Annotated in this window: 50 protein-coding genes and 2 pseudogenes (1 of these 52 running past the window's edge); 18 read left to right on the forward strand and 34 right to left on the reverse strand. The window is 69.5% G+C overall.

What is annotated here, in order from left to right; translation table 11 throughout:
- Positions 1-297: 297 nt before the first annotated feature.
- The 8 genes from AB0N06_RS15880 to AB0N06_RS15915 are packed head-to-tail and all read right to left on the reverse strand — an operon-like array spanning position 298 to position 6,849.
- Positions 298-645, reverse strand: coding sequence for a metal-sulfur cluster assembly factor (locus AB0N06_RS15880; RefSeq protein ID WP_037691711.1), 348 nt, complete (start codon positions 643-645; stop codon positions 298-300).
- Positions 642-1,097 carry a Fe-S cluster assembly sulfur transfer protein SufU gene (gene sufU / locus AB0N06_RS15885; protein WP_366135269.1) on the reverse strand — a complete coding sequence of 152 codons (456 nt, stop codon included), beginning with the start codon at positions 1,095-1,097 and terminating at the stop codon, positions 642-644. Before sufU ends, AB0N06_RS15880 begins: the two co-directional genes overlap by 4 nt.
- Positions 1,098-1,107: 10 nt before the next feature.
- Positions 1,108-2,364 carry a cysteine desulfurase gene (locus AB0N06_RS15890; protein WP_366135270.1) on the reverse strand — a complete coding sequence of 419 codons (1,257 nt, stop codon included), beginning with the start codon at positions 2,362-2,364 and terminating at the stop codon, positions 1,108-1,110.
- On the reverse strand, positions 2,361-3,125 hold the full coding sequence (sufC, locus tag AB0N06_RS15895) for a Fe-S cluster assembly ATPase SufC (RefSeq protein ID WP_037691717.1): 765 nt from the start codon (positions 3,123-3,125) through the stop codon (positions 2,361-2,363). The genes AB0N06_RS15890 and sufC overlap by 4 nt, the downstream gene beginning before the upstream one ends.
- A gap of 7 nt (positions 3,126-3,132) precedes the next feature.
- Entirely contained in the window at positions 3,133-3,450 is a 318-nt protein-coding gene (locus tag AB0N06_RS15900) for a bifunctional 3-phenylpropionate/cinnamic acid dioxygenase ferredoxin subunit (RefSeq protein ID WP_358860180.1), read from the reverse strand.
- Positions 3,450-4,631 (reverse strand): Fe-S cluster assembly protein SufD, encoded by a 1,182-nt coding sequence (sufD, locus tag AB0N06_RS15905; protein ID WP_366135271.1) that lies wholly within the window; start codon positions 4,629-4,631, stop codon positions 3,450-3,452. Before sufD ends, AB0N06_RS15900 begins: the two co-directional genes overlap by 1 nt.
- A 59-nt stretch (positions 4,632-4,690) precedes the next feature.
- Entirely contained in the window at positions 4,691-6,112 is a 1,422-nt protein-coding gene (gene sufB / locus AB0N06_RS15910) for a Fe-S cluster assembly protein SufB (RefSeq protein ID WP_345514753.1), read from the reverse strand.
- Positions 6,109-6,849 (reverse strand): metalloregulator ArsR/SmtB family transcription factor, encoded by a 741-nt coding sequence (locus AB0N06_RS15915; protein WP_366135272.1) that lies wholly within the window; start codon positions 6,847-6,849, stop codon positions 6,109-6,111. The genes sufB and AB0N06_RS15915 overlap by 4 nt, the downstream gene beginning before the upstream one ends.
- Before the next feature lie 136 nt (positions 6,850-6,985).
- Between AB0N06_RS15915 and AB0N06_RS15920 the strand changes: the two genes are divergently transcribed.
- The 3 genes from AB0N06_RS15920 to AB0N06_RS15930 all read left to right on the forward strand — a co-directional run bounded on the left by AB0N06_RS15920 (position 6,986) and on the right by AB0N06_RS15930 (position 9,981).
- Positions 6,986-7,912: an ABC transporter ATP-binding protein gene (locus tag AB0N06_RS15920; protein WP_366135273.1), complete on the forward strand. Its 927-nt coding sequence runs from the start codon at positions 6,986-6,988 to the stop codon at positions 7,910-7,912.
- Positions 7,909-8,676, forward strand: a complete 768-nt coding sequence (locus tag AB0N06_RS15925; RefSeq protein ID WP_366135274.1) for an ABC transporter permease — start codon at positions 7,909-7,911, stop codon at positions 8,674-8,676. The genes AB0N06_RS15920 and AB0N06_RS15925 overlap by 4 nt, the downstream gene beginning before the upstream one ends.
- 291 nt (positions 8,677-8,967) lie before the next feature.
- On the forward strand, positions 8,968-9,981 hold the full coding sequence (locus AB0N06_RS15930) for a COX15/CtaA family protein (RefSeq protein ID WP_366135275.1): 1,014 nt from the start codon (positions 8,968-8,970) through the stop codon (positions 9,979-9,981).
- A 67-nt stretch (positions 9,982-10,048) separates the two neighbouring features.
- Here the strand turns inward: AB0N06_RS15930 and AB0N06_RS15935 are convergent.
- From AB0N06_RS15935 to AB0N06_RS15945, 3 genes and pseudogenes are all read right to left on the reverse strand, one after another.
- Positions 10,049-10,346: pseudogene (locus tag AB0N06_RS15935) on the reverse strand (amidohydrolase); the annotation flags it as partial.
- A 50-nt stretch (positions 10,347-10,396) separates the two neighbouring features.
- Entirely contained in the window at positions 10,397-10,756 is a 360-nt protein-coding gene (locus AB0N06_RS15940; protein WP_366135276.1) for a hypothetical protein, read from the reverse strand.
- Positions 10,757-10,850: 94 nt separating this feature from the next.
- Positions 10,851-11,804, reverse strand: coding sequence for a heme o synthase (locus AB0N06_RS15945; protein WP_366135277.1), 954 nt, complete (start codon positions 11,802-11,804; stop codon positions 10,851-10,853).
- Between the two features lie 525 nt (positions 11,805-12,329).
- Here AB0N06_RS15945 and tkt point away from each other — a divergent pair.
- From tkt to pgl, 5 genes are read left to right on the forward strand one after another with little or no spacing between them, the layout of a single operon-like run.
- Entirely contained in the window at positions 12,330-14,432 is a 2,103-nt protein-coding gene (tkt, locus tag AB0N06_RS15950) for a transketolase (protein ID WP_366135278.1), read from the forward strand.
- A 34-nt stretch (positions 14,433-14,466) separates the two neighbouring features.
- The gene (tal, locus tag AB0N06_RS15955) at positions 14,467-15,585 is read left to right on the forward strand and encodes a transaldolase (RefSeq protein WP_366135279.1); all 1,119 of its coding nucleotides are present in this window, start codon (positions 14,467-14,469) and stop codon (positions 15,583-15,585) included.
- A gap of 6 nt (positions 15,586-15,591) precedes the next feature.
- Positions 15,592-17,124 carry a glucose-6-phosphate dehydrogenase gene (gene zwf, locus AB0N06_RS15960; RefSeq protein WP_366135280.1) on the forward strand — a complete coding sequence of 511 codons (1,533 nt, stop codon included), beginning with the start codon at positions 15,592-15,594 and terminating at the stop codon, positions 17,122-17,124.
- Positions 17,121-18,155, forward strand: coding sequence for a glucose-6-phosphate dehydrogenase assembly protein OpcA (gene opcA / locus AB0N06_RS15965; protein WP_366135281.1), 1,035 nt, complete (start codon positions 17,121-17,123; stop codon positions 18,153-18,155). Before zwf ends, opcA begins: the two co-directional genes overlap by 4 nt.
- A complete protein-coding gene (gene pgl, locus AB0N06_RS15970; protein ID WP_366135282.1) occupies positions 18,152-18,934 on the forward strand; it encodes a 6-phosphogluconolactonase in 783 nt (260 codons plus the stop codon). The genes opcA and pgl overlap by 4 nt, the downstream gene beginning before the upstream one ends.
- A 319-nt stretch (positions 18,935-19,253) precedes the next feature.
- Here pgl and pgi read toward each other — a convergent pair whose 3' ends face one another.
- From pgi to uvrA, 13 genes are all read right to left on the reverse strand, one after another.
- Positions 19,254-20,906, reverse strand: coding sequence for a glucose-6-phosphate isomerase (pgi, locus tag AB0N06_RS15975; protein ID WP_366135283.1), 1,653 nt, complete (start codon positions 20,904-20,906; stop codon positions 19,254-19,256).
- 155 nt (positions 20,907-21,061) lie between these two features.
- Positions 21,062-21,397: an RNA polymerase-binding protein RbpA gene (locus AB0N06_RS15980; protein ID WP_078839979.1), complete on the reverse strand. Its 336-nt coding sequence runs from the start codon at positions 21,395-21,397 to the stop codon at positions 21,062-21,064.
- A 109-nt stretch (positions 21,398-21,506) separates the two neighbouring features.
- Positions 21,507-21,743 carry a preprotein translocase subunit SecG gene (gene secG, locus AB0N06_RS15985; protein WP_078839980.1) on the reverse strand — a complete coding sequence of 79 codons (237 nt, stop codon included), beginning with the start codon at positions 21,741-21,743 and terminating at the stop codon, positions 21,507-21,509.
- Positions 21,744-21,856: 113 nt separating this feature from the next.
- Complete coding sequence (gene tpiA, locus AB0N06_RS15990; RefSeq protein ID WP_366135284.1) at positions 21,857-22,633, reverse strand: triose-phosphate isomerase; 777 nt, start codon at positions 22,631-22,633, stop codon at positions 21,857-21,859.
- Positions 22,634-22,639: 6 nt separating this feature from the next.
- A complete protein-coding gene (locus AB0N06_RS15995; protein ID WP_366135285.1) occupies positions 22,640-23,851 on the reverse strand; it encodes a phosphoglycerate kinase in 1,212 nt (403 codons plus the stop codon).
- A 110-nt stretch (positions 23,852-23,961) separates the two neighbouring features.
- The gene (gap, locus tag AB0N06_RS16000; RefSeq protein ID WP_366135286.1) at positions 23,962-24,966 is read right to left on the reverse strand and encodes a type I glyceraldehyde-3-phosphate dehydrogenase; all 1,005 of its coding nucleotides are present in this window, start codon (positions 24,964-24,966) and stop codon (positions 23,962-23,964) included.
- Between the two features lie 185 nt (positions 24,967-25,151).
- Positions 25,152-28,103: a M14 family zinc carboxypeptidase gene (locus tag AB0N06_RS16005; RefSeq protein ID WP_366135287.1), complete on the reverse strand. Its 2,952-nt coding sequence runs from the start codon at positions 28,101-28,103 to the stop codon at positions 25,152-25,154.
- Between the two features lie 155 nt (positions 28,104-28,258).
- The gene (gene whiA, locus AB0N06_RS16010; RefSeq protein WP_030919772.1) at positions 28,259-29,248 is read right to left on the reverse strand and encodes a DNA-binding protein WhiA; all 990 of its coding nucleotides are present in this window, start codon (positions 29,246-29,248) and stop codon (positions 28,259-28,261) included.
- Complete coding sequence (gene yvcK / locus AB0N06_RS16015; protein WP_358860201.1) at positions 29,239-30,276, reverse strand: uridine diphosphate-N-acetylglucosamine-binding protein YvcK; 1,038 nt, start codon at positions 30,274-30,276, stop codon at positions 29,239-29,241. Before yvcK ends, whiA begins: the two co-directional genes overlap by 10 nt.
- The gene (gene rapZ, locus AB0N06_RS16020; protein ID WP_366135288.1) at positions 30,273-31,274 is read right to left on the reverse strand and encodes an RNase adapter RapZ; all 1,002 of its coding nucleotides are present in this window, start codon (positions 31,272-31,274) and stop codon (positions 30,273-30,275) included. Before rapZ ends, yvcK begins: the two co-directional genes overlap by 4 nt.
- Positions 31,271-33,301, reverse strand: a complete 2,031-nt coding sequence (uvrC, locus tag AB0N06_RS16025; RefSeq protein WP_366135289.1) for an excinuclease ABC subunit UvrC — start codon at positions 33,299-33,301, stop codon at positions 31,271-31,273. The genes rapZ and uvrC overlap by 4 nt, the downstream gene beginning before the upstream one ends.
- Before the next feature lie 345 nt (positions 33,302-33,646).
- On the reverse strand, positions 33,647-34,075 hold the full coding sequence (locus AB0N06_RS16030) for a Rieske (2Fe-2S) protein (protein WP_366135290.1): 429 nt from the start codon (positions 34,073-34,075) through the stop codon (positions 33,647-33,649).
- Positions 34,076-34,516: 441 nt separating this feature from the next.
- Positions 34,517-37,552 (reverse strand): excinuclease ABC subunit UvrA, encoded by a 3,036-nt coding sequence (gene uvrA / locus AB0N06_RS16035; protein ID WP_366135291.1) that lies wholly within the window; start codon positions 37,550-37,552, stop codon positions 34,517-34,519.
- A gap of 177 nt (positions 37,553-37,729) precedes the next feature.
- On the opposite strand from uvrA, the gene AB0N06_RS16040 reads away from it, so the two are divergent.
- Entirely contained in the window at positions 37,730-38,419 is a 690-nt protein-coding gene (locus tag AB0N06_RS16040; protein ID WP_366135293.1) for a maleylpyruvate isomerase family mycothiol-dependent enzyme, read from the forward strand.
- Positions 38,420-38,429: 10 nt separating this feature from the next.
- Positions 38,430-39,086 (forward strand): MBL fold metallo-hydrolase, encoded by a 657-nt coding sequence (locus AB0N06_RS16045; protein ID WP_366135294.1) that lies wholly within the window; start codon positions 38,430-38,432, stop codon positions 39,084-39,086.
- Between the two features lie 47 nt (positions 39,087-39,133).
- Here AB0N06_RS16045 and AB0N06_RS16050 read toward each other — a convergent pair whose 3' ends face one another.
- From AB0N06_RS16050 to AB0N06_RS16070, 5 genes are all read right to left on the reverse strand, one after another.
- The gene (locus tag AB0N06_RS16050) at positions 39,134-40,126 is read right to left on the reverse strand and encodes a TerC family protein (RefSeq protein WP_366135295.1); all 993 of its coding nucleotides are present in this window, start codon (positions 40,124-40,126) and stop codon (positions 39,134-39,136) included.
- Between the two features lie 245 nt (positions 40,127-40,371).
- Positions 40,372-42,363, reverse strand: coding sequence for a TerD family protein (locus tag AB0N06_RS16055; RefSeq protein WP_366135296.1), 1,992 nt, complete (start codon positions 42,361-42,363; stop codon positions 40,372-40,374).
- A gap of 409 nt (positions 42,364-42,772) precedes the next feature.
- Positions 42,773-43,351, reverse strand: coding sequence for a TerD family protein (locus tag AB0N06_RS16060; RefSeq protein ID WP_030919738.1), 579 nt, complete (start codon positions 43,349-43,351; stop codon positions 42,773-42,775).
- Between the two features lie 127 nt (positions 43,352-43,478).
- The gene (uvrB, locus tag AB0N06_RS16065; protein WP_366135297.1) at positions 43,479-45,608 is read right to left on the reverse strand and encodes an excinuclease ABC subunit UvrB; all 2,130 of its coding nucleotides are present in this window, start codon (positions 45,606-45,608) and stop codon (positions 43,479-43,481) included.
- 39 nt (positions 45,609-45,647) lie between these two features.
- Positions 45,648-46,535 carry an MHYT domain-containing protein gene (locus AB0N06_RS16070; protein WP_366135298.1) on the reverse strand — a complete coding sequence of 296 codons (888 nt, stop codon included), beginning with the start codon at positions 46,533-46,535 and terminating at the stop codon, positions 45,648-45,650.
- 375 nt (positions 46,536-46,910) lie between these two features.
- Between AB0N06_RS16070 and AB0N06_RS16075 the strand changes: the two genes are divergently transcribed.
- The 3 genes from AB0N06_RS16075 (at position 46,911) to AB0N06_RS16085 (ending at position 49,880) form a co-directional block, all read left to right on the forward strand.
- Complete coding sequence (locus AB0N06_RS16075) at positions 46,911-47,852, forward strand: glycerophosphodiester phosphodiesterase family protein (RefSeq protein ID WP_366135299.1); 942 nt, start codon at positions 46,911-46,913, stop codon at positions 47,850-47,852.
- A gap of 57 nt (positions 47,853-47,909) precedes the next feature.
- The gene (locus AB0N06_RS16080; protein ID WP_366135300.1) at positions 47,910-48,479 is read left to right on the forward strand and encodes a methylated-DNA--[protein]-cysteine S-methyltransferase; all 570 of its coding nucleotides are present in this window, start codon (positions 47,910-47,912) and stop codon (positions 48,477-48,479) included.
- A 174-nt stretch (positions 48,480-48,653) separates the two neighbouring features.
- Entirely contained in the window at positions 48,654-49,880 is a 1,227-nt protein-coding gene (locus AB0N06_RS16085) for an MFS transporter (RefSeq protein ID WP_366135336.1), read from the forward strand.
- Between the two features lie 88 nt (positions 49,881-49,968).
- Here the strand turns inward: AB0N06_RS16085 and AB0N06_RS16090 are convergent, their stop codons facing one another.
- On the reverse strand, positions 49,969-50,331 hold the full coding sequence (locus AB0N06_RS16090; protein WP_358860822.1) for a cupin domain-containing protein: 363 nt from the start codon (positions 50,329-50,331) through the stop codon (positions 49,969-49,971).
- Positions 50,332-50,773: 442 nt separating this feature from the next.
- Between AB0N06_RS16090 and AB0N06_RS16095 the strand changes: the two genes are divergently transcribed.
- Together AB0N06_RS16095 and AB0N06_RS16100 are read left to right on the forward strand one after the other, a co-directional pair.
- Complete coding sequence (locus AB0N06_RS16095) at positions 50,774-51,754, forward strand: pseudouridine-5'-phosphate glycosidase (RefSeq protein WP_366135301.1); 981 nt, start codon at positions 50,774-50,776, stop codon at positions 51,752-51,754.
- Complete coding sequence (locus AB0N06_RS16100; protein WP_366135302.1) at positions 51,751-52,647, forward strand: PfkB family carbohydrate kinase; 897 nt, start codon at positions 51,751-51,753, stop codon at positions 52,645-52,647. The genes AB0N06_RS16095 and AB0N06_RS16100 overlap by 4 nt, the downstream gene beginning before the upstream one ends.
- Position 52,648: 1 nt before the next feature.
- On the opposite strand, the gene AB0N06_RS16105 is transcribed toward AB0N06_RS16100, so the two are convergent.
- The 3 genes from AB0N06_RS16105 to AB0N06_RS16115 form a co-directional block, all read right to left on the reverse strand.
- Positions 52,649-53,296 (reverse strand): uridine kinase, encoded by a 648-nt coding sequence (locus AB0N06_RS16105; RefSeq protein WP_366135303.1) that lies wholly within the window; start codon positions 53,294-53,296, stop codon positions 52,649-52,651.
- A gap of 305 nt (positions 53,297-53,601) precedes the next feature.
- The gene (locus AB0N06_RS16110) at positions 53,602-54,090 is read right to left on the reverse strand and encodes a cupin domain-containing protein (RefSeq protein ID WP_366135337.1); all 489 of its coding nucleotides are present in this window, start codon (positions 54,088-54,090) and stop codon (positions 53,602-53,604) included.
- Between the two features lie 152 nt (positions 54,091-54,242).
- A complete protein-coding gene (locus tag AB0N06_RS16115) occupies positions 54,243-55,007 on the reverse strand; it encodes a winged helix-turn-helix transcriptional regulator (protein ID WP_366135304.1) in 765 nt (254 codons plus the stop codon).
- An 85-nt stretch (positions 55,008-55,092) separates the two neighbouring features.
- On the opposite strand from AB0N06_RS16115, the gene AB0N06_RS16120 reads away from it, so the two are divergent.
- Positions 55,093-56,304, forward strand: a complete 1,212-nt coding sequence (locus AB0N06_RS16120) for a pyridoxal phosphate-dependent aminotransferase (protein ID WP_366135305.1) — start codon at positions 55,093-55,095, stop codon at positions 56,302-56,304.
- Positions 56,301-56,954, forward strand: a complete 654-nt coding sequence (locus AB0N06_RS16125) for a C39 family peptidase (RefSeq protein WP_366135306.1) — start codon at positions 56,301-56,303, stop codon at positions 56,952-56,954. Before AB0N06_RS16120 ends, AB0N06_RS16125 begins: the two co-directional genes overlap by 4 nt.
- A 64-nt stretch (positions 56,955-57,018) precedes the next feature.
- On the opposite strand, the pseudogene AB0N06_RS16130 reads toward AB0N06_RS16125, so the two are convergent.
- A pseudogene (locus AB0N06_RS16130) lies at positions 57,019-57,425 on the reverse strand (RidA family protein).
- A 214-nt stretch (positions 57,426-57,639) separates the two neighbouring features.
- Here AB0N06_RS16130 and AB0N06_RS16135 point away from each other — a divergent pair.
- Positions 57,640-57,671, forward strand: partial view of a DUF3574 domain-containing protein gene (locus tag AB0N06_RS16135; RefSeq protein ID WP_366135307.1) — the 5' end (the start) only. 484 nt of this gene lie beyond the right edge of the window; 32 of the gene's 516 nt are visible here — the first part of the coding sequence; the start codon lies at positions 57,640-57,642; its stop codon lies off the right edge, out of view.

A 57,671-nucleotide genomic window follows, 5' to 3' on the forward strand; every position in this document is an offset into this window, starting at 1 on the left:
GGGGGCCCCTCCCATGCCTTTCGGGCTATGGGGGAGTCGTCGACCGACGACAACGCCGCCAGGCGCCGCCCATCGGCACGCGACGCCGCCCCACCCATGTGCGCGGCCTCTAAAAGGAAACGGCCATGACCGCCAGTCTGCCCGGCGGTCATGGCCGTTCGCCACAACGAACCGCGAAGCCGCGCTCGTCCGCCGGCTGTTGACGGTGTACCAGACGGAGCGGGAGTCGCAACCGGCGGACGAACAACGCCTGACGGCCTCCGGCTCGAGCCGGAGGCCGTCAGGAAGCGTGGGGGATCAGACGTTGAAGCCGAGCGCGCGCAGCTGCTCGCGTCCGTCGTCCGTGATCTTGTCCGGGCCCCAGGGCGGCATCCAGACCCAGTTGATCCGGAGCTCGTTGACGAGGCCGTCGGTCGCGGACTTCGCCTGGTCCTCGATGACATCGGTCAGCGGGCAGGCCGCGGACGTCAGGGTCATGTCGAGGGTGGCGATGTTCGCGTCGTCGATGTGAATGCCGTAGATCAGGCCCAGGTTGACGACATCGATGCCCAACTCGGGGTCGACGACGTCGTACAGCGCCTCGCGGACCTCCTCCTCGGAGGCCGGCTTGGTGGTCAGTACTTCTGGCGTACCGTGATCGCTCATGCCTTGTTCCCTTCGGACAGCGCCTTCGCCGTCGCGTCCTTCCACGCCATCCAGCTCAGCAGCGCGCACTTGACCCGGGCCGGGTACTTCGAGACACCGGCGAACGCGACCGCGTCCTCCAGCACCTCCTCCATCGCGTCGTCCGGCTCGAGCTGGCCCTTCGACTGCATCAGCTCCAGGAAGGTCTCCTGGATCTTCTGCGCCTCGCCCAGCTCCTTGCCGACCAGCAGCTCGTTCATCACGGAGGCGCTGGCCTGACTGATGGAACAGCCCTGGCCCTCGTACGACACATCGGCGATGGTCTCGCCGTGGTACTTCACCCGGAGCGTGATCTCGTCTCCGCACGTCGGGTTGACGTGGTGCACCTCGGCGTCGCCGTCCCGCAGACCGCGCCCGTGGGGGTGCTTGTAGTGGTCCAGGATCACTTCCTGGTACATCGAATCAAGCTTCACCAGTCAACCCTCAGCCGAAGAAGTTCCGGACGTGCTCCAGACCGTCCACCAGGGCGTCGACCTCGGCGGGCGTGGAGTACAGATAGAACGACGCTCGCGTCGTCGCAGGAATTCCGTACCGCAGGCAGACCGGCCGTGCGCAGTGGTGTCCGACGCGGACCGCGATGCCCTGCTCGTCGAGGACCTGGCCCACGTCGTGCGGGTGGATGTCGCCGAGCGTGAACGAGATCGTGGCGCCGCGGTCCTCCGCTGTGGACGGACCGATGATTTTCAGGTCCGGAACCTCCAGGAGGCGCTTCACCGCGTACTCGGTGATCGCGTGCTCGTGCCGGAAGATCTTGTCCATGCCGATCGCCGAGAGGTAGTCCACAGCCGCGCCGAGGCCGACGGCCTGCGCGATCGGGGGCGTACCCGCCTCGAACTTGTGCGGCGCCGGGGCGTATGTCGACGAGTGCATCGACACGGTCTCGATCATCTCGCCGCCACCGAGGAACGGCGGCAGGTCCTCCAGGAGCTCCTGCCGTCCCCAGAGCACGCCGATGCCGGTCGGGCCGACCATCTTGTGCCCGGTGAAGGCCACGAAGTCGGCCTGCAGCGCCTGCACGTCGAGCACCATGTGCGGGGCCGCCTGCGACGCGTCGATGCAGACCAGCGCGCCGACCTGCTGGGCACGGCGGACGATCTTCTCGACCGGGTTGATCGTGCCCATGATGTTGGAGACCAGCGTGAAGGTGACGATCTTCGTCTTCTCCGTGATGATCTCGTCTATGTTGGACAGGTCGAGGCGGCCGTCGTCGGTGATACCGAACCACTTCAGCTTCGCACCGGTGCGCTGCGCGAGCAGCTGCCACGGCACGATGTTGGAGTGGTGCTCCATCTCCGTGGTGACGATCTCGGTCTCGTGGTCCACCCGGTAGGGCTCGTCGGCCCAGCCGAGCATGTTGGCCACGAGGTTGAGCGACTCCGAGGCGTTCTTGGTGAAGATCACCTCGTTGCGGCTCGGCGCGTTGATGAAGGCGGCGACCTTGTCGCGGGCGCCTTCGTACAGCGCCGTGGCCTCCTCCGCGATCGTGTACACGCCGCGGTGGACATTGGCGTTGTGCCGCTCGTAGTACTCGCTGAGCGCGTCGAGGACCTGGCGCGGCTTCTGCGAAGTCGCCGCGCTGTCCAGGTAAACGATCTTCTTCCCGTCGTGGACCGTACGATCCAGCAGGGGGAAGTCCTTGCGGATCGCCTCGGTGTCGAGGAGGCCCGGCAGCTGTGTCACGCGGAAGCGCCACCCTTCACATATGCCTCGTAGCCCTCGTTCTCCAGCTTGTCGGCGAGCTCGGCGCCGCCGGACTCGGCAATACGGCCGTTGGCGAAGACGTGCACGAAGTCGGGCTTGATGTAACGGAGGATCCGCGTGTAGTGCGTGATCAGCAGCGTGCCGACCTCGCCGGTCTCGCGCACCCGGTTGACGCCCTCGGAGACGACGCGCAGGGCGTCGACGTCGAGGCCGGAGTCGGTCTCGTCGAGGATCGCGACCTTCGGCTTGAGAAGCTCCAGCTGAAGGATCTCGTGGCGCTTCTTCTCACCACCGGAGAAGCCCTCGTTGACGTTGCGCTCGGCGAACGCGGGGTCCATCTGGAGGTCGGCCATCGTCTCCTTGACCTCCTTCACCCACGTACGCAGCTTGGGCGCCTCGCCGCGGACGGCGGTGGCGGAGGTACGCAGGAAGTTGGAGACCGAGACACCGGGGACCTCGACCGGGTACTGCATGGCCAGGAACAGGCCGGCGCGGGCGCGCTCGTCGACGGTCATCGCGAGGACGTCCTCGCCGTCCAGGGTCACCGTGCCGCTGGTGATCGTGTACTTGGGGTGACCTGCGAGGGAGTACGCGAGGGTCGACTTGCCGGACCCGTTGGGGCCCATGATGGCGTGCGTCTCGCCCTGCTTCACGATCAGGTCGACGCCCTTGAGGATCTCCTTCGTGGCGTTGTCGGCCTCGACGGAGACGTGCAGGTCGCGGATTTCAAGCGTTGCCATGGGTGACTCAGGACTCCTGGGTGACGGAGACGAGCACATCGTCCCCTTCGATCTTGACGGGGTATACGGGGACGGGGCGCGTCGCGGGAAGGCCGGACGGCTTGCCGGTACGCAGGTCGAAACTGGAGCCGTGCAGCCAGCACTCGATCATGCAGTCCTCGACCTCTCCCTCGGACAGTGAGACGTTCGCGTGCGAGCAGATGTCGTTGATCGCGAACACCTCCCCCTCGGTACGGACGAGAGAGACCGGCGTTCCGTCGAGTTCCACCCGCTTCGGGGTGTCCTCTTCCAGCTCGCTCAGCGCACAGACTCTGACGAAGGCCATCAGACGGAAGCCTTCAGCTCGGCCTCGATCTTGTCGAGCAGACGGGCCTCGACGTCCGGCAGACCGATCTGCTGGACCAGCTCGGCGAAGAAGCCGCGCACGACGAGCCGGCGGGCCTCCTCGGCCGGGATGCCGCGGGACATCAGGTAGAAGAGCTGCTCGTCGTCGAAGCGGCCGGTCGCGGAGGCGTGACCGGCGCCGACGATCTCGCCGGTCTCGATCTCCAGGTTCGGCACCGAGTCGACCCGCGCTCCGTCCGTGAGGACGAGGTTGCGGTTCATCTCGTAGGTGTCGGTGCCCTCGGCCTTGGCCTGGATGAGCACGTCACCGATCCACACCGCGTGCGCGCCGTCGCCCTGGAGCGCGCCCTTGTAGACGGCGTTGGACTTGCAGTGCGGGGTGTTGTGGTCGACGAAGAGACGGTGCTCCTGGTGCTGGGTCCTGTCGGTGAAGTACAGACCGAAGAGCTCCGCCTCACCGCCGGTGCCCGCGTAGGAGACCCGCGGGTGGAGGCGGACCAGGTCGCCACCGAAGGTGACGACGATCGACTTGAAGGTGGCGTCCCGGCCGATCAGCGCGTTGTGCTGAGCGGCGTGGACGGCGGTGTCGTCCCAGTCCTGGACGGAGACGACGGTCAGCTTCGCACCGTCACCGAGGACGTAGTCGATGTTGCCCCCGAGGATCGCGTCACCGGTGTGGTCGATGACGACCACCGCCTCGGCGAAGGCTCCCAGCTCGATGACCTGGTGGGCGTAGGCCACGCCGCCCTCGCCGTGCACCGCGATCCGGATCGGCTCGGCGAGCACGGCCTCCTTGGCGACCGTGATGACCGAGGCCTTCTCGAAGGACGAGTACGCCTGGGCGGCGACGCGGTCCACCGGGGTGCCCGCCCTGCCGAGCCGCGCATCGTCGCGGCCGACGGTCTCGACGGTGACGCCCTCGGGGACGTCGACCTCGACCTTGACGGCGCCACCGGTCGCGACGGCCGTGCCGTCGTGCAGGCCGCGCAGCCGCTCCAGCGGCGTGAACCGCCACTCCTCCTCGCGGCCGTGCGGGACCGGGAAGTTCGCGACGTCGAACGACGGGGGCGCGCTCATGCGCGTGGCGACGGTCGACTCGGCGGCCACCGCGATGGACCCGGTGGTGGTGGACCCCGCCGGAATGTTCTGAGCCTCAGCCATGGCTGTCGTAGTGCTCGCTTTCTCTGTCAAAAGTCGGGGGATTCGGTCGTCAGGCTGTGCTAGCCGACCGAACCCTCCATCTGCAGCTCGATCAGCCGGTTGAGCTCAAGCGCGTACTCCATGGGCAGCTCACGCGCGATCGGCTCGACGAAGCCGCGCACGATCATGGCCATGGCCTCGAACTCGGTCAGACCGCGGCTCATCAGGTAGAAGAGCTGGTCCTCGGAGACCTTGGAGACAGTGGCCTCGTGACCCATGGACACATCGTCCTCACGGACGTCCACGTACGGGTACGTGTCGGAGCGGGAGATCGTGTCGACCAGGAGCGCGTCGCACAGCACGTTGGACTTGGAGCCCGCGGCGCCCTCGCCGATCTCGACCAGGCCGCGGTACGAGGTACGGCCGCCGCCTCGCGCCACCGACTTGGAGACGATGTTGGAGGAGGTGTTCGGCGCCATGTGGACCATCTTGGATCCGGCGTCCTGGTGCTGGCCCTCGCCGGCGAAGGCGATGGAGAGCGTCTCGCCCTTGGCGTGCTCGCCCATCAGGTAGACGGCCGGGTACTTCATGGTGACCTTGGAGCCGATGTTGCCGTCGACCCACTCCATGGTCGCGCCCTCGTACGCCACGGCGCGCTTGGTGACCAGGTTGTAGACGTTGTTCGACCAGTTCTGGATCGTCGTGTAGCGGCAGCGGCCGCCCTTCTTCACGATGATCTCGACGACGGCGGAGTGCAGCGAGTCCGAGGAGTAGATCGGCGCGGTGCAGCCCTCGACGTAGTGGACGTAGGCGTCCTCGTCGACGATGATCAGCGTCCGCTCGAACTGGCCCATGTTCTCCGTGTTGATACGGAAGTAGGCCTGCAGCGGGATGTCGACGTGGACACCCTTCGGCACGTAGATGAACGAGCCACCGGACCACACGGCCGAGTTCAGCGAGGCGAACTTGTTGTCGCCGACCGGGATGACGGTGCCGAAGTACTCCTTGAAGAGCTCCGGGTGCTCCTTCAGCGCGGTGTCCGTGTCGAGGAAGATGACGCCCTGCTCCTCCAGGTCCTCACGGATCTGGTGGTAGACGACCTCGGACTCGTACTGCGCGGCGACACCGGCGACCAGGCGCTGCTTCTCCGCCTCCGGGATGCCGAGCTTGTCGTAGGTGTTCTTGATGTCCTCGGGCAGGTCCTCCCAGGACTCCGCCTGCTTCTCGGTGGACCGCACGAAGTACTTGATGTTGTCGAAGTCGATGCCCGACAGGTCCGAGCCCCAGTTCGGCAGCGGCTTCTTGTCGAACAGCCGCAGGCCCTTGAGGCGGAGCTTCAGCATCCACTCGGGCTCGTTCTTCTTCGCCGAGATGTCACGTACGACAGCCTCGGAGAGGCCGCGCTTGGCCGCCGCGCCTGCCGCGTCGGAGTCGGCCCAGCCGAATTCGTACGTACCCAGACCCTCGAGCTCAGGGTGGGCAGTCTCCGTGGGGAGCGTCATGCGGGGTTCCTCCCGGCCGTGCTTGCAGATGCTGATGTGGTGGTCTGTGCGGTTGGGGGTCCGCCGCGCGGTACGAACGTCGTGCACACCCCGTCGCCGTGGGCGATGGTGGCCAGACGCTGCACATGGGTCCCGAGCAGGCTGGAGAAGATTTCCGTCTCCGCCTCGCACAGCTGCGGGAACTGTTCGGCGACATGGGCGACCGGGCAGTGGTGCTGGCACAGCTGCTCGCCCTGCTGGGGGCCCGGCGCGCTGCGCGCCGTAGCAGCGTACCCGTCGGCGGACAAGGCCTTGGCCAGTGCCTCGGTGCGCTCCTCGGGGTCCGCGGCCTCGATCGCCCTGCGGTAGGCCACTGACTGGGCAGCGGTCCTGGCACGGGCGAAGACGGCGACCGCTTCATCGCCCGCGGTCTCGGCGATCCAGCGAAGAGCGTCGGCGGCAAGCTTGTCGTAGGACTGGTCGAAGGCGTCCCGGCCACAGTCGGTCAGAGCGAACACCTTGGCCGGGCGGCCACGGGTCCGCGCCCCGTACACCCGCTGCTCGCGGGCCTCGACGACATTGTCGGAGAGGAGGGCGTCCAGATGACGGCGGACGGCGGCCTGGGTCAGTCCGAGCCGCTTCGCCAGATCGGCGACGGTGGACGGGCCGTGGTCCAGGATGGAGCGCGCGACCCGGTTGCGCGTCGAGCGCTCGCCGGTCGCGAATTCCTCCTGCCGAGGCTCGCCCTGGTATTTCACAACGCCATTGTTGCGTAATTCCTCCGGCCCTGACAACCACGGTCCGAAACGATCAACGGTGGAGTTCGTCACTAAGGGTTACCTAATCCGGCCCCCGGGGACTCGCCCTCCGGGCCGCTGCCTAGACTTACCGGCCATGAAGAACGAGCCGGTCGTGCAGATCCGTGGCCTGGTGAAGCGGTACGGCACCAAGACCGCGGTGAACGGCCTCGACCTGGGCGTACGCACCGGTACGGTCACCGCCGTCCTCGGCCCCAACGGCGCCGGCAAGACCACCACCGTCGAGACCTGCGAGGGCTACCGCCGCCCCGACGCCGGGAGCGTACGCGTCCTCGGCCTCGACCCGGTCGCCGACGCCGCGGAGCTCCGCCCCCGGATCGGCGTGATGCTGCAGTCGGGTGGCGTCTACTCCGGAGCGCGCGCCGACGAGATGCTCCGCCACATGGCGAAACTGCACGCCCACCCGCTCGACGTCGACGCGCTGATCGAGCGCCTCGGCCTCGGCAGCTGCGGCCGGACGACCTACCGCCGGCTCTCCGGCGGCCAGCAGCAGCGCCTCGCCCTGGCGATGGCCGTCGTCGGCCGCCCCGAGCTGGTGTTCCTGGACGAGCCGACCGCGGGCCTCGACCCGCAGGCCCGACGCTCCACCTGGGATCTCGTACGGGAACTGCGCGCCGACGGCGTATCGGTCGTCCTCACCACCCACTTCATGGACGAGGCCGAGGCGCTCGCCGACGATGTCGCCATCATCGACGCGGGCCGGGTCATCGCCCAGGGCAGCCCGGAGCTGCTGTGCCGCGGCGGCGCCGAGAACACCCTGCGCTTCACCGGCCACCCCGGTCTCGACCTCGGCTCGCTGCTGAAGGCGCTGCCCGACGGCACGCAGGCGGCCGAGCCCACCACCGGCACCTACCGCATCACCGGCCAGGTCGACCCACAACTGCTGGCCACCGTCACCTCCTGGTGCGCGCAGCACGGCGTGATGCCCGAGGGCATCTCCGTCGAGCGTCACACCCTGGAGGACGTCTTCCTGGAACTGACCGGCAAGGAGCTGCGCGCATGAGCGCCGGTACGTACGCCCCGCGGCCCGGTGCCGCCCCGCTGCCCCGCATGATCGGTGCGCAGACCGCGCTGGAGACGCAGATGCTGCTGCGCAACGGCGAGCAGCTGCTCCTGACGGTGATCATTCCGACGCTGCTGCTGGTGCTGTTCAGCGCCGTCGACATCGTGGACACCGGCGCGGGCAGGTCCGTCGACTTCCTGGCGCCGGGCATTCTCGCGCTCGCGGTGATGTCCACCGCCTTCACCGGCCAGGCCATCGCGACCGGCTTCGAGCGGCGGTACGGCGTGCTCAAGCGCCTCGGTGCCTCACCGCTGCCCCGCTGGGGGCTGATGACCGCGAAAACCCTCGCGGTACTGGTCACCGAGGTGCTGCAGGTCGCGCTGCTGACGGTGATCGCGTTCGCGCTGGGCTGGTCGCCGCACGGCAACCCGCTCGCCGTCCTGCTGCTGCTCGCGCTCGGCACCGCCGCGTTCTCCGGGCTCGGCCTGCTGATGTCCGGGACGCTGAAGGCGGAGGCGACGCTCGCCGCCGCCAACCTGGTCTTTCTGCTGCTGCTGGTCGGCGGCGGAGTCATCGTGCCGCTGGACAAATTCCCGGACGCGGCGCAGTCCGTGCTGGGGCTGCTGCCGATCGCGGCCCTGTCCGACGGGCTGCGGGACGTGCTCCAGCACGGCGCCTCGATGCCGTGGGGCGATCTCGGGATCCTCGCGGTCTGGGCGGTGCTCGGGCTGGGCGCGGCGGCAAAGTTCTTCCGTTGGGAATAAGACCGACCGGCAATTGGGGGGTGGGTGAAGGAGCGGGGCTGGGGTGCGTGCATCGCAAGGCGGAGGATTGAGCCATGGCGAATGGGGCCTCCCCTGCTCGAGCGAAGCCGAGAGCTTGGGGAACATGGTGATTGACGACAACACCGCGAGGTGCGTGCCCCAGCCCCGTGACGCCGCCCCCCAATTGCCGGTCGGTCTAAGACCGACCGGTCTCACCTGGGGCGACGTGCGGCATGACGTTTCGAGGTAACTCGTCCCCCTCGTGAAAGCTTGCACAAGCCGCCGCTTACGATGGTGCGCGTGCCCAAGCTGACCCGAGCCGAAGTCGCTCAAGCCGCGCGGAACCCGCTCCTCTACATCGCCGAACGCTGGACCCCGTCCCCCCGGACGGTCCGCCGTGCGGCGATGTCGGCCGTCGTGATGGCCGTCGTCATCGTGGTCACCGGCGGTGCGGTGCGGCTGACCGGCTCCGGTCTCGGCTGCCCCACCTGGCCCAAGTGCACCGACGAGTCCCTGACGACGACGAGCGCGATGGGCATCCACGGCGCCATCGAGTTCGGCAACCGGATGCTCACCTACGTGCTGTGCGCGGCGGTCGGCTGGGCGATCATCACGGCCCGCTCCGCTCAGCCCTGGCGGCGCAGCCTGACCCGGCTCGGCTGGGCGCAGTTCTGGGTGGTCATGGGCAACGCCGTGCTCGGCGGCATCGTCGTGCTGGTCGGCCTCAACCCGTACACCGTCGCGGCGCACTTCCTGCTCTCCACCGCGCTGATCACGGTCGCCGTCGTGACCTGGCAGCGGGTCCGGGAGGGCGACGCGGAGCCGCGTCCGCTGGTCGGCAAGGCGGTCTCGCAGCTGACCTGGCTGCTGGTGACCGCGGCCGGCCTGCTGGTCGCCGTCGGCACGGTCGTGACGGGTGCCGGACGGCATGCGGGCGACTCCAGCGAGGTCCACCGCATCCCGCTCGACTGGAAGATGATCGCGCAGCTCCACGCCGACCTGGCCTGGGTCGTGGTGGCGCTGACGGTCGCGCTCTGGTTCGTACTGAAGGCCGTCGACGCGCCGGTCGGTCCGCTGCACCGCACCCGTGATCTCTTCCTGGTGCTGATGGCGCAGGGTGTGATCGGGTATGTGCAGTACTTCACCGACACGCCGGAGATCCTGGTCGGGCTGCACATGCTCGGTTCGTGCCTGGTGTGGATCGCCGTCGTGCGGGTGCTGCTCTCGCTGCGCGAGCGCCCGGTGGCGACCGCCCCGGTGCCCGCCCCAGCCGCGGAGACCCTGGAGCCCGCAGCCGCCGGCTGAGATCGCTGCCGAGCCCGGCCGTCGCGGCGGCGAATCCGACCGTCCGCCGGGGGTCGGTGGTGCGCGGCTGCAGCGGGCGCCCGCAGGCGATCGCGGTCCACACCAGATGCCGCAGCAGCACCGGGTCGTCGGGGGTCGCGCACAGCGTGCGCGGGCCGCCGGCACCGGCCCGTGCCGCTCGGCCGGCCACCGTCCGGCCGTGCCGCGCACCTCGCCGGTCCTGGCGGTGCCGGATCGGGTTCCAGGCCATGGCGTACGGCCGCGGCGGTGGTGAAGGCGACGGCGGAGGCGGCCGCGGTGTGCACGGCCGCCACGAGGCTGGCGAGGAAGCTCTCGAGGGTGCCCGAGGTGCCGGCGACCGGCTCGGTGCGGAGCACACCCGTGAGATGCGCCCGGAGATGTCCCGGGTGGCGGCTCAGCCCTTGTTGGAGGGGCCTCCGACCTGGATCCCGGCCATCCGCGTCCACTCGTACGGGCCGGTGCGGACCTTGGCGGCGAACTCTCCGTCGAAGGACTCGTGCATCGTGATCCCGGCCTTCGCGGTGGCCCTCTCGGCGACCGCGTGCGAGGGTGCGACCAGGTCGCCCCAGCTGCCGTCCTCGCCGACCAGCACGATGCGGGTGCCCATCTGCCCCATGTAGGCGAGCTGCCCCTCGGCGCCGCCGTGCGCCTTGGCGAAGGCGCCGATCTGCTTGGCGAGCCTGGCTGCCCTGCGCTCCGCGCGGACGGCCTGCTTCCTGTCGTCGACCTGCTGGGTCTCTGCCGTGTCTGCCATGCAACGGATGCTACCGATGGGTAGATCAACTGGCGACGGGCGGGGCACGTGGCATGGGCCACGTACCCCGCCCGTCGGCAGGAACGAAACGGTGTCAGCGCAGGAACGGGTCGACCGCGACGGCGACGAACAGCAGCGACACATAGGTGATCGACCAGTGGAACAGTCGCATTTCCTTGAGCTTGGCACCGGACACCCCGGCCTTCGCCCGGTTCTGCAGGCTGTGCGCCTCCCAGAGCCAGAACCCGCCGGTCAGCAGCGCCACGGCCGTGTAGAACCAGCCGGTGTAGCCGAGCGGCGTCAGCAGCAGCGACACCGCCACCATCACCCAGCTGTAGATGACGATCTGGCGGGCCACCACCCGGTTGGACGCGATGACCGGGAGCATCGGTACGCCGACACGGGCGTAGTCGTCCTTGACCTTCATCGACAGCGGCCAGTAGTGCGGCGGCGTCCAGAAGAAGATGACGGCGAAGAGGATGACCGCGGCCCAGGACATCGAGTTGGTCACGGCGGACCAGCCGATGAGGACCGGCATGCAGCCCGCGATGCCGCCCCAGACGATGTTCTGCGAGGTGCGCCGCTTCAGCAGCATCGTGTAGACGACGACGTAGAAGAGCAGCGCGCCCAGCGACAGTGCCGCCGACAGCCAGTTGACGAGCAGCCCGAACCAGACCGTCGAGATCACCGCGAGGGCAATACCGAAGGCCAGGCATTCGCGCGGGCTCACCATGCCGGTGACCAGCGGACGCTGCGACGTACGGTCCATCAACGCGTCGATGTCGCGGTCGATGTACATGTTGAGCGCATTGGCACCACCCGCGGAGAGATATCCCCCGATGGTGGTGGTGAGTACGAGCCACAGGTCGGGCACACCCTGAGCGGCCAGGAACATCACCGGAACAGTGGTGATCAGCAACAGCTCGATGATCCGCGGCTTGGTCAGCGCCACGAATGCCTTGATACGGGCCCCGAACGGGCGATGGCCCCCTGGGCTCGGAGTCAAGGCGACCCCTGCGGGTCGGGACTCGACGGCCGTCACGCACACCCCTGACAGAGAAATCCCAGCAAGCTCCGGACATGAAGGCCCAGTAAAGACTTGCGCGAACCAGACCACTGTAGACGTTGGGGACAGGCCGTTCTTCGCGGGGGTGGCGTCGTGTTGGAGTGGCGCAGAAGCACGGTGTCCGATGAGCGCATAAGAGGCCGCGCACAGAGGAAGGAGCGGGGCGAGGGGCAAGCCTGGCAAGGCGGAGGAGGGAGGCGACGCGGAGGGGGCCCCTCCCCTGCCTTTCGGGCTATGGGGGAGTCGTCGACCGACGACAACGCCGCCGGACGCCGCCCATCGGCGCGCGACACTGCACCTATGTGCGCGGCCTCCGAGTAAGGAGTGGCGCTCATCGGAGTAGCGCAGAAGTGAGCCGTTGCGCTCATACGGGAGGCGAACTCCACAGGCCGCCCGCACCCTGGAAAGTACCCGGAAAATGCGTGCTGTGTCGGGGGTAGGCTCGACGACGCCCGGTGCGGTCACCAGCCACCGGTTTACAACAGTGGAGAGGAGCCCTGACTCAGGGTGAGCACCAAGCCGACCACCACAGACCTCCAGTGGACCGAATTGGACCAGCGGGCCGTGGACACTGTCCGCGTCCTTGCCGCTGACGCCGTACAGAAGGTCGGAAACGGCCACCCGGGTACGGCGATGAGCCTGGCCCCCGCCGCGTACACGCTCTTCCAGAAGGTGATGCGGCACGACCCCGCCGACGCGAACTGGACCGGTCGCGACCGGTTCGTGCTCTCGGCGGGTCACACGAGCCTGACCCTCTACATCCAGCTCTACCTCGCCGGGTACGGCCTGGAACTCGATGACCTCAAGGCGTTCCGAACCTGGGGCTCGAAGACCCCCGGTCACCCGGAGTACGGCCACACCACCGGTGTCGAGACGACGACGGGCCCGCTGGGCCAGGGCGTCGCCAATGCCGTGGGCATGGCCATGGCCTCCCGCTACGAGCGCGGCCTGTTCGACCCGGATGCGGCCCCCGGCACCTCACCGTTCGACCACATGGTCTGGGTCATCGCCGGTGACGGCTGCCTCCAGGAAGGCATCTCCGCGGAGGCCTCCTCGCTGGCCGGGCACCAGAAGCTCGGCAACCTGGTCCTGCTGTGGGACGACAACCACATCTCCATCGAGGGCGACACGGAGACCGCGGTCTCCGAGGACACCCTGAAGCGGTACGAGGCGTACGGCTGGCACGTCCAGCGCGTCGAGCAGCTGCCGAACGGCGACCTGGACCCCGCGGGTCTCTACCAGGCGCTCCAGGCGGCCAAGGCCGAGACCGAGCGCCCGTCCTTCATCGCGGCCCGCTCGATCATCGCCTGGCCGGCCCCGCACGCCCAGAACACCGAGGCCTCGCACGGCTCGGCGCTCGGCGAGGACGAGGTCGCGGCGACCAAGAAGGCCCTGGGCTTCGACCCGGAGAAGACCTTCGAGGTTTCCGACGAGGTCATCGCGCACACCCGTGGGGCGCTGGACCGCGGCCGCGAGGCCAAGGGCGAGTGGGAGAAGACGTTCGCCGCGTGGCGCACCGCCAACCCGGAGCGCGCCGCCGAGTTCGACCGGATCTCCGCGGGCGAGCTGCCCGAGGGCTGGGAGGACAGCATTCCGGTCTTCGAGCCGGGCAAGAGCGTCGCCACCCGCGCCGCCTCCGGCAAGGTGCTCCAGGCTCTCGGCGAGATCATCCCCGAGCTGTGGGGCGGCTCCGCCGACCTCGCGGGCTCGAACAACACGACGATCGACAAGACGTCGTCGTTCCTCCCGGTGGGCAACCCGCTGCCGGGCGCGGACCCGTACGGCCGCACGATCCACTTCGGTATCCGCGAGCACGCCATGGCCGCGGCCATGAACGGCATCGCACTGCACGGCAACACCCGCATCTACGGCGGCACCTTCCTGGTGTTCTCCGACTACATGCGCAACGCCGTGCGGCTGTCCGCGCTGATGCACCTGCCGGTGACGTACGTGTGGACGCACGACTCGATCGGTCTCGGCGAGGACGGCCCGACCCACCAGCCGGTGGAGCACCTGGCCTCGCTGCGCGCCATCCCGGGCCTGAACATCGTCCGCCCGGCCGACGCCAACGAGACCTCCGTCGCCTGGCGCGAGATCCTGCGCCGCTACACCAAGGTGTTCGGCAAGGGCACCCCGCACGGCCTGGCGCTGACCCGTCAGGGCGTGCCGACGTACGAGGCGAACGAGGACGCGGCCAAGGGCGGCTACGTGCTGTTCGAGGCCGAAGGGCCCGAAGGGCAGAACACCGAGCCGCAGGTCCTCCTGATCGGCACGGGTTCCGAGGTCCACCTCGCCGTCGAGGCGCGCGAGGAACTGCAGGCGGTCGGCATCCCGACCCGGGTGGTCTCGATGCCGTCGGTCGAGTGGTTCGAGGAGCAGGACCAGGCGTACAAGGACAGTGTTCTGCCGCCGTCCGTGAAGGCCCGCGTCGCCGTCGAGGCGGGCATCGGGCTGACCTGGTACCGGTACGTCGGAGACGCCGGCCGGATCGTCTCGCTGGAGCACTTCGGTGCCTCGGCCGACGCCAAGGTCCTCTTCCGCGAGTTCGGTTTCACCGGTGCGCACGTTGCCGCCGCCGCCAGGGAATCTCTCGCCGCCGCCGCGCGCTGACGCCGTTATACGACTAGTAGGAGATGCAATTCTCATGACAGACGCACTCAAGCGCCTCTCCGACGAGGGCGTGGCGATCTGGCTCGATGACCTGTCGCGCAAGCGGATCACCTCCGGCAACCTCGCCGAGCTGATCGACCAGCAGCACGTCGTGGGCGTCACCACCAACCCGTCCATCTTCCAGAAGGCGATCTCGCACGGAGACGGTTACGAGCAGCAGCTCACCGACCTGGCGACCCGCAAGGTCACGGTCGACGAGGCCATCCGCATGATCACGACGGCGGACGTCCGCGACGCCGCCGACATCCTGCGCCCGGTCTTCGACGCCACGGGCGGCCAGGACGGCCGGGTCTCCATCGAGGTCGACCCGCGTCTGGCCCACCACACCCACGCCACGATCGCCGAGGCCAAGCAGCTGGCCTGGCTGGTCGACCGGCCGAACACGCTCATCAAGATCCCGGCGACGAAGGCCGGTCTGCCGGCGATCACCGAGGTCATCGGCAAGGGCATCAGCGTCAATGTCACGCTGATCTTCTCGCTGGAGCGCTACCGCGAGGTCATGAACGCCTACCTGGCCGGCCTGGAGAAGGCGCAGGCCGCAGGCCTGGACCTGTCCAGGATCCACTCGGTGGCGTCGTTCTTCGTGTCCCGTGTGGACTCCGAGATCGACAAGCGGCTCGACGCGATCGGCACCGACGAGGCCAAGGCGCTGAAGGGCAAGGCGGCGCTCGCCAACGCCCGGCTGGCGTACCAGGCGTACGAGGAGGTCTTCTCCTCCGACCGCTGGGCGGCTCTGGACAAGGCGCAGGCCAACAAGCAGCGTCCGCTGTGGGCCTCCACCGGTGTCAAGGACCCCGCGTACAAGGACACGCTGTACGTCGTCGACCTGGTCGCCCCCGGCACGGTGAACACCATGCCCGAGGCAACCCTGGAGGCCACGGCCGATCACGGGCAGGTCACCGGCAACACCGTCGCCGGCACCTACGAGCAGGCGCGGGCCGAGCTCGACGCCGTCGCGAAGCTCGGGATCTCCTACGACGACGTCGTGCAGCTCCTCGAGGACGAGGGCGTCGAGAAGTTCGAGGCGTCCTGGATCGATCTGCTCAACTCCACCGAGGCGGAGCTCAAGCGCCTCGCTCCTTCGGAGGGCTGACCCACATTGTCTGGTGTTCCCGGAGCCAACCCGCTCCGTGACGCCCAGGACCGCCGGCTCCCGCGCATCGCGGGGCCGTCGGGTCTGGTCATCTTTGGCGTCACGGGCGATTTGTCCCGCAAAAAGCTGATGCCCGCTGTCTATGACCTGGCCAACCGCGGCCTGCTGCCACCGGGCTTCTCGCTCGTCGGCTTCGCGCGCCGCGAGTGGCAGGACGAGGACTTCACCCAGGAGGTCCACGACGCCGTCAAGCAGCACGCCCGCACGCCGTTCCGTGAGGAGGTCTGGCAGCAGCTCATCCAGGGGATGCGCTTCGTCCAGGGCAACTTCGACGACGACGATGCCTTCGAAACCCTCAAGGCCACCATCGAGGAGCTCGACAAGGAACAGGGCACGGGCGGCAACTTCGCCTTCTACCTGTCCGTGCCGCCGAAGTTCTTCCCGAAGGTCGTCCAGCAGCTGAAGAAGCACGGACTGGCGGACCAGACGGAGGGTTCCTGGCGGCGCGCCGTCATCGAGAAGCCGTTCGGTCACGACCTCACGAGTGCGCAGGATCTCAACCAGATCGTGCACGACGTGTTCCCGCCCAACGAGGTCTTCCGGATCGACCACTACCTGGGCAAGGAGACGGTCCAGAACATCCTGGCGCTGCGGTTCGCCAACACGATGTTCGAGCCGATCTGGAACCGGAGCTACGTCGACCACGTCCAGATCACGATGGCCGAGGACATCGGCATCGGCGGCCGGGCCGGCTACTACGACGGCATCGGCGCCGCCCGTGACGTCATCCAGAACCACCTGCTGCAGCTGCTGGCACTGACCGCGATGGAGGAGCCCGGCTCCTTCCACCCGAAGGCCCTGGTCGCCGAGAAGCTCAAGGTGCTCACGGCGGTCGAACTGCCGGAGGATCTGGGCAAGCACACCGTGCGCGGCCAGTACGCCCACGCCTGGCAGGGCGGCGAAGAGGTTCTCGGCTATCTGGAGGAGGACGGCATCGACCCCAAGTCGAAGACCGACACCTTCGCCGCGATCAAGCTGACGATCAACAACCGCCGCTGGGCGGGCGTGCCGTTCTACCTCCGTACCGGAAAGCGGCTCGGCCGCCGGGTCACGGAGATCGCGGTCGTCTTCAAGCGTGCCCCGTACCTGCCGTTCGAGTCGGGGGCCACGGAGGAACTGGGCGGCAACGCGCTGGTCATCCGGGTCCAGCCGGACGAGGGCGTGACCGTGCGGTTCGGCTCCAAGGTGCCCGGCACCTCCATGGAAGTCCGGGACGTCACGATGGACTTCGCCTACGGCGAGTCCTTCACCGAGTCCAGCCCGGAGGCGTACGAGCGGCTCATCCTCGATGTGCTGCTGGGCGACGCCAACCTCTTCCCCCGCCACCAGGAGGTCGAGCTCTCCTGGAACATCCTCGACCCGATCGAGGAGTACTGGGACAAGCACGGCAAGCCCGCGCAGTACCCGGCGGGCACCTGGGGTCCGGCAGAGGCGGACGAGATGCTCGCACGAGACGGACGGAGCTGGCGTCGGCCATGAAGATCGACCTCACGGAAACCACCTCCAGCAAGATCAACCAAGCGCTGGTGTCGGCTCGGCGTGCCGTCGGCACGCCGGCCATCGGCATGGTGCTGACCCTGGTCATCGTCACCGACGAGGAGAACGCCTACGACGCCCTCAAAGCGGCGAGCGATTCCTCCCGCGAACACCCCTCGCGGATCATCGCGGTGATCAAGCGGGTCAGCCGCTCGCCGCGCAGCCGGCGCGACGCGCGGCTCGACGCCGAGGTACGGGTCGGTTCCGACTCGGGCTCCGGCGAGACCATCGTCCTGCGCCTCCACGGTGAACTGGCCAACCACGCCCAGTCGGTGGTCCTGCCGCTGCTGCTGCCGGACGCCCCGGTCGTGCTGTGGTGGCCCGAGGACGCACCGTCCGACCCGGCGAAGGACCCGCTGGGCGCGCTCGCCCAGCGTCGGATCACGGACGCCTACTCGGCGGAGGAGCCGAGCGCCGAACTCACGGCGCGGGCCCAGTCGTACACCCCGGGCGACACGGATCTGTCCTGGACCCGCATCACCCCGTGGCGCTCGATGCTGGCGGCCGCGCTGGACCAGAAGCCGGTCGAGGTCCTGTCGGCGACGGTCGAGGGCGAGTCGGAGAACCCCAGCTGCGAGCTGCTCGCCATGTGGCTCGCGGACCGGCTCAAGGTACCGGTGCAGCGCACGCTGTCCGCCGGCCCCGGTCTGACGGCCGTACGGATGGAAACCAAGGAAGGCACCATCGTCCTGGACCGCCCGGACGGTTCGCTGGCGACGCTCTCCATGGAGGGACAGCCGAACCGTGCGGTGGCGCTCAAGCGGCGGGAGACCGCCGAGCTGCTCGCCGAGGAGCTGCGCCGTCTGGACCCGGACAACACCTACGAGGCCACGGTGAAGTTCGGTGTGGATAATCTCGCCGGCGCGGCAGCGCCCGAGCCCGCCGCAGCGAAGGCGTCCGAGCCCGCCGCCACCCCGGCCCCGTCCCCGGCCCCGGCGAAGAAGAGCGCGGCGAAGAGGGCGGCAGCGAAGTGAGTGCCCCTCAACTTGTCGTGCACCGCGACAAGGAGCTGATGGCGCAGGCCGCCGCGGCCCGGCTGATCACGAAGATCGTGGACGCCCAGGCCGCGCGCGGCTACGCCTCGGTGGTCCTCACCGGTGGGCGCAACGGCAACGGCCTGCTGGCCGCGCTCGCCGCCGCGCCCGCCCGGGACGCGATCGACTGGTCGCGGCTCGACCTGTGGTGGGGCGACGAGCGGTTCCTGCCGGACGGCGATCCGGAGCGCAATGTCACGCAGGCCCGTGAGGCCCTGCTGGACTCGGTGCCGCTCGACCCGTCCCGGGTCCATGCGATGCCCGCTTCGGACGGCCCCTGCGGCAACGACGCCGACACCGCCGCGGCCGCGTACGCCGCCGAACTGGCCACCGCGGCCCGTCCGGAGGACCACGGCCCGGTCCCGACGTTCGATGTGCTGATGCTGGGCGTGGGCCCGGACACGCATGTCGCGTCGCTCTTCCCGGAGCTGCCCGCGGTACGGGAGACCGAGCGCACCGTCGTCGGTGTGCACGGCGCTCCCAAGCCGCCGCCCACCCGCATCTCACTGACGCTGCCCGCGATCCGGGCCGCGCGCGAGGTGTGGCTGCTCGCGGCGGGCGAGGACAAGGCGGAGGCCGCGGCCATCGCACTGTCGGGCGCCGGGGAGATCCAGGCCCCGGCGGCGGGCGCGTACGGACGCAGCCGCACGCTGTGGCTGCTGGATTCGGCGGCGGCCTCGCAGCTGCCGCGCGCGCTGTATCCGCCGGCCTCTCCCTGAGTGGCCGTCAGCGCGGCTGACAACAGGCCCGGTTCGCTCCCAGGAGCGGGCCGGGCCTGTCTGTGTCCGGTACCTGCGGGAGCGATCCGCCGCGCCGGGGCCGTGCCACGAGACGTCCGCGGTGCCGCATCGGCGCACTCGGTCCCACCCCGCTCCGGCCGCCGTCGTGGCGGTCACGCTCAGCAGCCCCGACCGCCGCTGGACGTACGACTGCCTCACCGTCCAGCCGATCACTCCGGCCCGCTCCCGTGCGGCGGTGCACCGCCGTACGGTGCCGGAGCGGGTCACCGGGCAGTCACCGCTGGGGGCGTGTCCCGTATCAGCGGCCCCGCCGCGTGCGGTACGCGGCGACGAGGGCGGCGGTCGAGCTGTCCAGCTGCTCGCCCCCTGTGCCCTCGGTCAGCACCGGCTCGATCTTCTTGGCGAGAACCTTGCCGAGCTCGACGCCCCACTGGTCGAAGGAGTCGATGTTCCAGACGGCGCCCTGGACGAAGACCTTGTGCTCGTACAGCGCGATGAGCTGGCCGAGGACGGACGGCGTCAGCCGGTCCGCGAGGATCGTCGTCGTGGGGTGGTTGCCCCGGAACGTCTTGTGCGGCACCAGCTCCTCGGCGACGCCCTCCGCGCGGACCTCGTCCGGCGTCTTGCCGAAGGCCAGCGCCTGGGTCTGGGCGAAGAAGTTGGCCATCAGCAGATCGTGCTGGGCGACGAGCCCGGGCAGCAGGTCGGCGACCGGCTCGGCGAAGCCGATGAAGTCGGCCGGGATGACCTTGGTGCCCTGGTGGATCAGCTGATAGTAGGCGTGCTGCCCGTTGGTGCCGGGTGTGCCCCAGACGACCGGTCCGGTCTGCCACTCGACCGGATTGCCGTCCCGGTCCACCGACTTGCCGTTGGACTCCATGTCCAGCTGCTGCAAGTAGGCGGTGAACTTGGACAGATAGTGGCAGTACGGCAGTACGGCATGCGACTGGGCGTCGAAGAACGCGCCGTACCAGATGCCCAGCAGGCCGAGCAGCAGAGGGGCGTTGGCCTCCGCCGGAGCGGTGCGGAAGTGTTCGTCGACGAGGTGGAAGCCGTCGAGCATCTCGCGGAACCGGTCCGGTCCGATGGCGATCATCAGCGAGAGACCGATGGCCGAGTCGTACGAGTAACGGCCGCCGACCCAGTCCCAGAACTCGAACATGTTGGCGGTGTCGATGCCGAAGTCCGCGACCTTCCCGGCGTTGGTCGAGAGCGCCACGAAGTGCTTGGCGACCGCGTCCTGCTCGGCACGGAGGCCGGTCAGCAGCCAGTTGCGGGCGGAGGTGGCGTTGGTGATCGTCTCGATCGTGGTGAAGGTCTTCGACGCGACGATGAACAGCGTCTCGGCGGGGTCGAGGTCGCGAACGGCCTCGTGCAGGTCGGCGCCGTCGACGTTCGACACGAAGCGGACGGTGAGCGAGCGGTCCGTGAAGGAGCGCAGCACCTCGTACGCCATGGCGGGGCCGAGGTCGGAGCCGCCGATGCCGATGTTGACGATGTTCTTGATCGGCTTGCCGGTGTGGCCGGTCCACTCCCCCGACCTGATGCGGTCGGCGAAGGCCGCCATCCTGTCGAGCACGGCGTGCACGGCGGGCACCACGTTCTCGCCGTCGACCTCGATCACGGCGTCGCGCGGGGCGCGCAGCGCGGTGTGCAGGACCGCACGGTCCTCGGTGGTATTGATCTTCTCGCCGCGGAACATGGCGTCACGCAGCTCGGCGACTCCGGTGGCGTCGGCGAGCTCACGCAGCAGTCGGAGCGTCTCGTCGGTGACCAGGTGCTTGGAGTAGTCGAGATACAGATCGCCGACCCGGAGGGTATAGCCGGCCCCGCGCTCCGGATCGTCCGCGATCAGCTGCCGCAGATGCGTCTGCCCGAACTGCTCGCGGTGCTTGCCGAGAGCGGTCCACTCGGGCGTCTGATTCAGCTTGATTCGACTTCGTGCGTTCATCCCGGATATCAGCCCACTTCTTCTCGTACGTGCACATGCCCCGCTGCCCCTCCAACTTAATTGATCAGGGGGGTTGACGCGGCGACGGAGAGCTGCGACGCCGACAAATGCACTCCGGCCGGGCACCCATGGGGTGACCGGCCGGTGGACCAAAACTAGATTTCGCCCCGGAGTTTGGCCAGGGCCTCGGCGAGGATGGCCTCGCCGTCCGCATCGCTGCGACGCTCACGTACGTACGCGAGGTGCGTCTTGTACGGTTCGGTGCGCGGCGGGTCCGGCGGGTTGTCCCGGTCCTGACCGGCCGGGAAGCCACAGCGCGGGCAGTCCCACGTGTCCGGTGTCTGCGCGTCACTGGCGAAGCTCGGCTGCGTCTCGTGCCCGTTCGAGCACCAGAAGGAGATGCGGAGACGCGGCGCGGACTCGCCCCGCTCGGCCTCACCCATCGGCCCCGCTCCGACCCGGCTTCCCCGGATCGCGTTGCCACTTGCCACGGTCGTAACTCCCTGCGTGATGGTGCTCGAAGATGCCCCAGTCTACGTAAGGCCCAACGCGCGTCCAGTGAAAGGAGTTACACCCTCACCGGGAATCGCGGACGCCGGGTCAGTTGTCCAGCTTCATCAGCAGACCAAGCACGACAATGCATGCGAACCATCCCAGACCGACCACCACGGTGATCCGGTCGAGGTTTCGCTCGGCGACCGAGGAGCCACCGACGGACGACTGCATACCGCCACCGAACATGTCGGAGAGGCCGCCGCCCTTTCCCTTGTGCATCAGCACCAGCAGCATCAGCAGCAGGCTGAAGACGATCAGGGCGATCGAGAACCCCATAACCACGGCTGGTCCCTACTTTCCGGAATTCCCTTGGACTGCTCTAACGGACAACGGGGGCCGGGGGGACAATGCCCCCGGCCCCCGCAAGGGTACGACGGATCGGCGCTACCGCATACTCACTGGTCGCGGAAGCGGACGATCTTGACGAATTCGTCGGCATCCAGTGCGGCGCCGCCGATCAGGGCACCGTCCACGTCGGGCTGCGCCATGATCGCCGCGACGTTCCCGGACTTCACCGAGCCGCCGTACTGGATACGGACAGCATCCGCCAGCTCCTGCGAGTACAGCTCGGCGAGCCGGCGGCGGATCGCACCGCAGACCTCCTGCGCGTCCTCGGGGGTGGCGACCTCACCGGTGCCGATGGCCCAGACCGGCTCGTAGGCGATCACGATGGACTCGGCCTGCTCGGCCGGGATGTCCTTCAGGCCGCCGTCGAGCTGCGCGAGGGTGTACGCGACCTGGTCACCGGCCTTGCGGATGTCCAGGCCCTCACCGACGCAGAGGATCGGCGTCAGGCCGTACCGGTACGCGGCCTTCACCTTGGCGTTGCAGATCTCGTCGTTCTCGCCGTGGTACTGGCGGCGCTCGCTGTGGCCGACCGCGACATAGGTGCACTTCAGCTTGGCGAGCATGGGGCCGGAGATCTCACCGGTGTACGCGCCGGAGTCGTGCGCCGAGAGGTCCTGGGCGCCGTACTTGATCTTCAGTTTGTCGCCGTCGACCAGCGTCTGCACCGAGCGCAGGTCGGTGAAGGGCGGCAGGACGGCGACCTCGACGGCGTCGTAGTCCTTGTCGGCCAGGGCGAAGGCGAGCTTCTGGACGTGTGCGATGGCCTCGAGGTGGTTGAGGTTCATCTTCCAGTTGCCCGCCATCAGCGGGGTACGGGTGCTCATGAAAGGTCAGTCCTCCAGTGCGGCAAGGCCGGGAAGCGTCTTGCCCTCGAGGTATTCGAGGCTGGCGCCGCCACCGGTCGAGATGTGGCCGAATGCGTTCTCGTCGAAGCCCAGGATGCGGACGGCAGCGGCGGAGTCGCCACCACCGACGACACTGAAGCCCGAGGAGTCGACGAGGGCCTGGGCGACCGCCCGGGTGCCCTCGGCGTAGTCGGGGTGCTCGAAGACGCCCATGGGGCCGTTCCAGAAGACGGTGACGGCGTCGGCAAGCTTCGAGGCGTACAGCTTGTTGGTCTCGGGTCCGTTGTCCAGACCCATCACGCCGGCCGGGATGGCGTGCGCGGGCACGGTGCTGTGCTGGGTCGGCGCCTTGGTCTTGAGGTCCGGGAACTGCTCGGAGACCACGACGTCGACGGGGAGCACGAACTCCACGCCCTTCTCCTCGGCGCGCTTCAGATACTCCAGCACCGCCGGGATCTGGTCCTCCTGCAGGAGGGAACTGCCGACCTCGTGGCCCTGGGCCTTGAGGAAGGTGTACGCCATGCCACCGCCGATGAGGATGCGGTCGGCCCGCTCCAGCAGGTGGTCGATGACGCCGAGCTTGTCGGAGACCTTGGAGCCGCCGAGCACGACGGCGTACGGACGCGCGACGTCCTCGGTGAGCTTCTTCAGGACGCCGACCTCGGTGGCGATCAGGTCGCCCGCGGCGTGCGGCAGGCGGGCCGGCAGGTCGAAGACCGAGGCGTGCTTGCGGTGGACGGCTCCGAAGCCGTCGCCCACGTACACATCGGCGAGTTCGGCGAGCTGGTCGGCGAACGCGCCGCGCTCGGCGTCGTCCTTCGACGTCTCGCCGGGGTTGAAGCGGAGGTTCTCGATGACGGCGACCCGGCCGTCGGTGAGGGCTGCGACCGTGGCGCGGGCGGACTCGCCGACCGTGTCGGTCGCGAAGGCGACGTCGGCGCCGATCAGCTCGCCGAGCCGGGCGGCGGCGGGGGCCAGGGAGAAGGCCGGGTCCGGGGCGCCCTTGGGGCGGCCCAGGTGCGAGGCCACGACGACCTTCGCACCGGCCGCGGCGAGCTTCTGCACGGTCGGCTGGACGGCGCGGATGCGGCCGTCGTCGGTAATGGTGGTGCCGCTCAGCGGCACGTTGAGGTCGGCGCGGACGAATACGCGCTTGCCGGTGACCCCTTCGGCGAGAAGTTCGTCGATCGTCTTCATCTTGCTGGACTCCTTGGAGGGCGGGAGAGAGCATGCAACGAGGCTCGAACGGCGCTGCGTTGCGCTGTCCGAGCCCCGTGCTCACATCGAGGTGCCTGCCGGTTCGACGGTCAGAGCTGGCTGCCGACGAACACGGTCAGGTCGACGAGGCGGTTGGAGTAGCCCCACTCATTGTCGTACCAGCCGATGACCTTGACCTGCGTGCCCTCTGCCATGGTCAGCAGAGAGTCGAAGGTGCAGGACGCCGGGTCCGAGACGATGTCCGAGGACACGATCGGATCCTGGGTGTAGACGAGCTTGCCCTTGAGCGGGCCCTCGGCGGCCTTCTGGAAGGCGGCGTTGACCTCGTCGCGGGTGACCTCGCGCTCCAGCGTGATGACCAGGTCGGTGACCGAGCCGGTCGGGACCGGAACGCGCATCGCGATGCCGTCGAGCTTGCCCTTGAGCTGAGGGAGCACCAGAGCGGTGGCCTTGGCGGCACCGGTCGTGGTCGGGATGATGTTCTGCGCGGCGGCGCGGGCGCGACGCAGGTCGGAGTGCGGGAAGTCCAGGATGCGCTGGTCGTTCGTGTACGCGTGAACCGTCGTCATGAGGCCCTTGACAATGCCGAAGCTCTCGTCCAGAACCTTGGCCATCGGCGCAACACAGTTGGTGGTGCAGGAGGCGTTGGAGATGACGTGGTGGTTGGCCGCGTCGTACTTGTCCTCGTTGACGCCCATCACGATGGTGATGTCCTCGCCCTTGGCCGGAGCCGAGATGAGGACCTTCTTGGCACCACCGGCGATGTGCTTCTCGGCGTCGGCCTTCTTGGTGAAGATGCCGGTCGACTCGATGACGATGTCGACGCCCAGTTCACCCCAGGGGATGTCGGCCGGGTTGCGCTCGGAGAGCACTTTGATGGTGTGGCCGTCGACGGTGAAGCTGTCGGCGGTGTGGCTGACCTCGGCCTTCAGACGACCCAGAATGGTGTCGTACTTCAGAAGGTGGGCCGTGGTCGCCGTGTCACCCAGGTCGTTGACAGCCACGATCTCGATGTCCGCACCCTGCTCCAGCAGCGCGCGGAAGTAGTTACGACCGATGCGGCCAAAGCCGTTGATGCCTACGCGGATCGTCACGAACCGATCTCCTCGTTGGTAAGCCGGGTTTCGACGCCGGCTAGCTTCATGAGATGTCCCCGACCGCCTACGACCCTACCTCCCCCAATGCCCAGGCATGACATCAAGCGGCCGTATACACGGCGCGGCGGCCCGTACCCCTCGGTTAGGGGCACGGACCGCCGCAATCCTGTGGCTGCTCGGCGTCAACGACGCAGGGCGGCGAGTGCCTTTCCGACGAGCCGCGTGCGCTCGTCCGGGTTGGCGAGGTGCTCGAGCCCGAAGCCCAGCAGCACGGTGTCGCGCGTGGTGACCGATGCGTACGACTTGAAGAGCTCACCCGCGCGGGCCCAGTCTCCGTCGACGGCCGGGCTGCCGGCCGGCGCGCCCTGCACGGTCCAGGCGCCGAGGGAGGTCTCGAAGCCCTCGGACTCCTTCTCCGCACCGCCGACGAACAGGGCGGCGTTGTCCGCGAACACACCACGGCCGCCGGAGCCGGGGTCGGTGATGTAGCTCAGGGAGAGCTCGACCTTCTTGCCCGCGTAGCCGCTGAGGTCGAAGGCGACCTGCTTCCAGCCGGCGGAGGAGCCGGTGAAGCTGTTCCAGGCTCCGCTGGTGCCGTTGGCCACGCAGCCGCCCGCGTTGAGGGTCAGGTAGTGCCGCAGGAACGGGTGGCCGTTGATGAAGTACCCGGCGTCGCACTCCTCGGGCACCGCGTTCCGGGTGGCACCGCCGGCCTCGGGCAGCGTGGTCCAGTCCTCGGCCCCGGTGGTGTGCGCCTCCAGCACGGCGTGGTCGTAGCCGGCCTCGGTGTTCCAGTTGATCGCGAAGCGCAGCTCGGGCTTGTCGGCCGCGCTGACTCCCGTCAGATCGACGGTACGGGTCAGCCGCTTCCAGTCGTTGTCGGTGTGCGTGGCTGCGGCCATCCACTGGCCGGCGTAGGGGGCGTACGGATTGACGACTCCGGCGTACCGGCCCGCCTGGGCGCTCCCGAACTGCGGGAACTCCGCCGCGGGCAGGGTGTCCGAGGTGACCGTGTACGCGCCGGCCGCGTTCAGCGGACCGCCGGCGCTGCCGCTCAGTCCGCCGGTGGCGCCGACGAGCGCTCCGCTGCCGTCGAAGCCGGTTGCGCCGTTGGCGTTCGTACGGCCGTACGCCCCCAGGTAGTACTGGCTGAAGTCGTCCGTCACGGCACGCCCGATCTGGACGTTGCCGCCGACCCGGGTACCGGCCTCGATCAGCTTGCCGCCTCCGTTGAGGAAGTCACGGAGCGCCAGCTGCGTGGCTCCGCCGGGCGTCCTGGTTCCGGCGTAGTGCACGGCTGTGGAGAAGTGGCTGAGGACCCCGAGCGGGTGCGGTACGCCCTGGGTGGCGACGTCCCAGACGACCGCGCTGCGGCCGTTGGCCTTGAGGGCGTCGGCGTACAGCTGGGCGTTCTGGGCGGCGGCGCCCTCCTCGGCGATCACCAGGGTGTTCGCCTTGGCACGCTCGGCGACCGTGTAGGTGAAGGGCTCGCTGGAGGTGCGCTGGCCGCTTTTCGTGCGGCCGGTGAACCAGACCTCGACCCGGTCACCCGGCTCCGCGCCCTCGACCTCGGCCCGGTAGTCGTCGAAGTGGATGTTGTCCTTGCCGCCGTAGAACTTGCCGCCCTTCCAGCCTTCGAGGTCCTCCTTGTGCGTGCGGCCGCCGTTGACGCGGTAGTTCAGCTCCTTGTCGCGCAGCGACTTGCGGGCGACGACGGAGACCTCCTGGTCACCGCCGCGGGCGTAGGAGGTGGTGAAGGTGTCGGGGGTGAAGTCGGGGGCGGTCAGGCCGACCGAGGAGGAGGGCTGGTCGGGGTGGGCGGCGGTCTCGGCGACCGAGAGCGCGAACGGGATGTTCTTGGCGAACTCCTCCTGGATCAGCTTCTCGTCGTCCGGGAAGTTGAACCCGGACTGGCAGTCCTCGGGGCGCCAGGCGTCACCGGGGTCGATGGCGGAGGCCGTCTGGCAGGTGGTCATCTCCGGGGTGAACATCATCATCCCGTTGACGTTCGCCGCGTGCCCGTCGGCCTCGCCGTTGGTGGTGTAGAGCTCGGAGGAGACCTGCGGGTAGTAGCCGGGGACGGCGGAGTTCTCGGGCGTACCGGCGAGGGCCTTGTACAGGACGTCGTCGGGGGTCGGGGTGGCGACCTGCCATCCCACGCCGTAGAGGAGCAGCTCGGCGGCGGAGTGGTAGTTGATGCCGTACTCGAAGCCGATCCGCTTCTCGAAGCGGTCCAGGGCGACGGTCTCCGGCTCGGAGTTGGGGCCTGCGCCGCGGAAGGTCTGGCTCGCCGGATTCGCGGACGAACCCTCGTTGTCGTAGCCCCACTTGTAGGCGAAGTTGCGATTGAGGTCGACGCCGTCGCTGGCGGTGTAGGCGCCGTCGCCGTTGTTGTCGCGCATGTTCTTGCGCCACAGCCGCTGGCCGTCGGAGTTGTGGGTGAAGTCGTAGCCGTCCGGGTTGGCGGAGATCACGAACCACAGCTCGGTGGAGTCCACGATCTTGGTGATGCGCGGGTCCTTGCCGTAGTTGTCGAGGTAGTAGTGGAGCAACCGCCTTGTCATCTCGGGCGTGATCCACTCGCGGGCGTGCTGGTTGGCCATGTACAGCACGGCGGGCTTGGAGCCGTCCTCCGAGGCCTTGGCGCCCTTGGTGAGCTTGAGGGCGAGGATGTCCTGGCCCTGGAGCGTCTTGCCGATCGAGACGACCTTGGTGAGGCCCGGGTGGGCCTTTCCGGTCGCGATGATCTCTTCCTGGATGTTGCCCTTGCCGCTGTACGGGCGGAAGACGCCGTCCCCGGCGGCGGCCAGCCCTCGCTGCGTCCGAGCCGAGACCTTGCGCTCGGTGAGTTCGACGCCCTTCGCCTTCAGACCGGCCGCCTCGGCGTCGGTGAGGAAGAGCTCGACCTTCGCGGTGCCCTTGTCGGGCGCGCGCTCGCCCAGTTCGTGTGCGTCCTGGCCGGCCGCGAGGAGCAGCGGAATCTGCTCCCTGGTGACATCGGCGTTGTAGACCTTCACGGCGTCGGCGCCCGCGTTGGATGCCTGTCCGTCCTGCGCCTGGGCGACGGGTGCCGCCGCCAGACCCGCTATCAGCAGTGAAGCCGCTGCGAGCATCGATCTCGCCCTGCGTCTCATAAGCCCCCCTTGCTGTTGGCTTCCACATGAGTGAACCGACGCAAGGCTCATGACAACCCCGTGATCAAGTCAAGGGTTGTGACAGGGTCCGTAAAAGCCGCTGCCGGTACCCCGTCGGGGCACCGGCAGCGGCCAGTTGGCCTGGAACGTCACATTCAGCCCACCAGGCCGTCCGCGAGCTCTTCACTGAGGGTGGATTCCGTCCCCGGGATACCGAGGTCCTGGGCCCGCTTGTCGGCCATGGCCAGCAGCCGGCGGATCCGGCCGGCGACCGCGTCCTTCGTCAGCGGCGGGTCGGCGAGCGCGCCCAGTTCCTCCAGGGATGCCTGCTTGTGTTCCATCCGCAGCCGTCCGGCCGCCGCGAGGTGCTCGGGCACCTCTTCACCCAGGATCTCCAGGGCACGCCCCACGCGGGCACCCGCGGCCACCGCGGCCCGCGCGGAGCGGCGCAGATTGGCGTCGTCGAAGTTGGCCAGCCGGTTGGCCGTGGCGCGGACCTCGCGGCGCATCCGCCGCTCCTCCCAGGCCAGCACCGACTCATGGGCGCCGAGCCGGGTGAGCAGCGCACCGATCGCGTCGCCGTCGCGGACGACGACGCGGTCGACGCCACGCACCTCGCGTGCCTTCGCCGCGATGGAGAGCCTGCGGGCCGCGCCGACCAGCGCGAGCGCCGCCTCCGGGCCCGGGCAGGTCACCTCCAGCGAGGAGGAGCGGCCCGGCTCGGTGAGCGAGCCGTGGGCCAGGAAGGCCCCACGCCAGGCGGCCTCGGCATCGCAGGTGGCCCCCGAGACCACCTGCGGCGGCAGACCGCGGATCGGGCGGCCGCGGCCGTCCACCAGGCCGGTCTGGCGGGCCAGCTGGTCGCCGCCCGCCACCACCCGTACGACATAGCGGGAGCCGCGCCGCAGACCGCCGGGGGCCATCACGATCAGCTCCGAGCTGTGCCCGAAGATCTCGAGAATGTCCCGCTTCAGCCGGCGTGCCGCCATAGCGGTGTCCAGCTCCGCCTCGATCACAATCCGGCCACTCACCAGGTGCAGCCCACCCGCGAACCGAAGAATCGCCGAGACCTCTGCCTTCCTGCAGCAGGTCCGGGTCACGGGAAGCCGAGAGATTTCGTCCTTCACCGCTGGCGTCATCGCCATGGGCCGATCCTTCCATGCATCCGAAAAATACGGTCGTACGCGGCGGCCAACAGCTCCGGATCATGGATCGGAACGCCGTCGGGTGAGGCCACCGGCGCCAGCTCGACCGCGGCACCGAGCCGCTTCGCGGCTTCGGCAAGGGACTCGCGATCGGGCACGGCGGCTTCGTCGGCCAGCACCACGTCCAGGGCGAGTTTAGGGGCGTGTCGTCCCAAAACCTCCAAATGACGCTGCGGAGAGAAGCCATCAGTTTCACCGGGCTGCGGTGCGAGGTTGAGCGAGAGGACCTTGCGGGCCTTCGTCACGACGAGCGCGTCGAGCAGTTCCGGTACGAGCAGATGCGGGATCACCGAAGAGAACCACGATCCCGGGCCGAGCACCACCCAGTCCGCGTCCAGGACCGCCTCGACCGCCTCCGGGACGGCCGGCGGGTCGTTCGGGACGAGGTGCACGGACTGCACCTCACCGGGGGTGAGCGCCACCGTCGCCTGGCCGCGCACCGTGTCCACGTCGTCCGGCCGGGCCGGGTCGTGGCCCCGTACGAGTGCCTGGAGCTCCAGCGGCACGGCGGACATGGGCAGCACCCGGCCGTGCGCGCCGAGGAGCTTGCCGACCAGGTCCAGGGCCTGCACATGGTCGCCGAGCTGCTCCCACAGGGCGACGATCAGCAGATTGCCGACCGCGTGCTCGTGCAGATCGCCCTTGGACTGGAACCGGTGCTGGATGACCTGGGCCCAGGTCTGGCCCCAGTCGTCGTCGCCGCAGAGCGCGGCGAGCGCCTTCCGGAGGTCGCCGGGCGGCAGAACGCCGAGCTCCTCGCGGAGCCGGCCGCTGGAGCCGCCGTCGTCGGCGACGGTGACCACTGCGGTGAGATCACCGGTGATCCGGCGCAGCGCCGCGAGCGACGCGGACAGGCCCATGCCGCCGCCGAGGGCGACGACCTTGGGCTGCTGGGCGCCGCGCTTGCGGGCGGAGAGCGCAGAGGTGGCTCGGCGCAGCCGCCGCAGGCGCAGATTACGACTGGTCACTCGCGCCCCATGTCCCGGTGGACGAGGACGGTCTCGATGCCTTCGGTGGCAAGCCGCGCGGCGAGCTTCTCCGACATGGCGACGGAGCGGTGCTTGCCGCCCGTGCAGCCGACGGCGATCGTCACATAGCGCTTGCCCTCGCGGCGGTAGCCCGCGGCGACGAGCTGCAGCAGCTCGGTGTACTGGTTGAGGAACTCCTTGGCGCCCGGCTGGTCGAAGACGTACGCCGACACCTCCTCGTTGAGCCCGGTGAACGGGCGCAGCTCCGGAACCCAATGCGGATTGGGCAGGAAGCGGCAGTCCACCACCAGGTCGGCGTCGACCGGCAGGCCGTACTTGAAGCCGAACGACATCACCGTGGCGCGCAGCTCCGGCTCCTCGTCGCCGGCGAACTGGGCGTCCATCTTGGCGCGCAGCTCGTGCACGTTGAGGCTGGAGGTGTCGATCACCAGGTCGGCGTCGCCGCGCAGCTCGCGCAGCAGGTCGCGCTCGGCCGCGATGCCGTCGACGATGCGGCCGTCACCCTGCAGGGGGTGCGGGCGGCGGACCGATTCGAAACGGCGGACCAGCGCGTCGTCGGAGGACTCCAGGAAGACGATCCGCCGGGTGACGTGCTTGGCCTCGAGGTCGGCGAGGGATTCCCGGAGGTTGTCGAAGAAGCGGCGGCCGCGCACGTCGACGACGACGGCGATCCGGGCCACATTGCCCTGCGACCGGGCACCCAGCTCCACCATGGTGGGGATCAGCGCGGGCGGCAGGTTGTCGACGACGAACCAGCCGAGGTCCTCCAGACATTTGGCGGCGGTGGACCGCCCGGCGCCCGACATACCGGAGATGATCACCAGCTCGGGGATGGCCGCAGTGGCATCGCCCATCTCGATCGTGGTGCCCGTACTCACGTGTCCTGCTCCGTCTGCTCGGTCTGTGCGGTCGTGCGCGCGCTCTTGCTCGTGCCGGTTCTGCTGATGGTGCTCTTGTTCCTGCTCGTGCTCAGTCATGTTGCGCTGCCCCCGTCGTCCTCTTCAATGATCTCTCCTGTCGCCGTGTTCACGGCAGGCGCGGCCGGGGCGGCCGAGGCGAGGGCGACAGCCACTGATTCCGCCGTCCTGCGGCCTATTCCCGGAACCTCGCAGATCTCGTCGATTGTCGCCTGCTTCAGCTTCTTCACGGAGCCGAAATGCTTGATCAACGCCTGCTTCCTGGTCTCGCCGAGTCCGGCGACCGCATCGAGAGGGCTGGAGCGGATGCGCTTGGCCCGCTTGGCGCGCTGGTAGGTGATGGCGAAGCGGTGGGCCTCGTCGCGGACACGCTGCAGGAGGTAGAGGCCCTCACTGGAGCGGGGCAGGACCACGGGGTCGTCGTCGTCGGGCAGCCAGACCTCTTCGAGACGCTTGGCGAGGCCGCAGACGGCGATGTCGTCGATCCCCAGCTCGTCTAGGGCCCGCTTGGCCGCGGCGACCTGCGGCTGGCCGCCGTCGACCACCACGAGCTGCGGAGGGTAGGCGAACCGCTTGGGGCGGCCGTCGTCCTCACGGGACTCGTTCTCGAAGGGGCCGGCATCGGAGGCTTCCGGGGCCGGGACGGCTCCGGTGGGGGCAGGGATCTCCTCCCACTCCCCCGTCCGTTCCTTCTCCTGCAGGTACCGCTTGAAGCGGCGGCCGATCACCTCGTGCATCGAGCGGACGTCGTCCTGGCCCTCGAAGCCCTTGATCTGGAAGCGGCGGTACTCGCTCTTGCGGGCCAGACCGTCCTCGAAGACGACCATGGAGGCGACCACGTCGTCGCCCTGGAGGTGGGAGATGTCGAAGCACTCGATGCGCAGCGGAGCCGTATCGAGGCCGAGCGCCTCGGTGATCTCCTCCAGGGCGCGGGAGCGGGTCGTCAGGTCGGAGGCTCGCTTGGTCTTGTGCAGCCCCAGGGCCTGCTGGGCGTTGCGCTGGACCGTCACCATCAGGTCCTTCTTGTCGCCGCGCTGCGGGATGCGCAGGCTGACCTGGGAGCCCCGGCGGTCGGCGAGCCACTGGGAGACCGCTTCCGGGTGCTCCGGAAGGGCCGGGACGAGGACCTCCTTGGGGACGGAGTCGCCCGTCTCCTCCCCGTACAGCTGCTGCAGGGCGTGCTCGACGAGGCTCGAGGTGTCGACCGCCTCGACCTTGTCGGTGACCCAGCCGCGCTGGCCGCGCACCCGGCCGCCGCGGACGTGGAAGATCTGCACGGCGGCCTCCAGCTCGTCCTCGGCGAGAGCGATCAGGTCGGCGTCGGTGGCGTCGGCGAGGACGACGGCGCTCTTCTCCATGGCCCGCTTGAGGGCCTCCACGTCGTCGCGGAGCCGGGCCGCCCGCTCGTACTCCATCTCCTCGGCCGCCGCCATCATGTCCTTCTCCAGGCGGCGGATGTACGCGCCGGTGCGGCCGGCCATGAAGTCGCAGAAATCGTTCGCGAGTTCGCGGTGTTCCTCGGGGGTGACCCGGCCGACGCAGGGCGCCGAGCACTTGCCGATGTAGCCGAGGAGGCAGGGGCGGCCGGTCCGCGCGGCATTCCTGAAGACACCTGCGGAGCACGTGCGTACGGGAAAGACCCGGAGCATCAGGTCGACGGTCTCGCGGATCGCCCAGGCGTGCCCGTACGGACCGAAGTAGCGCACGCCCTTCTTCTTGGCACCGCGCATGACCTGCACGCGCGGGAACTCCTCGTTGAGCGTGACCGCGAGGTACGGATAGCTCTTGTCGTCCCGGTACTTGACGTTGAACCGGGGGTCGTACTCCTTGATCCAGGAGTACTCCAGCTGGAGCGCCTCGACCTCGGTGGCGACGACGGTCCACTCGACGGAGGCGGCCGTGGTGACCATCGTGCGCGTACGGGGGTGGAGATTGGCCAGGTCCTGGAAGTAGTTGGCCAGGCGCTGACGCAGGCTCTTCGCCTTCCCGACGTAGATCACCCGGCGGTGCTCGTCGCGGAATCTGTAGACCCCCGGGGAGTCGGGGATCTGTCCCGGCTTGGGGCGGTAGCTGGAGGGGTCTGCCATGGCTCCCACCCTACTTGCGGGCAGTGACAGTGCGGTGACGTCCGGGGTGATGCGGTGCCCGGGGGCACGGGTTGAGGGAGTGCGCCCCGGGGCGCGGGGGCAGCAGGTGCCCGTGACGGTGGTGGTGCCGGTGGCCGACCGGTGGCGGCGGCTGTGCGGCGCGTCCTCGCCGCACAGGACCAGCACGGCGAGGACGCCCGTGCCACCGGGAGCTTGCGGGCTCCCTCGGTGGCGTACCGCGTCACGTCGTCGCCGGTGGCGATGTTCACCACTTTCCAGGCGTCGGACGTCCCGGCCTCGGGGACGGTCCAGAGGGACGCCTTGGAAACGACCCGGCCCAGGGCGTCAGGCGTCAGGACCGGCGATCAGCTTTCCGTTCTCGACCCTGACCGGGACGGAGGGCAGCGGCACGGTCGCCGGACCTTGCACCACCTTGCCGGAGGTCGTGTCGAAGCGGCTGCCGTGGCAGGGGCAGTTCCCCTCGTTGTCCTCGACCTTGTCCAGCAGGCAGCCCGCGTGGGTGCACTGGGCGCTGAACGCCTTGAACTCGCCCTTGGCCGGGCAGCTGACGACGACCCGCTGCTCGCGGAAGAGCTTGGACCCGCCGACCGGCACCTCGCTTGGGAAGCCGAGCTCGACGGGGGCGGTGGGGGTCGGCGTCTGGGCGTGCCCGAGCTTCGATTCGGTCGAACAGGCGGCCACTCCCAGCCCGGCGACACCGGCGAGAGCGGCACCCTTCAGCACGGTACGGCGGGCGGCGGGCTGGCCGGACATGCGGACTCCACGGGGTGAGAGGGGTGGGACGAGGAGGGGGTGTCGGAGAGACGCCGGATGCGCCAGGGGTACCGGAAGGCACCCGGGGCGCCACCGGCATCAGTGACAGAACCGACGATACCGGCGGAGAGGGGCGGCCCTGCGGCCGGGCCGGTCGTGGACGGTCATGCCTGGTCAGGGCCGGTCGCGACCAAGCCTGAACAGGCATGACCGACCCACAACGGCCGACGCGGACCGAGGCGGTGGTGGTGGGCCTGGCCACCCGCGCCGCACGGCAGCAGGCGGCCAGGCGGTGGCAGACCGTCGCCCGGTTGTGGCCGCCCGCGCCCGGCCGTGACCGGGCGGCAGCCGAGCGTGGCCCGACGCTGCCGGTTGTGGCCATCCGCGAGGTGACGGCTGCCCGCCTGCCGGCCGGGAGCCGTCACCTCGACGCGCCGCGCGTCAGGCCTTGCGCGCGCGGGTCGTCTTCTTCGCCACAGCCGTCTTGGCCGGCTTGGCCGTCGCGCTCCCGCCGGCATCCGTCTTGGCCGTCGCCGTCTTCCGCGCAGGGGACGACTTCGCGGCCACCGTCTTCTTCGCAGCCGTCCTCCGCACCGGCTTCCGCGCTGCGGGCACCGCCGCCTCGCTGACCCGGTCCGCGTCCAGGATGCCCTGGAGGAACTTGCCCGTGTGGCTCGCCGGGACCGTCGCGACCAGCTCCGGCGTGCCCTCGGCGATCACCAGGCCACCGCCGCTGCCGCCCTCGGGACCCATGTCGATGACCCAGTCCGCGGTCTTGATGACATCGAGGTTGTGCTCGATGACGATCACCGAGTTGCCCTTGTCGACCAGTCCGGACAGCACCTTGATGAGCTTGCTGATGTCCTCGAAGTGCAGTCCGGTGGTCGGCTCGTCCAGGACGTAGACCGTGCGGCCGGTGGAGCGCTTCTGGAGCTCGCTCGCGAGCTTCACGCGCTGCGCCTCACCGCCGGAGAGCGTCGGCGCGGACTGGCCGAGCCTGACGTATCCGAGGCCCACGTCGTGGAGCGTACGGAGATGGCGGGCGATCGTCGGGACGGCCTCGAAGAACTCCAGACCCTCCTCGATCGGCATGTCCAGCACCTCGGCGATCGACTTGCCCTTGTAGTGGACCTCCAGCGTCTCCCGGTTGTACCGCGCCCCGTGGCAGACCTCGCACGGGACGTACACGTCCGGCAGGAAGTTCATCTCGATCTTGATCGTGCCGTCGCCGGAGCAGTTCTCGCAGCGGCCGCCCTTGACGTTGAAGGAGAAGCGGCCCGGCAGATAGCCGCGTACCTTCGCCTCCATCGTCTCGGCGAACAGCTTGCGGACATGGTCGAAGACGCCGGTGTACGTCGCCGGGTTGGACCGGGGCGTACGGCCGATGGGCGACTGGTCGACGTGTACCACCTTGTCGACCAGGTCGTCGCCGTCGACCCGGGTGTGCCGCCCGGGGACCGACTTGGCGCCGTTCAGCTCGCGCGCCAGGTGGGTGTAGAGGATGTCGTTGACCAGGGTCGACTTGCCCGACCCCGAGACTCCGGTGACGGCCGTGAGCACCCCGAGCGGGAAGGAGACGTCGATGTCCTGGAGGTTGTTCTCCCGGGCTCCGTGCACCGTGAGCCTGCGCGTCGGGTCGACCGGGCGCCGGATGTCGGGCATCGCGATGGCCTTCTTGCCGACCAGATACTGGCCGGTGATCGACTCGTCGTTGCCGAGCAGTTCCTTGAGCGAGCCGGAGTGGACCACCTTGCCGCCGTGCTCACCGGCGCCGGGGCCGATGTCCACGACCCAGTCGGCGACCTTGATGGTGTCCTCGTCGTGCTCGACGACGATGAGCGTGTTGCCCATGTCACGGAGCCGGACCAGCGTCTCGATCAGCCGGTGGTTGTCGCGCTGGTGCAGGCCGATGGACGGCTCGTCCAGCACGTACAGCACGCCGACGAGTCCGGAGCCGATCTGGGTGGCGAGCCGGATGCGCTGCGCCTCACCGCCGGACAGAGTACCCGCCGCGCGGTTCAGCGAGAGATAGTCGAGGCCGACGTCGACGAGGAACTTCAGCCGCTCGTTGACCTCCTTGAGCACCCGCTCGGCGATCTTCTTGTCGCGGGCGTTCAGCTTCATCCGGCCGAGGAATTCGGCGCACTCGCTGATGGACATCGCGGCGACCTGGGCGATGGACTTCTCCATCACCGTGACCGCGAGGACGATCGGCTTCAGCCTGGTGCCCTCACAGGTCGGGCAGGGCACCTCGCGCATATAGCCCTCGAAGCGCTCCCTGCTGGAGTCGCTCTCGGCGTCGGAGTGCCGCCGCTTGACGAACTGCACCGCGCCCTCGAAGGCCGGGGTGGTGTACGCGCGCTCACGCCCGTACCGGTTGCGGTAGCGGACCTCGGTCTGGATCTTGTGGCCGAAGAGCAGGGCCTTCCTGGCCCGCTGAGGCAGCCCGGCCCACGGGACGTCCGTACGGAATCCGAGGGCTGCGGCGAGCGCGTCGATCTGCCGCCCGAAGTAATCCTTGGTGTGGCCGTGCGACCAGGGGTGGATCGCGCCCTCGTCGAGGGACTTCTCCTCGTCGGGGACGATCAGCTCCGGGTCGACCTCCATCCGCGTACCGATGCCCGTGCAGTCGGGGCAGGCGCCGAAGGGGGAGTTGAAGGAGAAGGAGCGCGGCTCCAGTTCTTCGAAGGAGAGGTCGTCGTACGGGCAGTAGAGGTGCTCGGAGTACATCCGCTCACGCTCGGGGTCGTCCTCGGGGAGGTCGACGAAGTCGAGCACGACCATGCCGCCGGAGAGCCCGAGCGCCGTCTCGACCGAGTCGGTCAGCCGGCGCTTGGCGCTGTCCTTCACCGTGAGACGGTCGATGACCACCTCGATGGTGTGCTTCTCCTGCTTCTTCAGCGTGGGCGGCTCGGAGAGGTGGATGGTCTCGCCGTCGACCCGGGCCCTGCTGTAGCCCTTGGTCTGCAGATCTGCGAAGAGGTCGACGAACTCGCCCTTGCGCTCACGCACCAGCGGCGACAGCACCTGGAAGCGGCTGCCCTCGGGCAGGCCCAGCACCTTGTCGACGATGGCCTGCGGTGACTGGCGGGAGATGGGGCGAGAGCACTCGGGGCAGTGCGGCTTGCCGATCCGGGCGAAGAGCAGCCGCAGGTAGTCGTACACCTCGGTGATCGTGCCGACCGTCGAGCGCGGGTTGCGCGAGGTCGACTTCTGGTCGATGGAGACGGCGGGCGACAGGCCCTCGATGAAATCGACGTCCGGCTTGTCCATCTGGCCGAGGAACTGCCGGGCGTACGAGGAGAGCGACTCCACGTACCGGCGCTGGCCCTCCGCGAAGATCGTGTCGAACGCGAGAGACGACTTGCCCGACCCGGAGAGCCCGGTGAAGACGATGAGAGAGTCGCGGGGAAGGTCGAGCGAGACGTTCTTGAGGTTGTGCTCGCGAGCGCCACGGACGATGAGACGGTCGGTCACGCCGGTCCGCACCTTTCTAGAGAGAAATGGGGGAACTGAGCCCCTGTCCCAGGGTATGGGGGGCGCCACAGCGGTGTACGAAGCTTTTTCGACTCCGAGCGTATAGCACGCGCATTCGATTTACGGACGGTCGGCGACTCCTTCACCCGAACGAGTGCCGAGGCTAGGCTCGGCCGCATGATTGATCACGAGCACGACCTGGCAGCTGTACGTGAAGCGACGGACCGGCTCCTCGGCGCGACGGTGAAAATGGACGACCTCACCGCCGCCGAACCGTCACGGCTGCCCGGCTGGAGCCGGGGCCATGTCCTTGCACACCTTTCCCGTAACGCCGACGCGCTCGTAAACGTTCTCCAGGGCCGTCCCATGTACGCAGACAGCGAAACCCGCGACCGGGACATCGAGCGAGACGCACCCCGGCCGCTCACCGAACAGCTGGCCGACCTGCGCGAGAGCGCGGCCCGCTTCCTGGCCGCCGCCGCCGAGCCGGCCGACTGGTCCCGCACCGTCACCCTGCGCAACGGCGTCACCGACTCCGCCTCCCGGGTGCCCTTCCGCCGCTGGGTCGAGATCGAGCTGCACCATGTCGACCTGGGAATCGGCTACGAGCTCGAGAACCTTCCGGACGAATTCGTGGCTCGCGAGATCGACTTCCTCGCGGAGCGGTTCGGCCGTCATCCGGAGGTCGTTTCCACGGGTCTGGCCACCGGCGACGGCCGGATCTGGACCACGGGTGGCGGCGCCGAGGGCCCGTCTGTCGCGGTCCGCGGCCCGGCGCCGGAGCTGCTCGGCTGGCTCGCCGGGCGCCGCGACGGCTCGGCGCTGAAGGTCGACGGCGGCCCTCTCCCCGTACTGCCGCCGCTATAGGCTGAGACGTATGACGTACAGCGGAGCGGTCAAGGTCGGCGGACCTGCGGATGTACACGAGTTGACGGACCTGATGATCTCCAAGGTCGCCGTCGGCCCGATGAACAACAACGCGTATCTGCTGCGCTGCCGGGCCACCGGCGAGCAGCTCCTGATCGACGCGGCCGCCGACGCCCCCACCCTGCTGCGGCTGATCGGTGACGACTCCATCGCGTCCGTCGTCACCACCCATCGGCACGGCGATCACTGGCAGGCGCTGGGCGAGGTGGTGGCGGCCACCGGTGCGCTCACCTATGCGGGGCGGTACGACGCCGAGGGCATCCCGGTCCCGACCGATGTGCTGGTCGACGACGACGACACGATCCGGGTGGGGCAGGTCACCCTGACCGCGCGTCATCTGGTCGGTCACACCCCGGGCTCCATCGCACTGGTCTACGACGACCCGCACGGCGCCCCGCATCTGTTCACCGGGGACTGCCTCTTCCCGGGCGGGGTCGGCAATACCCGCAAGGACCCCGAGGCGTTCGCGAGCCTGATCCACGACGTGGAGACCAAGCTCTTCGACGTGCTGCCTGACGAGACCTGGGTCTATCCGGGCCACGGCCACGACACGACGCTCGGCGACGAGCGTCCGCAGCTGCCCGAGTGGCGCGCCCGCGGCTGGTGACATGAGAGTGCGGGTGAACGGTCGCGCCGCCCACCCGCACCGCCGCATCAGGCCTCGACGCGGGAGCTCTTCCCCGCCTCACGGTCGGCCTCGGCCGCGGCCTGCTTCTTGTTGGCGAGGAGGCTGGTGATCGTGGTGATCACCAGCACGCCGCAGATGACGCCGAGGGAGACCGGGATCGAGATCTCGGGGACATGTACCCCGGACTCGTGCAGAGCGTGCAGCACCAGCTTGACGCCGATGAAGCCGAGGATGACCGACAGCCCGTAGCTGAGGTGGACCAGCTTCTTCAGCAGACCGCCGATGAGGAAGTACAACTGCCGCAGCCCCATCAGGGCGAAGGCGTTGGCGGTGAAGACGATGTACGGGTCCTGGGTCAGCCCGAAGATCGCGGGGATGGAGTCCAGCGCGAACAGCACATCGGTGGTGCCGATGGCGAGCATGACGACCATCAGCGGGGTCAGGACGCGCTTGCCGTTGATCCTGATGAAGAGCTTGGTGCCGTGGTACCTGTCGGCGACACCGAAGCGGCGTTCGATCGACTTGAGGAGACGGTTCTCCTCGAAGTCGTCCTCCTCCTCACCGGCCCGCGCCTCCTGGATGAGCTTCCAGGCGGTGTAGATCAGGAACGCGCCGAAGATGTAGAAGACCCACGAGAAGTTGGCGATGACCGCGGCGCCCGCGGCGATGAAGATCGCTCGCAGGACCAGTGCGATCAGCACGCCGACCAGCAGCACGCGCTGCTGAAGGTGGGACGGCACCGAGAACTTCGCCATGATCAGGACGAAGACGAAGAGGTTGTCCACGCTGAGCGACTTCTCGGTGATGAATCCGGCGAAGAACTCGCCCGATGCCTGGCTCTCGCCGAACACGAGCAGGCCGAGTCCGAAGAGCACAGCCAGCGCGATCCAGACGATCGTCCAGATGCCTGCTTCCTTTGTCGTCACGTCATGAGGCTTGCGCCCGATGAAGAAGTCGACGGCGATAAGGGCTGACAGACCAAGAATGGTCAGCACCCAGAGGGTCCACGAAACGTCCACTGCGCCTCCGGCAGTTCGCTACGGCTACTGATCAGCGTCGTCGCTGCCGGAGGTCTCTTCCACCCGGGTGCACGGGGTGCGCACCACGGGCCGACGCCCCGGGACCGGTCACAGTCCGTACTGACGGGCACGTCGCGTATGGGAGTACTCCCCTCCGTTCGAAGAACAGTACAGGGAACACCAAGAAAAGGTAAAGTCCAGCAAAAAGATCTTTCAAAAGTGCAGGTCAGGGATGGTTCAACGGGTCAAGGCCGCCCGCTACGACGGGCGGCGGCCACCTGGGCGAGCACGTTGTGCAGCACCCGGCTGCCCGGCGGAGTCCTCAGCGGCTCGTACGTCCAGGCGTGGCCGACCCAGGGATCGGCCAGGTGGTCGTCGGCGACCGGGGTGATCCGCAGCAGGGAGCGCCAGAGCGGGTCGAGCACCGGCCCGTACGCGCTCGCGTCCTCCCGGTCCGCGACCATCAGCAGGTGGACACCGACCGAGGGGCCCTCGTCCGCGAGGTAGCGCAGCTGGGTGACGGCCCGGTCGTCGAAGCCGTGCGGGAAGTCGTTGACGATCAGCAACTGCTCGGCGGTGTCCAGGTCCGGCGGCAGCGCATCGGCGGCGCCGGACCGGATCGCCATCTGCACGAGGTCGACGCGCCGGGTGAGGTGGGCGAGGACCGAGGCCACTCCCCCGGCGCCGGCGGCGGGGGGCGCGGCGAGCACCCCGGAGTCGACCAGGGGCGCGAGCGCCGCTGTGGCCGAGCCCGCGGGGTCGATGACATGGACGGAGAACTCGCCCGCCGGGTAGACGGCGAGCAGCCGGGCCGCGTGCGCGACGGCGTTCTCCATGGCGAGGCGGCGGAGCTGGTCCGGACCGGTCAGGGCCGCCGCCTCGGAGGCCGTACGCCCGCTGTCGACCCAGATTCCGCGCTCCAGCGGCAGCCGTACCAGCAGCGGGATGCGCAGGTCGGCGCTCTCGGGCAGATGGAGGTCGCCGATCCGCAGGGCCATGGGGATCTCCATCGGGACGCGGTAGGCGTGCCAGACGGGGTTGTCCCAGCCCGCGTACGCAGCGGGGAGTGCGGGTTCGACGACGGCGGACTCGGCAGCGAGCTGGGCGAGATCGCGGTCGAGCGCCGCGCGGGCCCGGTCGGTGAGCTGGTCGCGCTTGGTGCGGGCCTCCTCGCGGGCCCGGTCGCCCGCTCCTCCGATCCGGTTGCGCGGGTCGGACAGGACCCGGTCGAGCTCCTGGTCCATGCGGGACTCGGCGAAGTCGACGGCGCTGCGGTACGCGGCGGTGGCGCGGGCCAGGTCCTCGAACATGCCCCAGACCTGGTTGTAGAGGCGCTCCTCCATGGACCAGCCGGTCGCATCCCCGGCGACGGGCTGGGCGGGCCGGCCCGGTTCGGCGGGCGGTGCGGTGGGCGGGGGCGGCGGAGGCGCCGCGGACTGGCGGCGCGGGTGCGCGTAGTTGATGGGGCCACCGGTGGCGGGACCCGGGGCGGGCCCCGCGGTGGGGACCGCGCCGTCGGCCGGCCGGGCCTGTGCGGGGTCGGGCAGCGGGGTGGCCGCCGGGGCCGGGTCGCCGATCGGTGCGGCGGGAGGTGTCGCGGGCGCCTGCTGGCCGGAGGCCGCGCCGGCGTGGCGGACCCGGTCGCCTTCCGGGGTGCGGGGCGGGGGTGGCGCCACCGAGCGGGCCATGCCCCGGGCGACCGCCTCATGGACCGACCGGGCCAGCTCCTGCGCACCGGACACCCCCTGGTCGGCGAGCATCGCGGCGAGACCGCCCGCATAGCCCTGGCCGACCGCGCGGACCTTCCAGGCGCCCTGGCGGCGGTAGAGCTCCAGGGCGGCGACAGCGGACTCGCTGTCGAGACCGGTGAGGGTGAAGGTGGCGATCTCGGTGCCTTCGAGGCCCGTGACAGCGACGAAGGGTGCGGCGACCGCGCCGAACCTGACCGGGCCGCCGACGCCCATGGGCAGCGCCAGCAGCACGGTGACGCGGTGCACCGAAGCGGGCAGTGCGTCGAGGTCGACGGCGAGCCGGTGCCCGGCGGCGGCCTGCTTGGACACTTCGAGTCCGGGCAGCTGGGGCGAGCCCGGGTGGGCGATCCACTCGATGCCGTGCACCGTGCCCTGCTCGTCGCCCAGCGTGGCACCCGCCACGACGGGCGTACCGGCCGATACCCGGATCTCCAGACGGGTCTGGGGCAAGGTGTGATTCTGCCCCCGGACCAGCTCGGCCGTCATTGCTCTGTCCCCTCGACGAGTTGCTGCTGCGCGGCGCGGCGCGCTGTCTGTCGGCGAGATGCCGTGGTGCGGTGCCATGCAGGGGCAGCTCCCGGCGGCCGTCGCCTCCGGGAGCTGCCCCTGCCGATACGGACCCGAGCGGTCCGGCTGTGCCCAGAGCTTGTGTCGGAAATCCCGCCTGCCCGGCGGCGTCTGGCACGCACGCCCTAGTGCCCCTCCCGGCAAGCTTTGCCCCGTCGCGCCGCCCAGCACGCACGCTCGCCGCGTTGGCCAAAAGCCCTGGTAGCTCCTTCCCCAAGCTCTCAGCTTCGTTCGAGCAGGGGAGACCCCATCCAAGGACTTCCGGCCGCCTTGCGACCGCACGCACTGGACGACGCTCCTCACGGGGCAAACATTGCCGATCACGGCACTAGAGGTGCGGCAGGATCGCCGGCATCAGGTCCTGGAAGGTGCGGCCGTTGGCCGGGTTGCCGAGGGCGGTCATCTGCCACCCGGCGCCCACGCGGTGCACCTTGGCCATGATCTGGGCGGTGTACTGGCCGCCGCCGTCCAGCGTGTAGCGGGCGAGCTCCTGGCCGTTGGTCTCGTCGACGATGCGGCAGAAGGCGTTCTGCACCTCCTGGAACGTCTGGCCGGTGAAGGAGTTCACCGTGAAGACGATCTGGTCGATGTGGACCGGCACCCGCTGCAGGTCGACGAGGATCGCCTCGTCGTCGCCACCGGAACCGGCGCCGCCGACCAGGTTGTCGCCGGTGTGCTTCACCGAGCCGTCATCGCTGACGAGGTGACGGAAGAAGACCACGTCGACCGGCTGCTTGTCGGCGAACAGCACCGCCGAGGCGTCCAGGTCGATCTCCCGTGTGCGCGACCCGAACAGACCGCGGCGCGGCGCCGCCTGCCAGCCGAGCCCCATCCGTACCGCGGTCAGGGTCCCCCCGTCGCTCTTCTGCAGGCTGATGGCCTGACCCTTGGTCATGTTGACCGTCACGCGCTGTCCCCTCTCCGCTGACCCGCACCGGTCCGTGCGGCTGCCCAGCACCCTACGCAGCACGCCGAAGGCGCAGCAGCTTCCGGGCGTTTTTGTGTCGGTCTTGCAACACACCGGCTGCGATGGGTCAGGCGAGGCCCGCCTCCCGCATCTGGCGCAGCTCCTTCTTCAACTCGCCCACCTCGTCGCGCAGTCGGGCGGCCACCTCGAATTGCAGGTCCGCGGCGGCTGCCCGCATCCGGTCGGTCATCTCCTCGATGATCCCGGCGAGCTCGGTGGCGGGCCGGTCCGTGGCCACCGCGCCGGCCTTCTTGGCTCCGGCAGCCTTGCCCGCCTTGCCCGCCATGCCGCTGAGCGCGGGAACGGGCGCCTTGACGGCCTTCCCCTGGCGGTAGCCGGTGCCGAGCAGCTCCTCGGTGTCCATCTCTTCGCGGGCGATCGTCGCGACGATGTCGTTGATCTTCTTGCGCAGCGGCTGCGGATCGATCCCGCGCTCGGTGTTGTACGCGATCTGCTTCTCCCGGCGCCGGTTGGTCTCGTCGATGGCCTTCTCCATCGCCGGGGTGATCTTGTCCGCGTACATATGGACCTGGCCGGACACATTGCGGGCCGCGCGGCCGATGGTCTGGATGAGGGACGTCCCGGAGCGCAGGAAACCCTCCTTGTCGGCGTCGAGGATGGCCACCAGGGACACCTCGGGCAGGTCGAGACCCTCGCGGAGGAGGTTGATGCCGACCAGGACGTCGTATTCCCCGGACCGCAGTTCGCGGAGCAGCTCGACGCGGCGGAGCGTGTCGACGTCGCTGTGGAGATAACGGACCTGGATGCCCAGCTCCAGGAAGTAGTCCGTGAGGTCCTCGGCCATCTTCTTGGTGAGAGTGGTGACCAGGACCCGCTCGTCCTTCTCGGTGCGCTTGCGGATCTCGTGCACCAAGTCGTCGATCTGGCCCTCGGTGGGCTTGACAACGACCTCCGGGTCGACGAGGCCGGTGGGGCGGATGATCTGCTCCACGAACCCGTCGCCGCGGGACAGCTCGTACTTGCCCGGGGTGGCGGAGAGATAGACGGTCTGACCGATCCGCTCCGTGAACTCCTCCCACCTCAGGGGGCGGTTGTCGAGGGCGGACGGCAGCCGGAAGCCGTGGTCGACGAGGCTGCGCTTGCGGGAGGCGTCGCCCTCGTACATCGCGCCGATCTGCGGCACGGTGACATGCGATTCGTCGATGACGAGCAGGAAGTCCTCGGGGAAGTAGTCGAGGAGGGTGTTGGGCGCGGTGCCGGGCTCGCGGCCGTCCATGTGCATCGAGTAGTTCTCGATGCCGGAGCAGGTGCCGATCTGGCGCATCATCTCGATGTCGTACGTGGTACGCATCCGCAGCCGCTGGGCCTCCAGCAGCTTGCCCTGCTTCTCCAGCTCGTCGAGGCGCTCCTGCAGCTCCTGCTCGATGCCGTTGACCGCCTTCTCCATTCGCTCCGGGCCTGCCACATAGTGGCTGGCGGGGAAGACGTAGAGCTCGTGGTCCTCGCTGATCACCTCGCCGGTGAGCGGATGGAGGGTGGAGAGCGCCTCGATCTCGTCGCCGAACATCTCGATACGGACGGCGAGCTCCTCGTAGACCGGGAAGATCTCGATGGTGTCGCCGCGCACCCGGAAGGTGCCACGGGTGAACGCGACGTCGTTGCGCGTGTACTGGATCTCGACGAAGCGACGCAGCAGCTGGTCGCGGTCGATCTCCTCCCCCACCGTGAGCGGGACCATGCGGTCCACGTACTCCTGCGGCGTACCGAGGCCGTAGATGCAGGAGACCGAGGCGACCACGACGACGTCGCGGCGGGTGAGCAGCGAGTTCGTCGCGGAGTGGCGCAGTCGCTCGACCTCGTCGTTGATCGACGAGTCCTTCTCGATGTAGGTGTCCGACTGCGGGATGTACGCCTCGGGCTGGTAGTAGTCGTAGTACGAGACGAAGTACTCGACGGCGTTGTTGGGGAGCAGCTCGCGGAACTCGTTCGCCAGCTGGGCGGCGAGGGTCTTGTTCGGCGCCATCACCAGGGTGGGGCGCTGCAGCTTCTCGATCATCCAGGCGGTGGTCGCCGACTTACCGGTGCCGGTCGCGCCGAGCAGCACGACATCCTTCTCACCTGCCCGGATACGCCGCTCCAGGTCGGCGATGGCAGCGGGCTGGTCACCGCTGGGCTGGTAGGGACTGACGACCTCGAAAGGCGCCACCGAACGTTCGATCTTCGAAACGGGCCGCATGCAACCACGGTACGACCCCCCACTGACAACCGGGCTCGGTCACCAGTCCCGGGGCGGCGGGGAATCCCGGTGCTGCGACTGGAACGACGCCGGGTCGGCGTGGGTACCGAAGCGCGGGACCTGGCGCTGGGCGGGGATGCCGGGGGGCCGGCCGGCGCCGACTCCGTTCCGGGGGTCGTCCCAGCCCGGGGAACCCATCACCACCAGGGGATCGAACATGACGACCACCGCGGCAAGCAGGAGGAAGCAGGCCGGACCGATCATCAGCGGGATCAGGGCTGAGATCGGCCCGCTGTCGGTCACGGAATCCGCGGTGGCCGCGGGGTGCAGATGGACGCTGAGCGCGGCCATGCCTGTGTAGTGCATCCCGCTCACGGCCACACCCATCACCACGCCGGCGCCGAGGCTGGGCAGGAAGCCGTGGATGGAGACGGCCGACCACAGTGCGGTCGTGGAGGCGACCACGGCGATGACGACGGAGAGCGAAACGGTGAGCGTGTCGTACTCGAGCGTTCCCTGGAGGCGCATGCCGGCCATGCCGAGGTAGTGCATGGTGGCCACGCCGAGTCCGGTGATGGTGCCGCCGGTGACCAGGGCCATGGAGGTGGCGCCGCGGTAGCCGACGATGAAGATGCCGATACCGACCATGACGATCGCGATGGCCAGGCTGGCGAACGTGATCGGGATGTCGTAGCCGATCGGGGTGTCGTCGACGCTGAAGCCCATCATCGCGATGAAGTGCATCGTCCATATGCCGGATCCGATGGAGGTGGCCCCGAGGGCGAGCCAGCCGGCCTTGAAGGAACGCTCGGTGCGCAACGACCGCGTCGTGCAGCGCAGTCCGAGGGCCGCCCCGAGGCACGCCATGAGGAACGCCGCAATGGGCGTCACCACTCCATAGCTGAAACCGTCGATTGTGCCCTGCATGCTCGTACGCCCTTCGAGGAGGCCCGGGTTCGGGGTGCACCTGAGGCGCACGTCCCGGCAAACAAACAGAAGAGCTGCATTTTAGACCGACCGTCACATGGGGGGTGGGATCAGGAGCAGGGCTGGGTGCGTGCATCTGCACGGCGGAGGATTGAGCCATCGCGGAGCCATGGTGATGGACGACAACGCGGCAGATGTGCGTGCCCGGCCCCACGACGCCGCCCCCCATGTGCCGGTCGGTCCTATCGACCCGGAAACCGGCCCGTGACTCCGCCCTGCCTGCCGCGTTCACGTGATGGCCACCCTTCGCCCGCCCCTCGTCGGGTGGCGGCGGTCACGCTCGGCCCGTCCGTCACTCTGCCGCAAGGAGTACACGTGCACGCACGCACCGCAACCGTCTCCCTCGCCGCCGCCCTGCTGGGCGTCGGCGCGCTGCTGCTTCCCACCCCCCATTCACCGGCCACGGGCACCGGCTCGGCCACGGGAACGGAGGCAGTGACCGGCATCCGGACGGCCGGCGCGCGGGCCATCGGGACACCTGCCGCGGCCCCGGTCGTCTTCGCCCACCGAGGCGCCTCGGCGTACGCGCCGGAGAACACCCTGGCCGCCGTCGACGGGGCCGACCGCCTCGGCTTCGACTGGGTGGAGAACGATGTCCAGCTCACCAGGGACGGTGTGCCGGTCGTCATCCACGACACCGATCTGAAGCGGACCACCGACGTCGAGGACGTCTTCCCGGACCGTGCGCCGTGGGCGGTCAAGGACTTCACGGCCGCGGAGATCGCCCGGCTGGACGCGGGCAGCTGGTTCGGTGCGCGGTACGCCGGGACCCGGGTCCCCACGCTCACGCAGTACCTGGACCGGATCGGGCGCAACCGGCAGAAGCTGCTGCTGGAGATCAAGAGCCCGGAGCTCTATCCGGGCATCGAGAAGGAGACCCTGCGGGTGCTGCGCCGGGCGGGGTGGCTCGAGCGCGATCACGTCAGGAGCCGACTCGTGATCCAGAGCTTCGCCGCGGGCAGTCTGAAGAAGGTCCATCAGCAGCGTCCGGACGTCACCACCGGCTTCCTCGGCACCCCTGCGATCGCCCATCTGACGTCGTACGCGGCGTTCACCGACCAGATCAACCCGTCGTACACATCGATCGGCGCCGCCTACGTCGCCGCTGTGCACGCGCTGAAGGGCGCGCACGGCAAGAAGCTCAGGGTCAACACCTGGACGGTCGACGATGCGGCGACCGCCGCGAAGGTGGACCTCCTCGGCGTGGACGGGATCATCACCAACACCCCTGATGTGGTGCGCGAGGCGACCGGCTGACGACCGGAGGGCGCATCCCGCCCCCCGTTGTCAGTGGCCGGCCGTACGGTGGATTCCATGAACAGCAACGGGGGTGCCGGCCGAGGCGATGCCGGCGGCAGGGTCGAGTGGGCCGTCGTCGGGAGCGACATCGGGCCGCTGCTGCTTGCCGCGACCGACGCGGGGCTGGTGAGCGTGGTCTTCCACGCCGGGCCCGCGGTGCGGGACAGAGCGGTCGGGCAGTTGCGCACCCGTCTCGGGGCGGAGCCGGTGGAGGCGCCTGGTTCCGGGCGCCTCGCCGAGCCGATACGCCAGCTCGCGGAGTACTTCGCCGGGTCGTTGCGGGAGTTCTCGCTCGACCTGGACTGGTCGCTGACCACGGGATTCAACCGTCAGGTGCTCCGCGAGCTGGCGACGGGTGTGCCGTACGGAACAGTCGTCGGGTACGGGGATCTCGCCGAGCGGGCTGGGCAGCCGGGCGCGGCGCAGGCGGTCGGGGCGGCCATGGGGTCCAACCCACTGCCCGTCGTGGTGCCCTGCCATCGGGTGGTGGAGAGCGATGGCGGACTCGGCGGGTTCGGCGGCGGTCTGGAGACCAAGCGGCAGCTGCTCGCGCTGGAAGGGGTTCTGCCGCAGCCGCTGTTCTGAGCCGGTGTGCCCCGACCGGCCCGGAACCCATTTTCGTACCCCCGTGCGGGCTGGCACACTCCGTCAGTGACCAACAACCTCGATGCACCTGACTCCCCCACCGAACCCACCGGACCTGGCAAACCCGGCGAACCCGGCGGGCCTACCGCGGCCGCACCCGTCACCGCAGCAGAGCTGCCCGCTCTTCGGCGCAGGACGTCCGCGGTGCTGATCGCCTCTCAGATCCTCGGCGGCCTCGGTGTGCCCATCGGTATCGCCCTGGCCCCCGTGCTGGCAACACAAGTCAGCGGCTCCGAGGCACTGTCCGGTCTCGCGCCGACCGCGTCGGTGACCGGCACGGCGCTGCTGTCGTTGCCGCTGGCCGCGCTGATGACCTCGCGGGGCCGACGCCCCGGCCTCGTTCTCGCATATCTGATCGGTGCGCTGGGCGCGGGGCTGGTGGTCGCGGCCTCCGTCGTGGGCAGCTTCCCGTTGCTGCTGCTCGGCATGGCCGCGTTCGGTGCGGGTTCGTCGGCCAATCTGCAAGCGCGGTTCGCCGCCGCCGACCTGGCCGAGCCGGACCGTCGCGGCCGGGCGATCTCCACCGTCATCTGGGCCACCACGATCGGTTCGGTCCTCGGCCCCAACATCGCGGCTCCGGCGGGCCGGGTCTTCCGGTCCACGTCCATACCCGAGACGGCCGGGCCGTTCCTCTGGGCTGCCGGGATCTTCCTGCTCGCCGCAGTGATGGTCGCGGTGCTGCTGCGGCCCGATCCGCTGCTCACCGCGCGTGCGCTGACCCCGCAGGACAGCCGGTCCGAGGGCGGCCGTTCGCTGCGGGCGGGCATCGCGGCGGTGCGGGCCTCGCCGATGGCCCGGCTGGCGCTGGTGACGGTGGCCGGAACGCACACCACGATGGTGTCGATCATGGTGATGACCCCGGTCGATCTGGGCCACCACGGCGCGGACCTGCAGCTGATCGGCCTGGTCATCAGCGGCCACATCGCAGGCATGTACGCGTTCTCACCGGTGATGGGCTGGCTCTCCGACCGCTTCGGACGGCTCGCCGTGATCGGCCTGGCCGTCGGGCTGCTGTCCTGCGCCGCGCTGCTGGCCGGCACCGCCGGTCCCAGTCATGGCCAGACAGCCGCCGGTCTGTTCGTGCTCGGGCTCGGCTGGTCGGCGGGCCTGGTGGCCGGTTCGGCGCTCCTCACCGACTCCGTGCCGCAGCCCGCCCGCGCCGCCGTGCAGGGTCTGTCGGACCTGACCATGAACACGGCGGCGGGCATCGGCGGTGTGGTCGCCGGAGTGATCGTCTCCCAGGCGGGTTACGGCTGGCTGAACGCGGCCGGCGCCTGCCTGTTGCTGCCGATGGCGGCACTGGCGCTGCGCCGGGCGCTGTCCCGGCCCGCCACCACCTGACCGGGCCGGGGGGACCGGAACGTGACCGGACCGCGCGAACCGGGAGCGGCACCGGACCGCAGGCGCCCGCCGGACAGGCTCCGGGTACTCAGAGGCTGATGTGGTACGCCTTGCGCAGCGTCTCGTGCACGGTCCACGTCGTACGGTCGCCCTCGCGCAGGACGCAGGCGTCACCCGGGCCGATCTCCAGCGTCTCGCCGTCCTCGACCACGACGGTCGCGCGCCCGCTGACGACCACGAACAGCTCGTTGGCCTCGGTGTCGGTGACCACGCCGGGCGTGATCTGCCAGATGCCCCGCAGCTGCTTGCCGTCCGGCGACTCCCAGAGCACCTTGCCGGTCACCACGGGCTCGCCGGAGACGATCTGAGCAGGGTCGAGCGGTTCCGGTTCGAGGTCGGCGTCCGGGATGTGCACAACGAAGGAAGCGGGAACTTGATCAATTGTGGTCATGGTCGGTCACCCTAGCGACCGAGTCGGGACGTCGTGCCACCAGGACCGGCTGGAAGAAGCCAGTGCCGCGACCGGCAAGGTTTGCCCGTCAAGGAGCGGCGGCCGTGCGTGTGATCGCAAGGCGGCCGCAAGTCCTTGGATGGGGCCTCCCCTGCTCGAACGAAAGCTGAGAGCTTGGGGAAGGAGCCACCTGGGCTTTTGGCCAACGCCGCGAGCGCGCGTGCCGGGCGTCGCGACGGGGCAAACCTTGCCGGTCGCGGCACTGGGCCCGTCGTTCTCGTGCGGGTGCGCCGTCTGGTTGCCGCGGTGGTGTCGACATGGCGCTCGTGGCGCGGACGACGGCGTCGAGCAACGCGTCGCGGAAGGCAAGAGCCCACAGTCGGCGGCTGTTCGGCTCCCGGGACACGTTTGAGGTCGGACCGTCCGCGACAGGGATGTGGACATGTCATCGAACGCGCCGCAGCGCGCCCACCCGTACGCACCGGCCCTCTCCACCGAGGTTCGGGAAGCTCTCGCCGCGCACCGCCCCGTCGTGGCACTGGAGTCGACGATCATCGCGCACGGTCTGCCGCGACCCCGGAATCAACGGGTCGCGGAAGAGCTGGAAGAGCTCGTACGGTCCGCGGGGGCCGTCCCCGCGACCATCGCCGTGCTGGACGGCAGGGCCCATGTCGGCCTGGACAAGTCCGAGTTGGAGCGGGTCGCCGAAGATCCGACGATGCGAAAGCTCGGGCACCGGGACCTCGCTCCGGCACTGGCGGCGGGAGCGAGCGGGGCGACGACCGTGTCCGCGACCGCGTTCCTCGCGGCTCGTGCGGGGCTGCGCGTCTTCGCGACGGGCGGCCTCGGCGGTGTGCACCGGGGGTGGACCGAGACCCAGGACGAGTCCGCGGATCTCCGGCTGCTCGCACGGACCGACATCACCGTGGTGTGCGCGGGCGTGAAGTCGATCCTGGACGTCCCCGCGACGCTGCAGCGCCTGGAGACACTCGGGGTCGGAGTGCTCGGCTACCGCACGGAGCACTTCCCCGGCTTCTATCTCAGCAGTTCGGGGGAGCCGGTGGACTGGACGGTGCGCACGCCCGAGGAGGTCGCGGAAGTGATGCGGGCCGGGGACACGCTCGGCGGTCCCCCCGCAGCGCTGATCGTCGCCAACCCCGTACCGCAGAAGGACCAGCTGGATCCCGCGCTGCACGACCGCGTACTGGCGGAGGCGCTGAACGCGTGCCGGGAGCGCGGCATCGCGGGCCAGGCCGTCACACCCTTCCTGCTCGACCATCTGATGCGGCAGACCGAAGGGGCGTCGCTGGAGGCCAACGTCGCGGCGGTGCGCGGCAACGTATCGCTTGCGGCGCGGATCGCCGTCGCCTGGGCCACGATCCACGAGGGACCGCTGGAGCGGGACCCGGCAGGATCCCAGTGACCGGTGGCGGCCTTCTCGTCGTCGGGGACGTGGTCACGGACGTGGTGGCCCGGCATGTCTCGCCACTCGTCCACGGCACGGACACGGCGGCCCGGATCAGCACGCTGCCGGGCGGGTCCGGCGCCAATGCCGCCTGCTGGGCGGCGCGTTCGGGCTGCCGGGACGTGCGACTGGTGGCGCGGGTGGGCGCGGACTCCGCGGCCTGGCACGAGGATGTGCTGCGGCGGGCGGGGGTACGTCCTCTGCTGGTGGTGGACGACGGGGCGCCGACCGCCACCGTCGTCGCACTCGTCGACTCCGCGGCCGAACGCACCTTCCTCACCGACAGCGGCGCCGTGCTGCGCCTCTCCCCCGCCGACTGGTTGCCGTCCCTCCTCGACGGCATCGCGCATCTGCATCTCTCCGGCTATCTCCTCTTCGCCGCGACGAGCCGCGCGACGGCCCTGCTCGCCCTGCGGGAGGCCCGACGGCGGCACATCCCCGCGAGCGTGGATCCAGCCTCCGCGGGCTTCCTCGCCGAACTCGGCGCCGACACGTTCCTGACGGCCGTGGAGGGAGCGGAGCTGCTGCTGCCGAACGCGGACGAGGCCCGGCTGCTCACCGGGCTCCCCGAACCGGCTGACGCCGCCGCCAAGCTGAGCCTGATGTTCCCTCAGGTCGTCGTCACCCTGGGTGAGGAGGGCGCCCTGCTCGCCGCCGGAGGGACGGTGACCGGACACGTTCCGGCCGTTCCGGTGCGCGCAGCGGTGGACTCCACCGGGGCGGGCGACGCGTTCACCGGAGGGTTCCTCGCGGCGCGGCTGGCGGGGGCGGACGAGGCCACGGCCGCGGCGGCAGGCTGCCGGTCGGGGGCCGAGGCGGTCGCAACGGTCGGCGGCCGGCCCGGCGGCTGATCTACCGGCCCCTGGGCAACCCGGTCCAGGCGGGGTGGAGCGGATCGTCGGCCCGGACGACCGCGTCCGCACGCCCGGCGGGCTCCACCTCCTCCTCGTACCGCGCGAAAGCGGGCAGAGTCCACCGCTCGCTCTCCTCGGTGCGCCGCCGCAGCGCACCCGGCGAGAGCCGCAGATGGAGACTCAGGTCGAACGGGAACCAGTGCCCGAGCAGCAAGGGCCCATGCATCACCAGCACGCCGCCCTCAGGAAGGTGTCGATACGGGCTGCGGGTGGCCCGGTCCGTCACCGGGTCCCACAGATCGGGCAGCACCCGCCCGCTGCCGCCCCGCTCCAGCGGCCCGAAGACCTCACGCCAGAGGGCTCCCGTGTCGAACCAGCTGTCGACGTACGAGTCGGGGTCCCGCTTGCCGTACTCGTAGCGCAGGCTCGCAGGGCGCAGAAACCCCTCGGTGGACACGACGAGCACGGCACGGCCGCGGATCCTCAGCTCCTGCGCGACACGCTCGGCCGGCTCCTCGGTGCGGGCGGCTGGAGCGCCGTCGATGCCGACCTTGAGCCACGGCCCGCCGTCGGACGGCTTCAGCCCGTCGGCGTACGCGGCAACGGTTTCGGCCAGCCGTTCCCAGGTGATCGCTTCGAATCGCACCCGACCATCATCGCCCCGGCGTCGGCGCGCCGGCGTCGGCCGTCCCGCCGGCGGATTGCCTCGTCATGGCCGCGCGGGGGCGGCATGCCTTCCCCCTGGTCCGGAGCGGGAGCCGGGGCGCCATGCGCCGAGCGCCTGCGCCAAGTGCTGCGCGAGGGCCGCACGGCGCGCCGGGAGGAGACCGCCCGTGCTCGCCCTGTCCTACGCCTTCGGCCCCTCTCCGTCCATGGCCCTTCACCCCTGCCCCCGTGTGGGGAGACGCTCGCCGGGTCGGCGTCGTCGGCGGGCGAGCGTCACACGCTACGTCACTTCTGCGCGCCGCAGTCCACCGCTTCCGCGTCGTCGGAGAGTGCGCTTCCCTCGGGCAGCAGATAGGTCACCCAGAGCACGACCGGCTCGGTGCCCAGATTCCGTCCGATGTGGCGGTGCTTGGCCCCGGACGGTTCGATGAACGAGGTACCCGCAGGCGTCACCTCGACCGAGCAGTCGTCCAGTGTGCGCGTCAGCGTCCCCGACTTGACGACGGCGATCAGCTGGCCGCTGTGGGTGTGCCAGCCGGTGGAGCCGCCCGGCTCCAGGGTGATCGTCCGGAAGGTCACATCCGTACGGCCGTTCGGCGTCTTCACCTTCAGCTTGCCGACCGATGTGCCCTTCGCGACGATCGTGCCGCTCACCCCGCCGCCGGGGGTGGCGAGTGCCGCCGACGGCACGAAGCCGAGCGCCGCCACACAGCCGCCGATGACCAGGGTCTTACCCACTCGCCCATGCGGCCCTGGCCGTCCTTGCCATTCCAGCTGTTCCTGCAGCCCCTGCCGCCTGCCGATCCTCACCCGAATTCCCTCCGCCGCGGCGCCCTGGACATCCCAAATAACCCGACGCTACCCGGGAGTTGATCCTCGGAATCACTAGGACACAGAGGTCTTCGAGAAGGCCGCCACGAAGGTGCTCACCTAGGGCGTGTTTCGAAAGTCCCGCCTGCCGGGCGGACAACGCTACTTTCGAAACACGCCCCAGTGCCGCGACCGGCAAGCTTTGCCCCGTCGCGCAGCTCAGCGGCCAGCGCCCCCTCGCCCACGACCTCGACCCGCCCGTCCTTCACGGCCTCGACGAGGGTGAATTCGCCTCGTCCGAGCGCGAGACAGACCTCGTCGTCGAGCACGAGCCGGACGTCCGCGTGAGCGGCCGGCCCGTCCCCGTACACCCCCGTACCATCGACCGGTCCGCTCGATCCATTCACGTGCACGTGGAACTCCCCCTCATCGAGGCGGACTTCGACGACTCCCACGTGAGTCAGCCCGTCCAGCGCGCGCAGCAGCGGCAGCGCGAACCAGTGCGCCCGCACCGCATCCGTCGGCCGCCGCTCGCCGATCGCCGGCGCGCCCCACTCGGCGAGCGCGGCGAGGACCGGCAGCAACCCGTGGCCGCGCTCGGTCAGTTCGTACACCGACGCGGCGGCGGGCGGCGGCAGCCTGCGGCGGGTGGCCAGGCCGCCCTGCTCCATGTCCTTGAGCCGGGACGCGAGGACGTCCGTACTGACGCCGGGAAGGTCGGCGTGCAGATCGGTGTAGCGGCGTGGCCCCGCCAGCAGTTCACGGACGATCAGCAGGGTCCAGCGGTCCCCCACGGAGTCGAGGGCCCGCGCGGTGGCGCAGAACTGGTCGTAACTTCGGCGGCGCGCGGGGCGTGCGGATGGCTGCTGCTGACGTGGCATGCGACGCAGTCTAGACATGTTGTTGGACTTTCCAAGCCCAAGCTTGGTAAAACCAAGTATCGCAATCGGGTCGGGGAGGCACCGCATGGAATTCCGGCAGTCCAGCAAGCTCAACGAGGTCTGCTACGAGATCCGTGGCCCGGTCATCGAGCACGCCAACGCCCTGGAGGAGGCGGGCCACAGCGTGCTCCGCCTCAACACGGGCAACCCCGCGCTCTTCGGATTCGAGGCGCCGGAGGACATCGTCCAGGACATGATCCGGATGCTCCCGCAGGCCCACGGCTACAGCGACTCGCGCGGCATCCTCTCCGCCCGCCGCGCGGTGGCGCAGCGCTACCAGGCGATGGGGCTGACGGATGTCGGCGTGGACGACATCTTCCTCGGCAACGGGGTGTCCGAGCTGATCTCCATGTCCGTACAGGCGCTGCTGGAGGACGGCGACGAGGTGCTCATCCCGTCGCCCGACTATCCGCTGTGGACCGCGGTGGTCACCCTCGCGGGCGGCAAGGCCGTGCACTACACCTGCGACGAGGCGTCGGACTGGAATCCGGACCTCGCCGACATGGCGTCGAAGATCACCGACCGCACCAAGGCCGTCGTGATCATCAACCCGAACAACCCGACCGGCGCCGTCTATCCGCGCGAGATCCTGGACGGCATCCTCGACCTGGCGCGCAGGCACGGTCTGCTGGTCCTCGCGGATGAGATCTACGACCAGATCCTCTACGACGACGCCGAGCACCACAGCGTGGCCGTCCTCGCCCCCGACCTGGTCTGTCTCACCTTCAGCGGTCTGTCCAAGACGTACCGGGTGGCGGGGTTCCGCTCCGGCTGGATGGTGGTGTCCGGACCGCAGCAGCACGCCCGCAACTATCTGGAGGGCCTGACGATGCTCGCCTCCATGCGGCTGTGCCCGAACGCCCCCGCGCAGTACGCCATCCAGGCCGCGCTCGGCGGCCGGCAGTCCATCCGGGAACTGGTGGCCCCGGGCGGCAGGCTGTACGAGCAGCGCAACCGGGCCTGGGAGAAGCTCAACGAGATCCCCGGAGTGTCGTGCGTGAAGCCGAAAGGCGCGCTGTACGCGTTCCCGCGCATCGACCCGAAGGTGCATGCGATCGTCGACGACGAGAAGTTCGTCCTCGATCTGCTGCTGCGGGAGAAGATCCAGGTGGTTCAGGGCACGGGCTTCAACTGGCCGCGGCCCGACCACTTCCGGATCCTGACCCTCCCGTATGCCGACGATCTCGACGCGGCGATCAGCCGCATCGGCCGCTTCCTGAACGGATACCGCCAGTGACCTGCCCCGCCTGCCGGTTCGCCGTCCATACGCAGTTCGCCTCGCCCGAACTCGTGGGACCGATCGTCGAGGGCGGACTCGATCCGGCCGCCGACCCGGGCTGGGCGGACTCGGGGGCGGAATCGCCCACCGAGTACGCGCGCTGGGCAGGTCACCTGTGCGGTGTGACCTGTCTGCGCATGGCGCTCGGTGCCGACGCCCCGCCGCTGTTCGCCCTGCGTGACGGAGCGCTCGAGTACGGCGCGTACACGGAGGATGCCGAGGGGACGATCCGGGGCCTGGTCTACGCGCCCTTCGCACAGTACGTGCGGGACGTGCACGGCCTCGATGCCACCGTCCACCGCCACTTGTCGACGGACGAGATCGTGGCCCTGCTGGACAAGGGGCGGACCGTGATGGCGTCAGTGCACTACGCGATCCGGTATCCGGAGCAGCCCGCGCCGGGGCGGGGCGGACATCTGGTGCTGCTGACGTCTCGCACGCCGGACGGCAGGAGAGTCCATTTCCAGAACCCGTCGGGCACGACGGCCACGACGCGGGCCGCGGAGCTTCCGCTGCCCGACTTCGAGCGGTTCTTCGCGGGGCGCGGGGTATCGCTCGCCAACGGCGCGCGACGGGGGCCACGGACGGGAGCGGGCCCGGGGGCGTAGCCGGCCAATGCGGTCGCTTCTGAGCTGCGGATGACGCTGCCAAGCCGGGGGAAGAACACGGAATTCAGCCGGGCAGTGCCGCGGTGAGGTCGACCTCGATCAGCTGTCCCCACCGAGCCGCGCGACGCCGAGCAGGGTGCTCGCGGTGGTGAACGCGGGCCCGATGCCTGAGCCGGTGAGCCGGCGCCAGGCGGCTCCAAGGTCCGTGCCGTCGTCGCTGACCACGTAGATGACCGACCGGACGACCCGGGAGGGCTCGGCACCCACGGCCGCCAGGGCGACGAGCGCATTGGCCGCCACCTGATCGATCTGGGCGTCGAGGTCGCCCGGTCCCACCAGTGCGCCGGAACGGTCGAGCGGGCACTGCCCGGCCAGGTACGCGGTCCGGCCCGCCTCCACCACAGTGATGTGGTGATAGCCGGGCGTGGCGTGCAGCTTGTCCGGATTGATCCGGCTGATCTCCGCAGTCATGCGGATGAGTCCGACAGCCCGGGCCACGGGGCGCACCGGGATTTCGGCGGGCCCGCAGGCCGATCCGTACGGGTGGTTTCCGACGGATGCCCATGTCCTGCCGCCGTCCGGTGGGGACCGCTTGTCACAGTGAGCCGCGCGCATCCGCGTCGCAGGCCCACGCAGACTCCCCCACAGACTCCGCCCTCACCGGCTCCGAACGGAGGTCACCGCCGTGCCTCGCTTCCCTCACTTCACCAGCACGAA

This window comes from Streptomyces sp. NPDC051020 (assembly GCF_040683105.1).
Classification (GTDB): domain Bacteria; phylum Actinomycetota; class Actinomycetes; order Streptomycetales; family Streptomycetaceae; genus Streptomyces.

Bases quoted from the DNA above. Each gene is read 5' to 3' on its own strand.
- AB0N06_RS15995 (WP_366135285.1), bottom strand. From the start codon at position 23,851: ATGAAGACGATCGACGAACTTCTCGCCGAAGGGGTCACCGGCAAGCGC.
- AB0N06_RS15920 (WP_366135273.1), top strand. From the start codon at position 6,986: ATGAAGAACGAGCCGGTCGTGCAGATCCGTGGCCTGGTGAAGCGGTAC.
- AB0N06_RS16115 (WP_366135304.1), bottom strand. From the start codon at position 55,007: ATGCCACGTCAGCAGCAGCCATCCGCACGCCCCGCGCGCCGCCGAAGT.
- rapZ (WP_366135288.1), bottom strand. From the start codon at position 31,274: ATGACTGAGCACGAGCAGGAACAAGAGCACCATCAGCAGAACCGGCAC.
- uvrC (WP_366135289.1), bottom strand. From the start codon at position 33,301: ATGGCAGACCCCTCCAGCTACCGCCCCAAGCCGGGACAGATCCCCGAC.
- AB0N06_RS16040 (WP_366135293.1), top strand. From the start codon at position 37,730: ATGATTGATCACGAGCACGACCTGGCAGCTGTACGTGAAGCGACGGAC.
- AB0N06_RS16090 (WP_358860822.1), bottom strand. From the start codon at position 50,331: ATGACCACAATTGATCAAGTTCCCGCTTCCTTCGTTGTGCACATCCCG.
- AB0N06_RS15880 (WP_037691711.1), bottom strand. From the start codon at position 645: ATGAGCGATCACGGTACGCCAGAAGTACTGACCACCAAGCCGGCCTCC.
- pgi (WP_366135283.1), bottom strand. From the start codon at position 20,906: ATGAACGCACGAAGTCGAATCAAGCTGAATCAGACGCCCGAGTGGACC.
- AB0N06_RS16095 (WP_366135301.1), top strand. From the start codon at position 50,774: ATGTCATCGAACGCGCCGCAGCGCGCCCACCCGTACGCACCGGCCCTC.
- AB0N06_RS16030 (WP_366135290.1), bottom strand. From the start codon at position 34,075: ATGTCCGGCCAGCCCGCCGCCCGCCGTACCGTGCTGAAGGGTGCCGCT.
- AB0N06_RS15940 (WP_366135276.1), bottom strand. From the start codon at position 10,756: ATGGCAGACACGGCAGAGACCCAGCAGGTCGACGACAGGAAGCAGGCC.
- tal (WP_366135279.1), top strand. From the start codon at position 14,467: ATGACAGACGCACTCAAGCGCCTCTCCGACGAGGGCGTGGCGATCTGG.
- AB0N06_RS16045 (WP_366135294.1), top strand. From the start codon at position 38,430: ATGACGTACAGCGGAGCGGTCAAGGTCGGCGGACCTGCGGATGTACAC.
- uvrB (WP_366135297.1), bottom strand. From the start codon at position 45,608: ATGCGGCCCGTTTCGAAGATCGAACGTTCGGTGGCGCCTTTCGAGGTC.
- AB0N06_RS15930 (WP_366135275.1), top strand. From the start codon at position 8,968: ATGGTGCGCGTGCCCAAGCTGACCCGAGCCGAAGTCGCTCAAGCCGCG.
- AB0N06_RS16080 (WP_366135300.1), top strand. From the start codon at position 47,910: ATGAACAGCAACGGGGGTGCCGGCCGAGGCGATGCCGGCGGCAGGGTC.
- AB0N06_RS16055 (WP_366135296.1), bottom strand. From the start codon at position 42,363: ATGACGGCCGAGCTGGTCCGGGGGCAGAATCACACCTTGCCCCAGACC.
- sufD (WP_366135271.1), bottom strand. From the start codon at position 4,631: ATGGCTGAGGCTCAGAACATTCCGGCGGGGTCCACCACCACCGGGTCC.
- AB0N06_RS15925 (WP_366135274.1), top strand. From the start codon at position 7,909: ATGAGCGCCGGTACGTACGCCCCGCGGCCCGGTGCCGCCCCGCTGCCC.
- tpiA (WP_366135284.1), bottom strand. From the start codon at position 22,633: ATGAGCACCCGTACCCCGCTGATGGCGGGCAACTGGAAGATGAACCTC.
- AB0N06_RS16005 (WP_366135287.1), bottom strand. From the start codon at position 28,103: ATGAGACGCAGGGCGAGATCGATGCTCGCAGCGGCTTCACTGCTGATA.
- AB0N06_RS15900 (WP_358860180.1), bottom strand. From the start codon at position 3,450: ATGGCCTTCGTCAGAGTCTGTGCGCTGAGCGAGCTGGAAGAGGACACC.
- sufC (WP_037691717.1), bottom strand. From the start codon at position 3,125: ATGGCAACGCTTGAAATCCGCGACCTGCACGTCTCCGTCGAGGCCGAC.
- sufB (WP_345514753.1), bottom strand. From the start codon at position 6,112: ATGACGCTCCCCACGGAGACTGCCCACCCTGAGCTCGAGGGTCTGGGT.
- opcA (WP_366135281.1), top strand. From the start codon at position 17,121: ATGAAGATCGACCTCACGGAAACCACCTCCAGCAAGATCAACCAAGCG.
- whiA (WP_030919772.1), bottom strand. From the start codon at position 29,248: ATGGCGATGACGCCAGCGGTGAAGGACGAAATCTCTCGGCTTCCCGTG.
- AB0N06_RS16120 (WP_366135305.1), top strand. From the start codon at position 55,093: ATGGAATTCCGGCAGTCCAGCAAGCTCAACGAGGTCTGCTACGAGATC.
- AB0N06_RS16070 (WP_366135298.1), bottom strand. From the start codon at position 46,535: ATGCAGGGCACAATCGACGGTTTCAGCTATGGAGTGGTGACGCCCATT.